The 52,965-nt window shown below is 69.0% G+C and carries 57 protein-coding genes, 2 tRNA genes and 1 riboswitch (2 of these 60 running past the window's edge); of the genes, 29 read left to right on the forward strand and 30 right to left on the reverse strand.

Features of this window, described 5'->3' with window-relative positions; genetic code table 11:
* The 6 genes from BLP62_RS01975 to BLP62_RS02000 form a co-directional block, all read right to left on the reverse strand.
* Positions 1-320: the start of a SpoVR family protein gene (locus BLP62_RS01975; RefSeq protein WP_093005332.1), read on the reverse strand. Its footprint begins 1,051 nt before the window's first position; only the first 320 of its 1,371 coding nucleotides appear in the window; its start codon is at positions 318-320; its stop codon lies beyond the left edge, outside the window.
* A gap of 3 nt (positions 321-323) precedes the next feature.
* The gene (locus tag BLP62_RS01980; protein WP_093005334.1) at positions 324-1,367 is read right to left on the reverse strand and encodes a DUF444 family protein; all 1,044 of its coding nucleotides are present in this window, start codon (positions 1,365-1,367) and stop codon (positions 324-326) included.
* Positions 1,364-3,376, reverse strand: coding sequence for a PrkA family serine protein kinase (locus tag BLP62_RS01985; protein ID WP_093005336.1), 2,013 nt, complete (start codon positions 3,374-3,376; stop codon positions 1,364-1,366). Before BLP62_RS01985 ends, BLP62_RS01980 begins: the two co-directional genes overlap by 4 nt.
* Before the next feature lie 125 nt (positions 3,377-3,501).
* Entirely contained in the window at positions 3,502-4,059 is a 558-nt protein-coding gene (locus BLP62_RS01990) for a CPBP family intramembrane glutamic endopeptidase (RefSeq protein WP_093005338.1), read from the reverse strand.
* Entirely contained in the window at positions 4,059-4,337 is a 279-nt protein-coding gene (locus BLP62_RS01995) for an Lrp/AsnC family transcriptional regulator (protein WP_093005340.1), read from the reverse strand. Before BLP62_RS01995 ends, BLP62_RS01990 begins: the two co-directional genes overlap by 1 nt.
* A 116-nt stretch (positions 4,338-4,453) precedes the next feature.
* Positions 4,454-5,140 (reverse strand): metallophosphoesterase, encoded by a 687-nt coding sequence (locus tag BLP62_RS02000; protein WP_093005342.1) that lies wholly within the window; start codon positions 5,138-5,140, stop codon positions 4,454-4,456.
* Between the two features lie 23 nt (positions 5,141-5,163).
* On the opposite strand from BLP62_RS02000, the gene BLP62_RS02005 reads away from it, so the two are divergent.
* The 6 genes from BLP62_RS02005 to BLP62_RS02030 all read left to right on the forward strand — a co-directional run bounded on the left by BLP62_RS02005 (position 5,164) and on the right by BLP62_RS02030 (position 8,904).
* Positions 5,164-5,598 (forward strand): regulatory protein RecX, encoded by a 435-nt coding sequence (locus BLP62_RS02005; protein ID WP_093005344.1) that lies wholly within the window; start codon positions 5,164-5,166, stop codon positions 5,596-5,598.
* Between the two features lie 9 nt (positions 5,599-5,607).
* The gene (locus BLP62_RS02010) at positions 5,608-6,045 is read left to right on the forward strand and encodes a type II toxin-antitoxin system RatA family toxin (protein WP_093005346.1); all 438 of its coding nucleotides are present in this window, start codon (positions 5,608-5,610) and stop codon (positions 6,043-6,045) included.
* A gap of 90 nt (positions 6,046-6,135) precedes the next feature.
* Positions 6,136-6,408 (forward strand): stage V sporulation protein S, encoded by a 273-nt coding sequence (locus BLP62_RS02015; protein ID WP_014515944.1) that lies wholly within the window; start codon positions 6,136-6,138, stop codon positions 6,406-6,408.
* Positions 6,405-7,601: an RsmB/NOP family class I SAM-dependent RNA methyltransferase gene (locus tag BLP62_RS02020; RefSeq protein WP_093005348.1), complete on the forward strand. Its 1,197-nt coding sequence runs from the start codon at positions 6,405-6,407 to the stop codon at positions 7,599-7,601. The genes BLP62_RS02015 and BLP62_RS02020 overlap by 4 nt, the downstream gene beginning before the upstream one ends.
* The gene (gene proC, locus BLP62_RS02025) at positions 7,598-8,383 is read left to right on the forward strand and encodes a pyrroline-5-carboxylate reductase (RefSeq protein WP_093005350.1); all 786 of its coding nucleotides are present in this window, start codon (positions 7,598-7,600) and stop codon (positions 8,381-8,383) included. Before BLP62_RS02020 ends, proC begins: the two co-directional genes overlap by 4 nt.
* The gene (locus BLP62_RS02030; protein WP_093005352.1) at positions 8,380-8,904 is read left to right on the forward strand and encodes a hypothetical protein; all 525 of its coding nucleotides are present in this window, start codon (positions 8,380-8,382) and stop codon (positions 8,902-8,904) included. Before proC ends, BLP62_RS02030 begins: the two co-directional genes overlap by 4 nt.
* Here the strand turns inward: BLP62_RS02030 and BLP62_RS02035 are convergent.
* From BLP62_RS02035 to rpsB, 8 genes are read right to left on the reverse strand one after another with little or no spacing between them, the layout of a single operon-like run.
* Positions 8,891-9,517 carry a glycosyltransferase family 2 protein gene (locus tag BLP62_RS02035; protein ID WP_093005354.1) on the reverse strand — a complete coding sequence of 209 codons (627 nt, stop codon included), beginning with the start codon at positions 9,515-9,517 and terminating at the stop codon, positions 8,891-8,893. The genes BLP62_RS02030 and BLP62_RS02035 overlap by 14 nt on opposite strands.
* The gene (locus BLP62_RS02040) at positions 9,514-10,527 is read right to left on the reverse strand and encodes a M50 family metallopeptidase (protein ID WP_093005356.1); all 1,014 of its coding nucleotides are present in this window, start codon (positions 10,525-10,527) and stop codon (positions 9,514-9,516) included. The genes BLP62_RS02035 and BLP62_RS02040 overlap by 4 nt, the downstream gene beginning before the upstream one ends.
* On the reverse strand, positions 10,524-11,627 hold the full coding sequence (dxr, locus tag BLP62_RS02045) for a 1-deoxy-D-xylulose-5-phosphate reductoisomerase (RefSeq protein WP_093005358.1): 1,104 nt from the start codon (positions 11,625-11,627) through the stop codon (positions 10,524-10,526). Before dxr ends, BLP62_RS02040 begins: the two co-directional genes overlap by 4 nt.
* On the reverse strand, positions 11,624-12,448 hold the full coding sequence (locus tag BLP62_RS02050; RefSeq protein WP_093005360.1) for a phosphatidate cytidylyltransferase: 825 nt from the start codon (positions 12,446-12,448) through the stop codon (positions 11,624-11,626). Before BLP62_RS02050 ends, dxr begins: the two co-directional genes overlap by 4 nt.
* A gap of 21 nt (positions 12,449-12,469) precedes the next feature.
* Positions 12,470-13,027, reverse strand: coding sequence for a ribosome recycling factor (gene frr, locus BLP62_RS02055; protein WP_093005362.1), 558 nt, complete (start codon positions 13,025-13,027; stop codon positions 12,470-12,472).
* Between the two features lie 11 nt (positions 13,028-13,038).
* On the reverse strand, positions 13,039-13,743 hold the full coding sequence (pyrH, locus tag BLP62_RS02060) for a UMP kinase (protein WP_093005364.1): 705 nt from the start codon (positions 13,741-13,743) through the stop codon (positions 13,039-13,041).
* A gap of 55 nt (positions 13,744-13,798) precedes the next feature.
* On the reverse strand, positions 13,799-14,389 hold the full coding sequence (gene tsf / locus BLP62_RS02065) for a translation elongation factor Ts (RefSeq protein ID WP_093005366.1): 591 nt from the start codon (positions 14,387-14,389) through the stop codon (positions 13,799-13,801).
* Positions 14,386-15,177 carry a 30S ribosomal protein S2 gene (gene rpsB / locus BLP62_RS02070; RefSeq protein ID WP_093005368.1) on the reverse strand — a complete coding sequence of 264 codons (792 nt, stop codon included), beginning with the start codon at positions 15,175-15,177 and terminating at the stop codon, positions 14,386-14,388. The genes tsf and rpsB overlap by 4 nt, the downstream gene beginning before the upstream one ends.
* A gap of 163 nt (positions 15,178-15,340) precedes the next feature.
* Here rpsB and BLP62_RS02075 point away from each other — a divergent pair.
* A tRNA-Ala gene (locus BLP62_RS02075) sits at positions 15,341-15,415 on the forward strand.
* 215 nt (positions 15,416-15,630) lie between these two features.
* Positions 15,631-16,863: a Gfo/Idh/MocA family protein gene (locus BLP62_RS02080; RefSeq protein ID WP_241374120.1), complete on the forward strand. Its 1,233-nt coding sequence runs from the start codon at positions 15,631-15,633 to the stop codon at positions 16,861-16,863.
* Between the two features lie 15 nt (positions 16,864-16,878).
* On the opposite strand, the gene BLP62_RS02085 is transcribed toward BLP62_RS02080, so the two are convergent.
* Positions 16,879-16,972 (reverse strand) — tRNA-Ser (locus BLP62_RS02085).
* A 57-nt stretch (positions 16,973-17,029) separates the two neighbouring features.
* On the opposite strand from BLP62_RS02085, the gene BLP62_RS02090 reads away from it, so the two are divergent.
* The 4 genes from BLP62_RS02090 to BLP62_RS02105 are packed head-to-tail and all read left to right on the forward strand — an operon-like array spanning position 17,030 to position 20,979.
* On the forward strand, positions 17,030-19,504 hold the full coding sequence (locus BLP62_RS02090) for a CBS domain-containing protein (RefSeq protein ID WP_093005370.1): 2,475 nt from the start codon (positions 17,030-17,032) through the stop codon (positions 19,502-19,504).
* Positions 19,479-20,084, forward strand: coding sequence for a zinc metalloprotease (locus BLP62_RS02095; RefSeq protein ID WP_093005372.1), 606 nt, complete (start codon positions 19,479-19,481; stop codon positions 20,082-20,084). The genes BLP62_RS02090 and BLP62_RS02095 overlap by 26 nt, the downstream gene beginning before the upstream one ends.
* A gap of 7 nt (positions 20,085-20,091) precedes the next feature.
* Positions 20,092-20,751, forward strand: coding sequence for a site-2 protease family protein (locus BLP62_RS02100; RefSeq protein ID WP_093005374.1), 660 nt, complete (start codon positions 20,092-20,094; stop codon positions 20,749-20,751).
* Between the two features lie 9 nt (positions 20,752-20,760).
* Complete coding sequence (locus BLP62_RS02105) at positions 20,761-20,979, forward strand: hypothetical protein (protein WP_093005376.1); 219 nt, start codon at positions 20,761-20,763, stop codon at positions 20,977-20,979.
* Here BLP62_RS02105 and nfo read toward each other — a convergent pair.
* The 4 genes from nfo to ileS are packed head-to-tail and all read right to left on the reverse strand — an operon-like array spanning position 20,953 to position 26,488.
* Positions 20,953-21,777 carry an endonuclease IV gene (nfo, locus tag BLP62_RS02110; RefSeq protein WP_093005378.1) on the reverse strand — a complete coding sequence of 275 codons (825 nt, stop codon included), beginning with the start codon at positions 21,775-21,777 and terminating at the stop codon, positions 20,953-20,955. The genes BLP62_RS02105 and nfo overlap by 27 nt on opposite strands.
* 1 nt (position 21,778) lies before the next feature.
* Complete coding sequence (locus BLP62_RS02115; protein ID WP_093005381.1) at positions 21,779-22,273, reverse strand: septal ring lytic transglycosylase RlpA family protein; 495 nt, start codon at positions 22,271-22,273, stop codon at positions 21,779-21,781.
* A complete protein-coding gene (locus BLP62_RS02120) occupies positions 22,274-23,311 on the reverse strand; it encodes a M24 family metallopeptidase (protein ID WP_425315108.1) in 1,038 nt (345 codons plus the stop codon).
* Positions 23,312-23,356: 45 nt separating this feature from the next.
* Positions 23,357-26,488 (reverse strand): isoleucine--tRNA ligase, encoded by a 3,132-nt coding sequence (gene ileS, locus BLP62_RS02125; RefSeq protein ID WP_093005385.1) that lies wholly within the window; start codon positions 26,486-26,488, stop codon positions 23,357-23,359.
* Between the two features lie 401 nt (positions 26,489-26,889).
* On the opposite strand from ileS, the gene fsa reads away from it, so the two are divergent.
* The 8 genes from fsa to pdxT all read left to right on the forward strand — a co-directional run bounded on the left by fsa (position 26,890) and on the right by pdxT (position 35,487).
* The gene (gene fsa, locus BLP62_RS02130) at positions 26,890-27,561 is read left to right on the forward strand and encodes a fructose-6-phosphate aldolase (protein ID WP_093005387.1); all 672 of its coding nucleotides are present in this window, start codon (positions 26,890-26,892) and stop codon (positions 27,559-27,561) included.
* Entirely contained in the window at positions 27,558-28,838 is a 1,281-nt protein-coding gene (rho, locus tag BLP62_RS02135) for a transcription termination factor Rho (RefSeq protein WP_093005389.1), read from the forward strand. Before fsa ends, rho begins: the two co-directional genes overlap by 4 nt.
* 90 nt (positions 28,839-28,928) lie before the next feature.
* Positions 28,929-30,104, forward strand: a complete 1,176-nt coding sequence (locus BLP62_RS02140) for a peptidoglycan DD-metalloendopeptidase family protein (RefSeq protein WP_176758120.1) — start codon at positions 28,929-28,931, stop codon at positions 30,102-30,104.
* A gap of 93 nt (positions 30,105-30,197) precedes the next feature.
* Positions 30,198-31,079 carry a pyridoxal 5'-phosphate synthase lyase subunit PdxS gene (pdxS, locus tag BLP62_RS02145; protein WP_176758121.1) on the forward strand — a complete coding sequence of 294 codons (882 nt, stop codon included), beginning with the start codon at positions 30,198-30,200 and terminating at the stop codon, positions 31,077-31,079.
* Positions 31,060-31,443, forward strand: coding sequence for an ArsR/SmtB family transcription factor (locus BLP62_RS02150; protein WP_093005395.1), 384 nt, complete (start codon positions 31,060-31,062; stop codon positions 31,441-31,443). Before pdxS ends, BLP62_RS02150 begins: the two co-directional genes overlap by 20 nt.
* 31 nt (positions 31,444-31,474) lie before the next feature.
* Positions 31,475-33,532: a heavy metal translocating P-type ATPase gene (locus BLP62_RS02155; RefSeq protein ID WP_093005397.1), complete on the forward strand. Its 2,058-nt coding sequence runs from the start codon at positions 31,475-31,477 to the stop codon at positions 33,530-33,532.
* A 130-nt stretch (positions 33,533-33,662) separates the two neighbouring features.
* Positions 33,663-34,901: a Na+/H+ antiporter NhaA gene (nhaA, locus tag BLP62_RS02160; RefSeq protein ID WP_093005464.1), complete on the forward strand. Its 1,239-nt coding sequence runs from the start codon at positions 33,663-33,665 to the stop codon at positions 34,899-34,901.
* Positions 34,902-34,908: 7 nt separating this feature from the next.
* Complete coding sequence (gene pdxT, locus BLP62_RS02165; protein ID WP_093005399.1) at positions 34,909-35,487, forward strand: pyridoxal 5'-phosphate synthase glutaminase subunit PdxT; 579 nt, start codon at positions 34,909-34,911, stop codon at positions 35,485-35,487.
* Here pdxT and asnS read toward each other — a convergent pair.
* Genes asnS through hisS form a run of 5 tightly spaced genes read right to left on the reverse strand, consistent with a single transcriptional unit; the run spans position 35,484 to position 41,540 of the window.
* A complete protein-coding gene (gene asnS, locus BLP62_RS02170) occupies positions 35,484-36,800 on the reverse strand; it encodes an asparagine--tRNA ligase (protein WP_093005401.1) in 1,317 nt (438 codons plus the stop codon). The two genes, pdxT and asnS, sit on opposite strands and share 4 nt — an antisense overlap.
* A gap of 12 nt (positions 36,801-36,812) precedes the next feature.
* Positions 36,813-37,622, reverse strand: a complete 810-nt coding sequence (locus BLP62_RS02175) for an HAD family hydrolase (protein WP_093005403.1) — start codon at positions 37,620-37,622, stop codon at positions 36,813-36,815.
* A gap of 5 nt (positions 37,623-37,627) precedes the next feature.
* A complete protein-coding gene (locus BLP62_RS02180) occupies positions 37,628-38,521 on the reverse strand; it encodes a PhzF family phenazine biosynthesis protein (protein ID WP_093005405.1) in 894 nt (297 codons plus the stop codon).
* A complete protein-coding gene (gene aspS, locus BLP62_RS02185; protein WP_093005407.1) occupies positions 38,514-40,259 on the reverse strand; it encodes an aspartate--tRNA ligase in 1,746 nt (581 codons plus the stop codon). The genes BLP62_RS02180 and aspS overlap by 8 nt, the downstream gene beginning before the upstream one ends.
* 24 nt (positions 40,260-40,283) lie before the next feature.
* Positions 40,284-41,540 carry a histidine--tRNA ligase gene (gene hisS, locus BLP62_RS02190; RefSeq protein WP_093005409.1) on the reverse strand — a complete coding sequence of 419 codons (1,257 nt, stop codon included), beginning with the start codon at positions 41,538-41,540 and terminating at the stop codon, positions 40,284-40,286.
* Between the two features lie 58 nt (positions 41,541-41,598).
* Between hisS and BLP62_RS02195 the strand changes: the two genes are divergently transcribed.
* Positions 41,599-41,922 (forward strand): hypothetical protein, encoded by a 324-nt coding sequence (locus BLP62_RS02195; RefSeq protein WP_176758122.1) that lies wholly within the window; start codon positions 41,599-41,601, stop codon positions 41,920-41,922.
* 458 nt (positions 41,923-42,380) lie between these two features.
* Here BLP62_RS02195 and BLP62_RS02200 read toward each other — a convergent pair whose 3' ends face one another.
* From BLP62_RS02200 to modA, 3 genes are all read right to left on the reverse strand, one after another.
* Positions 42,381-43,385 (reverse strand): ABC transporter ATP-binding protein, encoded by a 1,005-nt coding sequence (locus BLP62_RS02200; protein ID WP_093005411.1) that lies wholly within the window; start codon positions 43,383-43,385, stop codon positions 42,381-42,383.
* Positions 43,364-44,038 carry a molybdate ABC transporter permease subunit gene (gene modB / locus BLP62_RS02205; RefSeq protein WP_093005413.1) on the reverse strand — a complete coding sequence of 225 codons (675 nt, stop codon included), beginning with the start codon at positions 44,036-44,038 and terminating at the stop codon, positions 43,364-43,366. Before modB ends, BLP62_RS02200 begins: the two co-directional genes overlap by 22 nt.
* Positions 44,038-44,916: a molybdate ABC transporter substrate-binding protein gene (gene modA, locus BLP62_RS02210; RefSeq protein WP_093005468.1), complete on the reverse strand. Its 879-nt coding sequence runs from the start codon at positions 44,914-44,916 to the stop codon at positions 44,038-44,040. The genes modB and modA overlap by 1 nt, the downstream gene beginning before the upstream one ends.
* Positions 44,905-45,030, reverse strand: a riboswitch (molybdenum cofactor riboswitch). (Overlaps the previous gene by 12 nt.)
* Positions 45,031-45,096: 66 nt before the next feature.
* Here modA and argF point away from each other — a divergent pair.
* From argF to BLP62_RS02250, 8 genes are all read left to right on the forward strand, one after another.
* A complete protein-coding gene (argF, locus tag BLP62_RS02215; RefSeq protein WP_093005415.1) occupies positions 45,097-46,002 on the forward strand; it encodes an ornithine carbamoyltransferase in 906 nt (301 codons plus the stop codon).
* Positions 46,003-46,006: 4 nt separating this feature from the next.
* On the forward strand, positions 46,007-46,528 hold the full coding sequence (locus BLP62_RS02220; protein WP_093005417.1) for a Uma2 family endonuclease: 522 nt from the start codon (positions 46,007-46,009) through the stop codon (positions 46,526-46,528).
* A 2-nt stretch (positions 46,529-46,530) separates the two neighbouring features.
* The gene (gene argC / locus BLP62_RS02225) at positions 46,531-47,568 is read left to right on the forward strand and encodes an N-acetyl-gamma-glutamyl-phosphate reductase (RefSeq protein ID WP_093005470.1); all 1,038 of its coding nucleotides are present in this window, start codon (positions 46,531-46,533) and stop codon (positions 47,566-47,568) included.
* A complete protein-coding gene (gene argJ / locus BLP62_RS02230) occupies positions 47,559-48,704 on the forward strand; it encodes a bifunctional glutamate N-acetyltransferase/amino-acid acetyltransferase ArgJ (protein WP_093005419.1) in 1,146 nt (381 codons plus the stop codon). Before argC ends, argJ begins: the two co-directional genes overlap by 10 nt.
* A gap of 106 nt (positions 48,705-48,810) precedes the next feature.
* Positions 48,811-49,170: a hypothetical protein gene (locus BLP62_RS02235; protein WP_143004331.1), complete on the forward strand. Its 360-nt coding sequence runs from the start codon at positions 48,811-48,813 to the stop codon at positions 49,168-49,170.
* A 21-nt stretch (positions 49,171-49,191) separates the two neighbouring features.
* Positions 49,192-49,764, forward strand: a complete 573-nt coding sequence (locus tag BLP62_RS02240; protein WP_093005472.1) for a hypothetical protein — start codon at positions 49,192-49,194, stop codon at positions 49,762-49,764.
* A gap of 25 nt (positions 49,765-49,789) precedes the next feature.
* A complete protein-coding gene (locus BLP62_RS02245) occupies positions 49,790-50,074 on the forward strand; it encodes a hypothetical protein (RefSeq protein WP_093005423.1) in 285 nt (94 codons plus the stop codon).
* Positions 50,071-50,508, forward strand: a complete 438-nt coding sequence (locus BLP62_RS02250; protein ID WP_093005425.1) for a DUF420 domain-containing protein — start codon at positions 50,071-50,073, stop codon at positions 50,506-50,508. Before BLP62_RS02245 ends, BLP62_RS02250 begins: the two co-directional genes overlap by 4 nt.
* On the opposite strand, the gene BLP62_RS02255 is transcribed toward BLP62_RS02250, so the two are convergent.
* The 3 genes in view from BLP62_RS02255 to mreD are tightly spaced (at most 9 nt apart) and all read right to left on the reverse strand, a layout consistent with a single transcriptional unit that may run on beyond the window.
* Positions 50,498-51,025 carry a septum site-determining protein MinC gene (locus BLP62_RS02255; protein WP_093005427.1) on the reverse strand — a complete coding sequence of 176 codons (528 nt, stop codon included), beginning with the start codon at positions 51,023-51,025 and terminating at the stop codon, positions 50,498-50,500. The genes BLP62_RS02250 and BLP62_RS02255 overlap by 11 nt on opposite strands.
* A 9-nt stretch (positions 51,026-51,034) precedes the next feature.
* Positions 51,035-52,768: a penicillin-binding transpeptidase domain-containing protein gene (locus BLP62_RS02260; protein ID WP_093005429.1), complete on the reverse strand. Its 1,734-nt coding sequence runs from the start codon at positions 52,766-52,768 to the stop codon at positions 51,035-51,037.
* Positions 52,765-52,965, reverse strand: the final stretch of a protein-coding gene (gene mreD / locus BLP62_RS02265; protein WP_093005431.1) for a rod shape-determining protein MreD. Its footprint extends 252 nt past the window's final position; the window shows 201 of its 453 coding nt (coding positions 253-453); the start codon falls outside the window, past its right edge; it ends in the stop codon at positions 52,765-52,767. Before mreD ends, BLP62_RS02260 begins: the two co-directional genes overlap by 4 nt.

Below are 52,965 nucleotides of genomic sequence, written 5' to 3' on the forward strand. Positions count from 1 at the left end.
TCGGCGTGGGCGTAGACGTGGGCCATGACCACCTTCTGGGCCAGGAGGGTGTTGCCCCTGAGGAGGTAGGCCTGCACGGGGAGGGTGTTCACCACGAGCTCGTAGATGCGCCCGAGGCCGTAGCGGTAGGTCTCCCGGTAGCGCAGGTACTCGCTTCCCCACCGCCAGTGGGGGTAGCGGCGGGGAAAGCCCCCGTAGGCGGCCAGCATGGCCATCTCCTCCGGCCCCACCTCCTCAAAGAGCACGGGGGGGAAGGTGAGCCTGGCTTCCCGGGCCCTTTCCGCCAGCCTTTCTGCCCACAAGCGCAGCTCCTTCCGCACGGCCTAGCCTCCCAGCAGTCGCCTGAGGGCCGCGGGCAGGTCCTCTCTGCCCCGGACTTCCGCGGTGGCGAGGCCCTCCTGCCCGCCCAGGTTCTCCTGAAGATCGTCCAGGAAATGCCCCCGGCCATAGGGCCCCTGGACCTGGGCGTAGCCGTAGAGGGCCAGGGTGGGGAGGAGGCGCTTCAGGGCCTCGAGGGCCAAGGGCGTGTCCCCCTGCCAGTTTTCCCCGTCGGAGAAGTGGTAGAGGTAGCGGTTGTAGAAGGCCTCGGGGTAGGCCTTGAGGATCTCCTCCGCCAGGAGGAGGGCGCTGGAGATCCGCGTTCCCCCGCCCTCCCGGGCCTTGAAGAACTCCTCCTCGGGGACCTCCCAGGCCTCGGCGTCGTGGAGGAGGTAGCGCCTTTCCAGCCTGGGAAAGTGCCGTTTGATCCAGAGGGTGATCCAGAAGGAGAGGGTCTTGACGAGCCTAAGCTCCTCCTCCCGCATGCTCCCGGAGACGTCCAGGGCGAAGAGGACCACCGCCTGGGCGTGGGGGATGGGCTTTCGCCTCGGGGCCTTGTAGCGCAGGTCCTCCCGCTCGGGGACGAGAAGGGGGTCTTCGGGGCGGTACTCCCCGCTTTGCAGGGCCCTCTTCAGGCTCTCCTTGAGGGTGCGGCGCACGTGGCGGAGGCCCCTTGGCCCCTTGCGGGCGATGGTGGTGTGGCGGAAGGCCTCCTCCGTGACCTCCCCCTCCCCCTTGGGCCTCAGGCGGGGAAGCCTCAGGGCCTCCCCCACGAGGTCCAAAAACTCCTCCAGCTCCAGCTCGGCCACCGGGATGTGCCCCCCGGGGCCCAAGGCCTCCTCCCCGGGCCCCCCGAGGCCCAGGCCCTCCCCCAAGGGCTCCCCGTGGACGATCTTGGGGATCTCCAGCTGGGGCAGGGGGATGGAGACGAGGCGGCCTTCCACCTGGCCGAAGAGCTCCTCCCGGGTGAGGAACTCCCGGGCCCGCTTCTTCACCTCCCCCCGGACGATCTCCTTGAAGCGGAGGAGGTCGCGCTCTATGGGCCTCATCGCTCGCTCCGGGCGAAGAGGGAGGCGGCGAACTCCAAGACGCCGCTGGCGCAGTGCTCGCAGTAGCCGTGGTCGCGGATGAGCCTGGCCTTCACCACGTCAATCTTGGCCTGGGTCTCCGGGTCCACCACCCCCGAGACCAGGGCGGAGAGCCTTATGGTGTCCTTCTGGTCCTCAAAGAGCTTGAGCTCCAGGGCGCGGCGCAGGCGGTCGTTGTCCTTGTAGGTGAAGGGCCTCCCCTCCAGGGCCAAAGCCCCGATGTAGTTCATGATCTCCCGGCGGAAGTCGTCCTTGCGGGACTCGGGGATCTCTATCCGCTCCTCAATGGAGCGCATGAGGCGCTCGTTGGGGGGTTCGGGGGCGCCGGTGTAGGGGTTTTTCACCTTTTCTCCGAGGACGTAGGCCTTCACGTGGTCAATGTAGTTGTGGAAGAGGCGGTTTAAGGCTTCCTCGTCCGCGGCGATGGCCCGTTGCACCTCGTTCTTGACGATCTCGGCGTACTCCGCCTTCACCTCCTGCAGGAGGGCCCGGTAGCGCTCCCTCGTCTTCTCGTCGGAGATGAGGGAGTGGTGCTTGAGGCCTTCTTCCAGCTCGTTCATCACCATGAAGGGGTTGACGCAGGGCTCCTCGCTGGTGACGAGGACGTTAGAGATCTTGTCCTGGATGTAGCGGGGGCTGATGCCCTCGAGGCCTTCCCGCTTGGCCTCCCCCATGAGCTCCCTGACCGCCTCCTCCGTCCAGCCGGGGAGGAGCTTGCCGTCATAGAGCTTGAGCTTCTGCATGAGGGTGAGGCCCGCCCGCTTGGGGGGCTCCAGCCGGGTGAGCACGGCCCAGGTGGCGGCCATCTCCAGGGTGTGGGGGGCGATGTGCTTGCCCCGCACCTTGGCGAAGTCCCTCTGGTAGATCTTCACCTCGTCGGAGACCCGGAGGATGTAGGGGACGTCAATCTTGATGGTCCGGTCCCGCAGGGCCTCCATGTACTCGTTGGCCTGGAGTTTTCTATATTCAGGCTCGTTTGTGTGTCCCAGCACAATTTCGTCTATGTCCGTCTGGGCGAACTTCTTGGACTTGATCTTGTGTTCCTGGCTTGCGGTGAGGAGGTCGTAGAGGAAGGCCACGTCCAGCTTCAGGATCTCAATGAACTCCACGATCCCCCGGTTGGCGATGTTGAGCTCCCCGTCAAAGTTGAAGGCCCGGGGGTCGGAGTCCGAGCCGTAGAGGGCCACCTTGCGGTAGTTGATGTCCCCGGTGAGCTCGGTGGCGTCCTGGTTCTTCTCGTCCTTGGGCTGGAAGGTGCCGATGCCCACGCGGTCCTTTTCCGAGAGGACCAGGCGCCTCACCCCCACCTCCTCCTCCAAGACGGCGGCGAGGTCCCCCCCGTGCCGGGCCAGGGCCTCCCGCATCTGGAAGCGGCAGACGGGGCAGAGGTCCCCTTCCACCTCCAGGGGGTAGGGGTAGTCGGGGTGGAGGGCCTTAAGCTCCTCCAGGAAGTCCTGCCGGATCTCCGGGGGGAGAAGGTGGAGGGGCTCCTCGTGCATGGGGCAGGGGAGGGGGCCCTCGGGGGTCTTCCAGTAAAAGGTGAAAAGCCTCCCTTCCTCCGTGCGGCTGTAGGCCTCGAGGCCCTTCTTCAGGAGGCGGGCGATGGTGCTCTTGGCCGAGCCCACGGGGCCGTGGAGGAGGAGGATGCGCCTCTCGGGGCCTAAGCGGTGGGCGGCCGCCTTGAGGGTGGCCACCAGGCGCATGAGGGGCTTGTCCAGGCCGAAGACGGCGTCCTTCCCCCCCTCAAAGGGGTCGTCAAAGAAGCGGTAGTGGAGGAGCTTCTCCCTGAAGAGGGTGTACTCCTCCACCCCGTGGGCCAGGATCATGTCGTGGACCCTCTGGAAGCTGGTCCTCAGGGGCCTCGGGTCCTCCTTGAGGAGGCGGAGGTAGTCGGCGAAGGAGCCCTCCCAGCTGAGGGCCCGGTAGGCCTCGAGGTCCTGAAGGCGGCGGATGCGCTCCAGTTCGTTCATGAAAGACCCTCCTCCATAGGGCCAGGCGCCGTTTTGGATAGGTATAAACCCATTATAGCAGGCCCGGGAGGGAAAATGTGGCCTCGGCCTCGGCCGAGGGGGCGGGGAAAGGGGGGCTTGAGGGGTCAGGGCTGGCTTTCGCGGGCAAGCTCGTAAAACCCGCGGGCGTTGTGGAGGAAGTGGGCCAAGACCCCAGGCAGGAGGCTTCCCGTGAGGAGGTAGGCGAGGCCCAGGAGGAGGCCCGCCGCCCCGGCGTAGAGGGTGTAGGCCAGGGCCTTCCTGGGGGCGGGGTGGAGGAGGGCGAAGAGGAGGGCCTGGAGGACCACTGCCCAAGGCCCCGTCCTTAAGGCGAGGAGGCTTTGGGCGAAGCCCCGGAAGAAGACCTCCTCGGCCAGCCCCGAGAGGAAGGCCAGGAAGAGGAGGATAGGGGGGCCCGCCCCCGCCTGCCGCAGGGCCAGGCCCAGCTCCCGGTGGAGGCGCTCCGCTTCCCGGAAGGACCCGGGGAAAAGGCGCTGGAAAAGGAGCTCCAGGCCCGCCAGGGCGAGGAAGAGGAAAAGCCCCAGGAGGGTTTCCCCGAAGGGGTGTTTCCCCACCATGGGAAAGCCCCAAAGGAACATCCCCCCGCCTCCCAGGAGGAGAAGCCCCCCCTGCAGGAGGAGGAGAAAGCGGAAGGGCCCCGGCACTACCCCTGCCCCAGGGAGAAGCCCTGGTCCAAAAGCCGCTTGGGGTAGGCGCGGAAGGCGAGGAGGGTTTCCGTGCGCTCCACCCCTTCCAGGGCCAGGATCCCCTGGGTCACGGCCTCGTCCAGCTCCTCGAGGTCCCTCAGGCGCAGGAGGGCCACGAGGTCGTAGGGCCCGGTGACGGAGTAGACCTCCGCCACCTGGGGCAGCTCGGCGATGGCCTCCCCCAGGGCCTGGACGCGGCTTCCCCGGGCCCGGATGAGGACAAAGGCGGTGATCATGGCTCCATCATAAGGGCCTCCACGAAGGCGAGGCGGCTCATCTCCCCGCCGGAGGCCAGATAAAGGGCCTCCATCCCGTGCCCCACGGGCCGCCAAGGCATGTACCGAGTATAACCTCAGTCCGCTTCCAGAACCAGCTTGGGCCGGAAGCGGAGGGCGTCCGCCGCCACCAGGTGGAGGGGGATGCCCTGGTAGCTTTGCGGCAGTTTGGCAGGGTCGGCCCCGTGGAGGTGGCCGTAGACGATGGCCTGGGGGTGGGCCCCGGCGGCGAGCTCCAAAAGGGGCGAGGCCTCTCCGCTTGGCCCAAAGGGGGGAAAGTGGAAGGCCACCACCAGGTGGCGGTGGGGCTTTCCCTCCAGAGACTTCAGGGAGAGCTTTAGCCGCTCCACTTCCCGGGCCAGGATCCTTTCGTCCTCGAGGGTCTCCGGGGGGTACTGCCAGCCCCGGGTCCCCGCCACCGCCACCCCCTCCAGGACCAAGGCGTCGTTCTGCAGGGCGTACATGCCCTCGGGAAGGACGGCGCGAAGCCTGGAGATGGAGGGCCACCAGTAGTCGTGGTTCCCCTTAAGGAGCACCTTCTTCCCGGGGAGGGCCCCTAGGTCCAGGAGGTCGGGGAGGGCCTCGGAAAGGCGCATGGCCCAGGAGATGTCCCCGGCCACGATCACCAGGTCCGAGGGCCCCACCACCTCCCGCCAGCCGCGGAAGAAGGCCTCGGGGTGGCCCTGCCAGCCGGGGCCGAAGATGGTCATGGGCTTGGGGTGGGCGCGGGAGAGGTGGGGGTCGGCGATGGCGAAGACCCGCATGGGCCATAGCGTACCCTAAACCCATGGACAAGGCCGAGGCCTTCGCCTACGCCCTTCGCCTCCTCTCCCGGCGGGCCATGAGCCGGGCCCGCCTTAAGGAAAAGCTCCTGGAGCGTTTCCCCGAGGCCGAGGTGGACCAGGCCCTGGAGCGCCTTTCGGCCCTGGGCTACCTGGACGACCGGGCCTTCGCGGAGACCTTCGTGGCCCTTCGGCGCAAGTACGGGCCCCGGAAGCTCCGCCACCTCCTCAGGGCCCAAGGGGTGGGGGAGGAGGTGGTGGAGGCGGTCCTTAGGGAGGTGGGGGAGGAGGAGGTCCTCGAGGCCGCCCTACGGGCCCTTCGCCGCTACCCCCGGCGCCAGGACAAGGCCAAGGCGGTGCGGTTTTTGCTGGGGCGGGGCTTCCCCCTCGCCGTGGCCCTCCAGGCCTACGAGCTTGCCAAGGAGGAGGAAAAGGGGTAAAAAGGGCCCATGCCCGAGGTGCGCGCCGAACGTTACATCCAAGCCCCCCCGGAGAGGGTCTACGCCCTGGCCAAGGACCTGGAGGGCCTGAAGCCCTACCTCAAGGAGGTGGAAAGCCTCAAGGTGCTGGCCCAGGAGGGCCACCGCACCCGCACGGAGTGGGTGGCGGTGGCCATGGGCAAGAAGGTGCGCTGGCTGGAGGAGGAGGAGTGGGACGACGCCCACCTCAGGAACCGCTTCTTCTCCCCGGAAGGGGATTTTGACCGCTACGAGGGCACCTGGGTCTTCCTGCCCGAGGGGGAGGGGACGCGGGTGGTCCTCTCCCTGACCTACGAGCTCACCATCCCCATCTTCGGAGGGCTCTTGCAAAAGCTCGTACAAAAGCTCATGCAGGAGAACGTGGAAAGCCTTTTGAAGGGCCTGGAGGAGCGGGTCCTCGCGGGCTAGTTGCCAAAGGGGCCCGCTTGCTCTAGCATGGGCCTTGAGCCGCCCACGCCTTTGCCAAGCGGGTGGCCCAAGGGTTTTCAGGAGGTCAAAGTGGAAACGTTGCGCGTCTCTTCCAAGTCCCGCCCCAACTCCGTGGCCGGCGCCATCGCGGCGCTTCTCCGCACCAAGGGAGAGGTGGAGGTGCAGGCCATCGGGCCCCAGGCGGTGAACCAGGCGGTGAAGGCCATCGCCATCGCCCGCGGCTACATCGCCCCCGACAACCTGGACCTGGTGGTGAAGCCCGCCTTCGTCAAGCTGGACCTGGAGAACGAGGAGCGGACCGCCCTGAAGTTCAGCATCAAGGCCCACCCCCTGGAGTCTTGAAGGCCCCCACGCCCCGGGGCCTGGCCCTCGCCCTTCTCCTACGGGTGGAGATGGGGGGGCGGGCCCAGCACCTTTTGGACCGGGCCCTGGACCGCCTGGACTGGCCCGAGCGGGACAAGGCCTACGTCACCCACCTGGTCTACGGGGCCTTGCGCCGCCTGAGGCTTCTGGACTTCCTCCTGGAGCCTTACCTTAAGGCCCCCGGGAAGCTCCCCAAGGAGGTGCGCTGGGCCCTGCGCCTGGGGGCTTTGGAGTGGCTTCTCGGCAAGCCCGACCACGCCCGGGTGAGCCCCTGGGTGGAAGAGGTCAAGGGCCGCCACCCGGGGTTCGCGGGCCTGGTGAACGCCGTGCTCCGCCGCCTGCGCCCCCGGGAGGCCCCGGAGTGCGTGCGCCTTTCCCTACCGGACTGGCTCTGCGAGGCCTGGCGGGGCTTCTTCGGGGACGTGGCCTTCGCCGAGGGCTTCAACGAGCCCGCCCCCCTCTTCGTCACCGCCTACCGGGAGGTGGACCTGAAGCCGGGTCCCATCCCGGACAGCTACGTCTGGGAAAGGCCCAAGACCGATTTTCCCGCCCTCGGCCTCCAGCCGCAAAACCCCGCTTCCCTCTTCGCCGCGGCCCTCTTGGAGCCTAAGCCCGGGGAGAAGGTGCTGGACCTCTGCGGCGGGGCCGGGCTCAAGGCCTTTTACCTGGCGGCCAAGGGGGCGGAGGTGGTCTCCTACGACCTGAACGCGAAGCGCCAGGAGGCGGGGGCCAAGACGGCGAGGCGCCTCGGCCTCCGGGTGGCCTACCGTACCCAGGACCTGCGGGAGCCCCTTCCCGAAAAGGCCAAGAAGGTGCTCCTTGACGCCCCTTGCACCGGGACGGGCACCTTCCGGGCCCACCCCGAGCTCCGCTACCGCCTGGCCAAAGAGGACCCAAAGGAGATGGCCCTCCTGCAGCTTCAGCTTCTGGAGACCGCCGCCCAGGCCACGGAGGAGGGGGGGCTTCTGGTCTACGCGGTCTGCTCCCTCACGGAGGAGGAGGGGGAGGGGGTGGCCCGGGCCTTTTTGGAGCGGCACCCCGGGTTCCGCCCGGAGCCTTTCTTTTGCCCCTTGCCCGTCCTTCGGCAGGGGCTTGGGGTCTATGTGGCGCCCCAGGGGGGCCTGGACGGGTTTTATTACCTCCGCCTCCGCAAGGTAGACTCAAGGGCATGAAGCTCGCCTTCCTGGGCCTTGGCAAGATGGGCCGGAGCATCCTCAAGGGGGCTTTGGACCGGGGCTTTTTGCGCCCGGAGGAGGTGGGGGTGGTGGGGCGCACCCCGGAGCGGGGCCAGGCCCTGGCCGCGCCCTTTGGCGTCCGGGCCCTCTCCCTCCAGGACCTGGCCGAGGCCGAGCGGGTGCTCCTCGCCGTCCAGCCCCGGGACTTCCCCCAGCTGGCCCCTGAGATCCCCCGGGCCGGGGTGGGGTTTATCTCCATCATGGCGGGGGTTTCCACGGCCGTGCTGGCGAGAAGGCTGGACACCCGGCGGGTGGTGCGGGCCATGCCCAACCTGGCGGCGGTGATCGGGGAGAGCTCCACCGCCCTCACCGCCCTACGGGAGGCCCAGGAGGCGGGGGACCTGGACTTCGCCCGGGCCCTCTTCGCCACGGTGGGGGACGTGTACGAGATCCCCGAGCACCTCTTTGACCCCTTCACCGCCATGTCCGCCTCGGCCCCCGCCTACTTGGCCCTGGTGGCCGAGGCCTTAGCCGACGCCGGGGTGAAGATGGGCATGCCCCGGGCCCTGGCCCTCCGCCTCGCCGCGGACGCCTTGGCGGCCACGGGGGAGCTTCTCAAGGGCAGGCACCCCGCCCAGGTCAAGGACGAGGTGGCGAGCCCCGGGGGCACCACCATCCACGGCCTCCACGCCCTCGAGGCCCGGGCCCTCCGGGCCGCCTTCTACGAGGCGGTGGAGGCCGCCACCCGCCGGGGGCACGAGCTGGGGGAGGCGGAATGAGGCGCGGCCTCGTCCTGGCCCTCCTCCTCGCCTGGGCCCTGGCCCAGGTCTTCCCCAAGGAGGGAGGGGTCTACGCCTACTCCGACGGCACCCTCCAGGAGCTGAGGCTCACCCCGGAGGGGTTTCGCCTGCGCTATTCCAAGGGGGGCAGGCTCTTCCGGGAAGACCGCCTGAAGGCCCTCCCGGAAGGGCTTTACCTCTTGGGGGTGGGGCTCTTGGAGGGCTACTTTCCCTTTACGCCGCCCCTCTTCCTCTACCCGGCCCGCCTGGAGCTGGGCTCGGCCTGGGGGGGAAGCGCCCTTTTCCGCGGCCAGCGGGTGGCCCTCTCCGCCCGGGTGGAGGCCCTGGAGGGGGTGAGGGTGAAGGCGGGGACCTTCAACGCCCACCGGGTGCGGGTGGCCTACACCACGGAAAAGGGGGGCACCGACCTCAAGGAGCTCTACCTGGTGCCGGGCCTGGGGGTGGTGGCCTACCGGGCGGGGGAGGCCTGGGTGGAGCTCCTCCGCTTCAGCCCGCCCTGAGGCGGTAACGCAGGATCTCCCAGTACATGCGCAGGCGGTGGAGGAGGCCCTTGAGGAGGCCCCGCTTCTCCTCCTTCATCACCTGGCTCACCCCGGGAAGGGGGAGGTAGCGCACCCGCCAGCCCCGGCGCTTGGCGTGCCGGGTGAGGAGGAGCTCCAGGTCGTAGCGGGCCCCCGCCAGGCCGGGCACCCCCCTCAAGGCCTCCGTGGCCAGGGCCCGCTGGCCGGAGAGGAAGGGGGTGAGGCGCATGGCCAGGTCCGTGGAAAGCCGCCCCCCCTGGAAGACCCCCACGGTCATCTCCGCCTCGCCCCGGGCCACCGGGAGGAGGAGGGCGTGGAGGTGCTCGGGCTTTAGGCCTAGGAGGTCCGCGTCCAGGAGGAGGACGAAGGGGGTGGCCACCGCCTTCAGCCCCTCGGCGATGGCCCCGCCCTTGCCCCGGTTTTCCGGAAGGCGCACCACCCTGGCCCCGGCCTCCAGGGCCCTTCGGGCGGTTTCGTCCGTGGAGCCGTCGTCCGCCACCACCACGGGGAAGCCCGCCTCCTTGGCCACCCGCACCACCTGGGCCACGGTGGCCTCCTCGTTGTAGGCGGGAATGAGGACCGTGGCCGTCATGGGGCTCCGAGAAGCCTCCTTAGGTCCTGGAAGGTCACCAGGACCACCAGGAGGAGGAGGAAGAGGAAGCCGAGGTAGTGCACCAGGGCCTCCCGCTCCGGGGGGAGGCGGAGGAGGCGGGAGAGGAAGAGGAGGAGGATCCTTCCCCCGTCCAGGGCGGGGATGGGGAGGAGGTTGAAAAGGGCCAGGGAGAGGTTGATGGAGGCCGCAAGCTCTAGGAGCCGGAAGACCCCTTCCTGGGCAGCCTTGCCCGTCTCCGCCACGAGGCCCAAAGGCCCCACCACCCCGCTATTGGGGTTGCCGGAAAGCACCCCCAAAAGCCCCCCCACCAGGGCCCGCACCATCTGGGGCCCGAAGGAGAGGGTGCGCTCCACGGAAAGGAGGAACCCCTCGAGGAAGCCCACCCGCCGGTAGCGCACCTCGGGCCCATAGACCACCCCGAGCCGCTCCAGGCCCTCCCGCCAGGTGAGGGAAAGGGCCACCTCCTTCCCCTCGCGGAGCACCACGAGGGTGTGGCTCCCCGGGGTCTTGAGCCGCTCTATTTCCTGGGGGCGCTCCAGGGGCTTCCCGTCCACGGCGAGGAGGATGTCCTTAGGCCTAAGCCCCGCCTCCTCGGCCACGCTCCCCGGCAGGACCTCGAGGATCACCGCCCGGCCCGTGGCCTCGGGCACCCCCTGGGCGCTGAAGAGGTAGGCGAGAATCCCCCAGGCGAGGAGGACGTTCATGGCCACCCCCGCCACCAGGACGAGGAGCTTCCCCAGGAAGGGGAGGGCGTCGTACCCCCGCCCCTTTTCCTCGGGGAGGAGGCCCTCAATGTCCGCATAGCCCCCCAAGGGGATGGCGGAAAGCCGCCACTCCGTGCCCCAGGCCTCCTTGCGCCAGAGGACCGGGCCGAAGCCGAGGCTGAAGGCCTTCACCCGCACCCCCTGAAGCCTCGCCGCCAGGTAGTGGCCGAGCTCGTGGACGAATATGCTTACGCCGATGACCACCAGAAACCAGAACAGGCTCATGCCCACCTCTTGGCCTCCTCCCGGGCCCAGGCGTCCACGGCGAAGAGGCTCTCCCATGTTAGGGGCTCTGTGGGGGTGGCTTCCAGCACCCGGGCCAGGATCTCGGGGATGCGGGGGAAGGGGATTTTCCCCTGGAGGAAGGCCTCCACCGCCACCTCGTCCGCGGCGGAGACGGCCACCTGGGGGAGGCCCCCCCGCCTTCCCGCCTCGTAGGCGATGGCCAGGGCGGGGAAGCGCTTGAGGTCGGGTTCCAGGAACTCTAGCACCCCGGGGATGGGGAGGTCCTTCAGGGGGGTCTCCGCCCGCTCGGGGTAGGTGAGGGCGTACTGGATGGGAAGCCGCATGTCCGTGGGGCCGAGCTGGGCCTTGAGGCTCCCGTCCAGGAAGCGCACCAGGCCGTGGACGTAGGCCTGGGGGTGGACGAGGACCTTGATCCTCTCCAGGGGGAAGCGGAAGAGCTCCTTGGCCTCGAGGACCTCGAGGCCCTTGTTGAAGAGGGTGGCCGAGTCCACGGTGACCTTGGGGCCCATGCGCCAGCGGGGGTGGCGGAGGGCCATCTCCGGGGTCACCTGGGCGAGGTCTTCGGGCTCCTTTAGGAAGGGCCCGCCGCTCGCCGTGAGGATGAGCTCGGCCACGTCCTCCCGCCTCTCCCCCAGGAGGGCCTGGAAGAGGGCGGAGTGCTCCGAGTCCACGGGGAGGATCTCGGCCCCGTGGGCCTCCGCCTCCCGCCAGAGGAGAGGCCCCGCGGCCACCATGGCCTCCTTGTTGGCGAGGGCCACCCGCTTTCCCGTTTGCACCGCCACCCGGGTGGGGGAAAGCCCGGCGAGGCCCGGGATGGCGGCCACGGCCACCTCCGCCTCCAGGGCCGCCACCTCCTCGGCCGTGGCGAGCCTAAGCCCGGGGAAGCGGGCCTTGAGCTCCTTGTGGAGGCTCTCCTCCGCCGCCACCAGGAGGGGCTTCCAGAAGGCGATCTGCTCGGCGAGGGCCTCGAGGTTTTTCCCGGCGGCGAGGCCCACCACCCGAAAACCCCGCCAGCGGCAGACCTCCAGGGCCTGCTTGCCGATGGAGCCTGTGGAGCCGAGGACCACGACCCGTTTCATGTGAAGAGCACCACCAGAAAGTAGGTGAGGGGGAAGGTGAAGAGGAGGCTGTCTATCCGGTCCAGAAGACCGCCGTGCCCGGGGAGGAAGCTCCCTGAGTCCTTCACCCCGCAGTAGCGCTTGAGCATGGACTCCGCGAGGTCTCCAAGCTGGGCCGCCAGGGAGAGGAGGAGGCTAAAAAGCCAAAGCTCCAAAAGCCCGAAGGGGAAGACCTCCCGCACGAGCCCCGTGTAGAGCAAAAGGGCGAGGAAGCTGAAGGCGATCCCCCCAAAAGACCCCTCCACCGTCTTCCCCGGGCTGATCTCGGGGGCGAGCTTCCTCCTGCCCCAGGCCCGGCCCGCGAAGTAGGCCCCGATGTCCGTGGCGAAGCTGGCCACGATGGGAAGGCTTAGGGTCCAAAGCCCCAGGGCCCCATCGGGGGTCTCCCGGAGGAGGAGGACATAGCCCAGGCTCCAGGGCAGGTAGAGGAAGGCGAGAAGGGTGAAGGCGAGGCGGGTGAGGTCCGCCCCCCTCAGGAGCTCGTAGCTGAAGGCCGCCATGAGAAAAAGGCCCAGGGCCACCTCCCGCCAGGGCACCTGGGGAAAGTGCCAGTAAAGGGGAGGGAGGGAGAAGAGGAAGAGGAGAACCCCCCCCAGGAAGAAGAGGGGCAGGTTGAGGGCCACCCCTCGGCGGGCCAGCATGTCCCTTAGCTCCAGGCCCCCCAGCCAGAGGACGAGGACCAGGGTGGGGAGGATCAAGGGCGTCCCCGCCCAGAGCACCAGGAGGAGGAGCCCCGCTCCCACGAGGGCGGAGAGGACGCGGGTGGGAAGCTCGTCCTTCAACCTGGGTCTCCGGGAAGGGCGTTAGTGGAGGATCTCCCCTTCCTTCTTCTCCAGCATCTCGTCCACCTTGGCGATGAACTCGTCGGTGATCTTCTGGATCTCCCCCTCGGCCCGCTTGGTGTCGTCTTCGGAGAGGTGGAGTTCCTTGGAAAGCTTCTTGAGCTTTTCCAGGGCCTCCCGCCGGATGTTGCGGATGGCGACCCGCCCCTCCTCGGCCAGGTGCCGGGCTGTCCGGACGAGCTCCTTACGCCTTTCCTCCGTGAGGGGAGGGATGTTGATGTAGAGGGCGTCCCCCTTGTTGCTGGGGTTCAGGCCCAGGTCCGAGTCGCGGATGGCCTTCTCAATGGCCTTGAGGGCGTTTTGGTCCCAGGACTGGACCACGAGGGTCCGGGCGTCGGGGGCGGTGACGGTGGCGATCTGGTTCAGCGGGACGTGGGCGCCGTAGTACTCCACCTTGAGGTGGAGGAGGAGGGCGGGGTTGGCCCGTCCGGTGCGGAGGCCCGCCAGGTTGTGCTCCAGGGCCTCGAGGCTCTTTTGCATCTGGCTTCGGGTTTCCGCGTAGAGGTCTTTCAGGGTCATGCTTCCCTCCTTCAGGTGTGGATCAGGGTACCCACCTTTTCCCCCTGGATAATACCCACCAGGGCGCCGGGCTTAAAGATGTCAAAGACCACGATGGGAAGCCCCGCCTCCATGCAGAGGGTGATGGCGGTGGTGTCCATCACCTGCAGGCCCCGGTTCAGGACCTCCAGGTAGGTGAGCTCGTCAAAGCGCACCGCCTGGGGGTTCTTCCGGGGGTCGTCGGAGTAGACCCCGTCCACCTTGTTCTTGGCCATGAGGACCACCTCGGCCCCCACCTCCAGGGCGCGGAGGGCGGCGGCGGTGTCCGTGGAGAAGAAGGGGTTGCCCGTCCCCCCTCCGAAGATGACGATGCGCTCCTTCTCCAAGTGGCGGAGGGCCCTGCGGCGGATGTAGGGCTCGGCCACCTGGGGGATGGTGAGGGCGGTCTGGACCCGGGTGGGGACGCCCAGGGATTCCAGGGCGTCTTGGAGGGCCAGGGCGTTCATGATGGTGGCCAGCATGCCGATGTAGTCGGCGGTGGCCCGGTCCATCCCCACCCCCTGACGCGCGCCCCGCCAGAGGTTCCCCGCCCCGATGACGATGGCGAGCTGGACCCCGGTCTCGTAGGCGGCCTTGATCTCCCGGGCCAGGGCCTGGGTGGCCTCGGGCTCTATGCCGAAGCCGTTTCGCGTCAGGAACTCGCCGGAAAGCTTCAGGAGGACGCGCTTGTACTTCATGGCTTTAAGGAAAACCGGGGCCCGCTTGGGTAGGGGCCCCGGCGGCTTCCACGGTCTACGCTCCCACTTCCAGGCGGCAGAAGCGCCGCACCACGATGTTTTCCCCGGTCTTGGCGATGGCCTGCTGGATGAGCTCCTTCACCTTCACCTTGTCGTCCTTGACGAAGGGCTGCTCCAGGAGGACCACCTCCTCCAGGTACTTCTTCAGGCGGCCCTCGGCGATCTTCTCGGCGATCTGCTGGGGCTTCCCCTCGTTGAGGGCGGCCTGGATGTAGATCTGCCGCTCCCGCTCAAGCTCCTCGGCGGGGATCTCCTCGGCGGAGACGTAGCGGGGGTTCATCATGGCGATGTGCATGGCGAGGTCCCTGGCCAGGTTCTGGAAGACCTCGTTCCTGGCCACGAAGTCCGTCTCGCAGTTGAGCTCCAGGATGACCCCCACCCGCTGGTTGTGGTGGATGTAGTGGCCGACGATGCCCTCCCGGGCCTCCCGCTCCGCCTTCTTGGCGGCCTTCATGGCCCCCCGCTCCCTTAGGAGCTGGACGGCCTTTTCCTCGTCCCAACCGGCGTCCTCGAGGGCCTTCTTCACGTCCATCATGCCGGCCCCCGTGGCCTCGCGCAGCTTCTTGATGAGTTCCATCTGGCTCATGCTTCCACCTCGTCCTCGCCTTCCAGGCCCTCGTCCAAGCCCCCCTGGGCCTCGGCCCGCTCGGCCGCCTCTACCAGGGCGTAGGAGGGAGAGGGCTCCACCACCCCGCCCCGGGCCTCAATGATGAGGTCCGCCGCCCGGGAGAGGATGAGCTGGATGGAGCGGATGGCGTCGTCGTTGCCGGGGATGATGTAGTCCACCAGGTCGGGGTCGGAGTCGGTGTCCGCCAGGGCCACCACGGGGATGAAGAGCTTCCTGGCCTCCCGCACGGCGATGGCCTCCTTGGTGGGGTCCACCACGAAGACGGCGTCGGGAAGCCGCTTGAGCCGCCGGAAGCCCGAGAGGTACTTCTGCAGGCGCTCCAGCTCGTGCCTCAGGCGCACCTGCTCCTTTTTGGGGCGGTCCTGGATGTCCTCGGAGGCGAAGAGGTTCTCCAGCTCCTCCAGGCGGTGCACCCGCTGGGAGATGGTCTTGAAGTTGGTGAGCATCCCGCCCAGCCAGCGCTGGTTCACGTAGGGCATGCCCGCGCGGTCCGCCTCCATGCGCACGATGTCCTGGGCCTGCTTCTTGGTGCCCACGAAGAGCACCGTGCCCCCGCGCATGGCCAGGTCCTCGAGGAAGCGGAAGGTGCGCTCCAGCTCCACCATGGTCTTCTGCAGGTCAATGATGTGGATGCCGTTGCGCTCCGCGTAGATGTAGCGGGCGAACTTGGGGTTCCAGCGCTTGCGCTCGTGGCCAAAGTGCACCCCGGCTTCCAGTAGCTCCTTCACGCTGATGTTAACAGGCATACTCCTCCCATCGGGGAAGGTTGGGCTTGGCGTTTCCCGTGCGCCGTCCTCTTTCCCGCGGGACCTTCCCCTGCCCGAGGGCTGGTGCGGCACACCTTCCCGATTATAGGGGGCGGGGGTCCTTTGCGTAAGCCCCCCTCTTGGGCTATACTGCCGAAGGCCTGGGGCGGTAGCTCAGAGGGAGAGCACCCGCCTTGCAAGCGGGAGGTCCGGGGTTCAAATCCCCGCCGCTCCACCAGCTCTAAATACCCCGCCGCGGCGAAAGCCGCGGCGGGGGCTCCAAAAGGGCCTTTCCCAAGCCCCACCTCTAGCCTCCTAAGCGCGGGCACTTAGGAGGCAAAGCCTTACCCCCCGGTGGCGTGGCTGGGGGGTCGGTTTTACGGTGACCCCTTCCAAAGCGGAGGCCTGGGGCAAGGGAGGGAATGGCAGGATAGAACCATGAGGCCCCGTTTGGTGGTTCTTGGAGCCGGGAACCGGGGCTTCGCCTACGCCCGTTACGCCCACGCCCTAGGTGCCCGCATCGCGGCGGTGGCGGAACCCCGTCCCGAGCGGCTTCAGGCCTTCCAGCAGGCTTTTGCTGTGGAGCGCGCCTTTGCCGACTGGCGGGAGCTCTTGGAGGCCCCGCTTCTGGGGGAGGCTGCGGTGGTGGCCCTGCCCGACCGGCTTCACGCCGAGGCGGCGGTGGCCCTTATGGAAAGGGGCTACCACCTTCTCCTAGAGAAGCCCATCGCCCCCACCTGGCCGGAGGTGGAAGAAGTGGCCCAGGCCAAGGAGCGCACGGGGCGCATGGTGGCCGTGGCCCACGTGCTCCGCTATACCCCTTACGCCCGGGCCCTGAGGGGGCTCTTGAAGGAGGGGGCGGTGGGGGAGGTGGTTTCCGTCCAGCACCTGGAACCGGTGGGCCACTGGCACTACGCCCATAGCTTCGTGCGGGGAAACTGGCGAAAGGCGGAGGAGTCCAGCCCCTTCCTTTTGGCCAAGAGCGTGCACGACCTGGACTGGCTCCTTTTCCTGATGCCGGGGGAGGTGGCCCGGGTGGCCTCCTTCGGGGGGCTCTACCACTTCCGCCCCGAAAACCGACCCCAGGGGGCGGCCTTCCGGTGCCTGGACTGCCCGGAGGAGGTGGAGAGGGGGTGCCCCTTCTCCGCCAGGCGCATCTACCTGGAGGCCTACGAGAAGGGGGAGAGGGGATGGCCCCTGGACGTGGTGGCCTTTCCCCTCACCCGGGAGAACCTGGTGCGGGCCTTGGAGGAAGGCCCTTACGGGGAGTGCGTCTACCTGGGGCGAAACGACGTGGCGGACCACCAGGTGGTGGCCCTGGAGTACCGGGACGGGCGCACGGCCAGTCTGCACGTGGAGGGCTTAAGCCGGATGCGGTTCCGGGAGACCCGGATCTTCGGCACGAGGGGGGAGCTTTTCGGAGACGGGAGGCACCTCAGGCTCTATCGGTTTGGGGAGGGGGAGAGGGTCTACGACCAGGGGACGGAAGGGGAGGGTTCCATCCGAAGCGGGCACGGGGGCGGGGACCTTGGCTTGGTGCGGGCCTTTGTGGAGGCCCTCCGCCGGGAGGACGAAAGCCTTTTGGAGCCTTTCTCCGAGGCGGTCCAGGCCCATCGGCTCACCTTTCTGGCGGAGGAGGCCAGGAGGAAGGGGAAGGTGGTCCACGTGGAAAACCCCTTGCCCTAGCGGGCAAGGGGCCTTTGGCGGAGAGGGCGGGATTCGAACCCGCGAGGCAGGTTTAAGCCCGCCTACACGATTTCCAGTCGTGTCCCTTCAGCCACTCGGGCACCTCTCCACGTGCCAAGCCTGAGTCTAGCAAGCGGGTTTCCTTCCGTCAAGTAAGCTAAAAACCGTGCGGGTGGTGGTGGCCCACGAGAACCTGGACTTTGACGCCCTGGGCTCCATGGTCCTGGCCGGAAAGCTTTTCCCGGGGAGCGTCCTCGCCCTGGTGGGGGGCCTGGAGGGCCCCCTTAAAGAGATCGCCCCCCTCCTGGAAGACCGCCTGGACCTCCTTCCCGCCTCGGAGATCCCCCTGGACAAGGTCTCCGAGGTGGTCCTGGTGGACAACGCCCGCCCTGAGCGCATCGGCCCCTTCCGGGCCTTGGTGGGCCGGGTACCCTTCTGGGTGTTTGACCACCACCCTAGGGCCCCCGGGGACGTGCCCGCCGTGGGGGGGAGGGTCCAGGAGGTGGGGGCCACGGTGAGCCTCCTTTTGCCCCTCCTCAAGGAGCGGGGCCTCGCCCTGACCCCTTTGGAGGCCACCTTGGCCTACGCCGGGGTTTGGGAGGACACCGGGGGCTTTAGCTTCCCCTCCACCACCCCTTTGGACCTCGAGGCCGCCCACCACCTGGCCCTCATGGGGGCGGAGATCCCCCGGGTCCGAACCTGGGTGCGCCCCCGCCTGGGGGAGGAGGCCCGGGGGGTCCTCAAGGAGCTCTTGAGGACCGCCCGGGTGGTGGAGGTGGAGGGCTTCCGCCCCCTCCTGGCCAGGGCCAAGGAGGAAGGGTACGTGCCCGCCTTAGCCCCCCTGGCCCACACCCTTTTGGACCTGCACGAGGCGGATGGGGTGCTCCTCGTCCTGCGGCTTGGCCGGGAGACCCTGTTCATCGCCCGGAGCAAGGCGCGCCTGGACGTGGCCCGCTGGCTCGCCCAGGTGGGGGGTGGAGGGCATCCCCGGGCGGCCTTCGCCCGGGTGAGGGGGGTGGGAAGCGCCCTGCAAAGGCTTCTGGCGAGCCTTCCCCGTTTCCTGGAGCCTGAGCCCACCCTGAAGGAGGTCATGACCTCCCCGGTGGAGACCCTTTCCCCCACCACCGTGGAGGAGGCCCTCAGCAGGCTGGAGGAGCGGGGCTATGGGGCCATGCCCGTGGTGGTGCCCCTGGAGGGGGAGGGGGTCCGGGTTTTGGGGCTCGCCCGGCGGCGGGACCTGAGGAAGGCCAAGCGCCTGGGCCTGGCGGACCATCCTGTGGAAGGGTTCCTGGCTCGGGCGGTGGTCCTGCCCCCGGACACCCCCCTTTCCCAGGCCGAGGCCTGGCTCAAGGAGGGGGCGGGCCGGGTCCTGGTGGGGGAGCGGGCGGGGGAGGGGTGGCGGCTTCTCGGCATCTTCACCCGCACGGACCTCTACCGCAGGCGCCCGGCCCCGAGGCCCGCCTTGGGGGAGCGCGTCCTCGAGGCCTTGCCCGAGGGGACGAGGCAGGTGGTCCTGGCCCTGAAGGAGGCCTTCCCCCAGGGGGTCTACCTCGTGGGGGGGGCGGTGCGGGACGCCCTTTTGGCCCGGGCGGGGCCGGATCTGGACCTGGTGCTGGAGCCGGGGGTGCGGGTGGCGGAGGTGGCCCGGTTTCTGGTGGAGCGCTTCGGGGGAAGCTACGCCCTCCACTACGCCTTCGGCACCGGGCGGGTGCGCCTCCCCTTCGGCCTTTCCGTGGACCTGGCGGAAAGCCGGGAGGAGGTCTACCCCTACCCCGGGGCCCTGCCCCAGGTGCGCCCGGCCCCCATCGCCAAGGACCTGGAGAGGCGGGACTACACGGTGAACGCCATGGCCCTCTCCCTGGCCACCCTGGAGCTTCTGGACCCCTACGGGGGGTTAAGGGACCTGGAGGCCCGCCTCCTCAGGCCCCTCCATCCCCTGGCCTTCGTGGAGGACCCGAGCCGCATCGTCCGGGGGGCCCGCCTGGCGGCGAGGCTCGCCTTCCGCTTCGCCGAGGAGGCCTTGCGCATCCTCCCCCCCGCCCTCCTGCCCGAGGTGCTCCGCACGGCCAGCAAGAGCCGCCTCCGGGACGAGCTTTTGCTCACGCTGGAGGAGGAGACCTTCCTCGAGGCCCTGGCCCTTTTGGAGGAGCTTGGGGCCTTGGGGCCCCTTTACGGCCTCTCCCTCCCCGACAAGACCCCCTTCGCCCGCCTCCGCCTCCCCGAGGACGCCCCCGAGCGGGCCAGGGTGGAGGCCCGGCTCCTCCTGCTCCTCTTCTCCCAGGAAGACCCCTTGGCCAGGGCCCAGGCCCTGGCCCTGCCCAAGCGCCTCCAGGAGGACCTGGCCCTCCTTTTGCGGGCCCAAAGGGGAGAGGAGGTGCCCAAGGAGCCCCTGGACAAGGAGCCCTTGCGGAGCGTCTTTTTGGCCCTTTTCCCCGAGCGGGAGGCTTGGCTTAAGGAAAGGCGGCGGGTCCTCCGGGGGCGGGACCTCTTGGAGCTGGGCCTCGCCCCGGGCCCCAAGGTGGGGGAGGTCCTGAGGAAGGTGGCCGAGGCCCGGGCCCGGGGGGAGGTGCGCACCTTTGAGGAGGAGCTGGCCCTGGCCCGTAAACTGGTGGGCGATGGGACTCTTCCCTCTCCTCAATGATCCCCCGGTCTTCCTGGTGGCCTTCGCCTTGGCCACCCTGGGCCTCGTCCTCCACAACCTCTTCCAGGCCTGGCTCGCGGACCGCTACGGGGAGATGGCCCCCAGGCGCTACGGCTTTCTCTCCCTGGACCTCCGGGTGCACCTGGAGCCTTTTGGGCTATTGCTCCTCCTCCTTTTGGGCTTCGGCTGGCCCCGCCCCGTGCCCACCCGCCTTCCCGGGCCCAAGGGGGCCTTGGTGGCCCTTATGGGGCCCTTGGGGTTTTTCGCCGCCGCCTTCCTCTTCGGCCTCCTCGCCCGCTTCCTGCCCTACCCCTTCGGCGAGGGCCTCCTTGCGGCCTACAGGCTCATGCTCCTCCACGCGGCCATCTACCTCTTCCCCGTGCCGCCTCTGGACGGGGCCAAAGCCCTCTACGCCGTGGGGGGGTACGAGGCCCGGCGTTTTCTGGACCAGCTTTCCTCCTACGGCCCCGTGGGCTTCCTCCTCATCTTCCTCGTCCTCTCTTACACCGGGGTGACGGGCTCCGTGGTCCAGGGGCTTGCGGGGCTTCTGGAGGCCTTGTACCGGGCCTTGGGCCTGTGAGGGCGGGATGCTGGCCCTTCTCCAGCAGGACCCCCTGGCCTTCGCCCTGGCCTTCGCGGCCCTCCTCCTCAGCCTGGGCCTCCACGAGTGGGGCCACGCCTACACCGCCTTCCGCTTCGGGGACCCCACCCCCAAGCGCCTGGGCCGCCTCACCCTGAACCCCCTCCGGCACCTGGACCCCTTGGGCACGGCCCTCCTTCTCCTCTTGGGCTTCGGCTGGGCCAAGCCCGTGCCCATCAACCCCGCGGCCTTCCGCCCCTACCGCCTGGGGCTTTTCGTGGTCTCCGTGGCCGGAATCCTCCTCAACCTGGCCCTGGCGGTGCTCTTTGCCCTCTTGGTGCGGGGGCTTTATGCCCTGGACCCTTTGGGGGTGGCCCTGACCTTCCGGGGGGAGGGCCATACGGCCACCGGGGTCTTGGCCCTGGCCCTCTTCTTCGCCAGCTCCATCAACCTGGTCTTGGCGGTCTTCAACCTCCTGCCCATCCCCCCCTTGGACGGCTTCAAGATCCTGCAAAGCCTCCTGCCCCTTTCCTGGCAGCCCTTCCTCTGGCGCCTGGAGGGGTACGCCTGGCTTTCCTTCCTGCTCCTCCTCACCCTCCTCCGTGGGCCCGTCCAGGAGGTGCTGGCCTTCGCCCGGCGCGTCTTCTTCGGGGTGTTTTTCAGCTAGAATGGCTCCATGCGCTCTTTGAGCCTTCTTTTCTCGGTCCTCGCCCTTTTGCTTCTCCTCCCTGCCCTCCTTCCCCTTCTGGGCTGGCTCAACTGGTTGGTGATCCCCCTGGCCCTGCTGGGGGCGGGTCTGGGGGTGCTTTTTGGGGAGGAGAGGGCCTGGAAGCTCGGGCTTTTGGTCCTTGGGGTGGCCGCCTTGCGCCTACTCCTGGGGGGCGGTCTCCTCTAGCCAGCCCCGGAGGACCCGGAGGTTCCAGGCGTCCTCCTCGGGGCTCCTTGGGGTTTCCAGGATGAAGACCCGGCCCCGCAGGCGGGGGTCCAGGAGGACCCCCTTAAGCCCCTCCCCGATCCTTCCCTGGAGGAGGTGGGCGTGGTGGTCCACGCGGCTTCCCAGGTCTCCCACGGAGTCGTTTAGGTGCACCACCGGGACCCTCTCCAGGCCCACGGCGCGGTCCAGCTGGGAAAGGACCTGGGCTGGGGCTTCCTTCACGTCGTACCCGGCGGCGAAGGCGTGGCAGGTGTCCAGGCAGACCCCTAAAGGGGTGTCGGCGATGAGCCAGGCCAGCTCCTCAAAGCGGGCCCCCACCTTCTCCCCCCCGCCTGCGGTGTTCTCCAGGAGGAGGCGGGGCCTCTCCTTCACCCCCGCGAGGCGGAGGGCCTTGAGGGCCCCTTCCCGTACCCTTTCGGGGCTTCCCGAGCCCGGGTGGACCACCACGTACTCAAGCCCCAGGAGGCGGGCCTTTTCCAGGTCGTCCGCGAGGCTCATGACGCTCTTTTCCCAAAGCTCCCCCTCGGCCCCGAGGTTCACGAGGTAGGAGGCGTGGACCACCCCGGGGAGCTCCCCCGCGGCCTCCCTCAGGGCGCGGAAGGCCTCCACTTCCCCGGGGGAGAGGGCGCGGGTCTTCCAGCTCCTCGGGCTTTTGGCGAAGATCTGGAAGGCGGAAAGGCCCAGGCGCATGGCCTCCTCCACCGCCCCCGCCACCCCCTTCTTCCCGGCGATGGAAAGGTGAAAGCCGTAGCGCACCACGCTACTCCTCCAGCTCAAGCCGCACCCGGGTGGCCGAGAGGGCCCCGATGGCCTTGGCCGCGGCGTAGGAGAGGTCTATGATGTACCTTCCCCCAAAGGGCCCCCGGTCGTTGATCCGCACCACCACGCTCTTGCCGTTCTTCAGGTTGGTCACCCGCACCCGGGTGCCGAAGGGCAAGGAGGGGTGGGCGGCGGTGAGGGCGTGCATGTCGTAGACCTCCCCGCTCGCCGTCCTCTTGCCGTGGAAGCCCGGGCCGTACCAGACGGCGAGGCCCTCCTGGAGGAAGCGGCCGGGCCTCGAGGGGGCTTCCCCCTTCCCCACCTTCAGGACCTGCCCCGGGTAGATGCGCTCTTTGGTGAGGCCGTTCAGCTCCATGAGTTCCCTCACGCTCAGGCCGTGGGCCTTGGCGATGCGGAAGAGGGTGTCGCCCTTTTGCACGGTGTAGGTCTGGGCCAGGGCGAGGCCGAGGAGGGGGAGGAGGAAGAGAAGGCGCACCTAGACCTCCTGCCAGCCTCGAGGAAAGCGGGAGAGGGGTTCCACGCCGCTTTCCGTCAGGAGGACCAGCTCCTCAATCCGCACCCCGCCAAGCCCCGGCAGGTAGACCCCGGGCTCCACGGTGACCACCATGCCGGGCTCCAGGACCTCTTCCCCGTAGGGGGAAAGCCCAGGCCCCTCGTGGACGGCGAGGCCCACCCCGTGGCCCAGGGAGTGGACGAAGTGGCGGTCCAGGCCGTGGCCCTTGAGGACCTCCCGGGCCACGGCGTCCACCTCCTTGGCGCCCTTTCCCGGGGCGAGGGCGGAAAGGGCGGCCTCGAGGGCCTCCAAAACGGCGTGGAAGGCCCTTCGCAGCTCCCCTTCCACCGGGCCTAGGGCGAAGGTGCGGGTCATGTCCGAGTGGTACCCCTCAAGCCGCGCCCCGAGGTCCAGGGTGACGAGCTCCCCTGCCTTTAGGCGCTTCTCCGAGGCCCGGGCGTGGGGCAGGGCCCCCCGCTCCCCCGAGGCCACGATGGGGGGGAAGGCCACCCCCTCGGCCCCCCGCTTTTTGAGGAAGAACTCAATCTCCAAGGCGATCTCCCGCTCCTCCACCCCGGGCCGGAGGAGGGGGAGGACGTGGGCCAAGGCCTCCTCCGCCAGGGCCTGGGCCTTGCGGATCCTCTCCACCTCCTCCGGGGTCTTCCGGAGCCTGAGCCTTTCCACCACCCCCTTGGTGGGCACCCACTCCGCCGGGGCAAGCTCCCTCAGGCGCTCCAGGGCGGCGTAGGGGAGGTGCTCGGCCTCAAAGCCCACCCGGCCGCGAAGCCCCCGCAAAAGGGCCTCCCGTTCCTCCCGCTTGAGGACCTTGGCGGGGATGCGGCTTTCCCTTTCGGCCTCCGGGTAGCGGGGGTCGGTGAGGAGGAAGGCCCCTTCCCCCGTGACGAGGACCTGGGCGTCCTCGGGGTGGGGGAAGCCGGAGAGGTAGCGGACGTTTTCCGGGCGAGTCACGTAGAGGGCGTCCAGCCCAAGGGGTTCTAGAAGGGCTTGGGGTTCCCGCACGGGGGCACTATACCCCATGGCCCCACCCCTTGGCCAACCCGGGGGCTATTCCGCCTTGGCCAGGTGGAAGACCGCCCGCCCCTCCTCGTCCTCCACCCGCACCTCGTGCCCTCCGAAAAGCCCTTCCCCAAAGGCCTTCGCCAGCACCTCCTGGGCGATCCAGTCCCCGTGGCGCTTTAGGGCCTTGAGGTAGGGGCCTTCCGCCTCGTAGCCCACCCGGATCCGGTCCGAGACCTTGAGGCCCATCTCCTTGCGGGCCTGCTGCAGGAGGCGGAGGAGGTCGCGGGCGAGGCCTTCCAAGCGGAGCTCCTCCGTGACCTCCACCTTGAGGGCGGCCACGTACCCGTCCTTCTCCAGGGCCTGGTAGCCCTGGGGGGCCTCGGCCTCGAGGAGGACCTCCTCCGGCAGAAGGGTGAGGGCCTCGCCCTCCACCTCCAAGGGGATGGCCTCGCCTTTAAGCGCCAGGGCGGCCACCCGCTCCCTCTCCCGCTCCAGGGCCTCCCGGATCTTGGGGACGAGCTTCCCGTACTTCCGGCCGAGGCGCTTCAGGTTGGGGAGGACCCGGTAGGAGAGGACCTCCTCCCCCGGCTCCAGGACCCGCACCTCCTTCACGTTCAGCTCCTCGGCGATCTCCGGGGCGAAGTGCCTCAGGCCCTCCCGCTCCAAGGGGGTGGGGGCGGTGACGAGGAGGAGGGGGAGGGGGGTGCGGGTCTTCACCCCGCTTTTCGCCCGGGCCGAGCGGGCCAGGTCCACCACCTTGAGCACCGCCCGCATCTTGGCCACCAGCTCCTCGTCCACCAGGGCGGGGTCCACCTCCGGCCAGTCGGCGAGGTGGACGCTCTCCTTGGCCCCCTCGTGGACGCTCCGCACCAGGTTCTGCCAGAGCACCTCGGCGAGGAAGGGGGTGAAGGGGGCGGAGAGGGTGGCCACCAGGACCAAAGCCTCGTAGAGGGTGGCGTAGGCCGCCTCCCGGTCCAAGGCGTCCTCGTTCTTCCAGTACCGCCTCCTCCCCCGGCGCACGTACCACTGGGAGAGGTCCTCCACCACGAAGTCCCTCAGGGCGCGGGCGCTCGTGGTGGGGTCGTAGGCCTCGAGGGCCTCCGTGACCCGCCGGATCAGGTCCTGCATCCTCGCAAGGAGCCAGCGGTCCAGCTCGGGCCGCTCCTTGGGGGCCGGGGGGTTCTTGAGGTCGGGGCGGTCCAGGTTGGCGTAGGTCACGAAGAAGCTGTAGACGTTCCAGAGCGTCAGGAAGTAGTCCCGCACCGTCTCCCGCACCAGGTTGGGCCCGAAGCGTCGGTCGGCCTCGGGGGGGGCGGAGACGTAGATGTACCACCTCAGGGCGTCCGCCCCGAACTCCCGGAGGATGTCCCAGGGGTCCACCACGTTCCCCTTGGACTTGGACATCTTCTGCCCCTTCTCGTCCAGGATGAGCCCGTGGCAGATCACGTTCTTGAAGGCGATGGAGCCGAAGAGCATCACCCCGAGCTGGTGGAGGGAGTTGAACCAGCCCCGGGTCTGGTCAATCCCCTCGGAGATGAAGTCCGCGGGGAAGCTCTCCCGGAACTCCTCTTGGTTCTCAAAGGGGTAGTGCAAGGAGGCGAAGGGCATCGCCCCGGAGTCGTACCAGACGTCAATGACGTAGGGGACGCGGCGCATGGTCCCGCCGCATTCACAGGCGAGCTCCACCTGGTCCACGTAGGGGCGGTGGGGGTCAAAGGGCTCGGGGAGGGGCTTCGTGGCCCTTGCCTTGAGCTCCTGGAAGCTCCCGATGGCCTCCTCCTTGCCGCACACCCCGCAGACCCAGATGGGGAGGGGCGTCCCCCAGTAACGGTTGCGGCTTAGGGCCCAGTCCACCAGGTTCCTCAGCCACTCTCCGTAGCGGCCCTCCTTGATGTGGGGGGGCACCCAGTGGATCTCCTGGTTCTTGCGGATGAGCTCTTCCTTGAAGAGGGTGTTTTTGATGAACCAGGTCTCCGTGGCGTAGTACATGAGGGGGGTGGAGCACCGCCAGCAGTGGGGGTAGCTGTGGAGGTAGCTTTCCTCCTTGAAGAGGAGGCCCCGCGCCTTAAGGTCCTTGAGGATGGCCCGGTTGGCCTCGCGGAAGAAGAGCCCCTTAAACGGCTCCACCAGGACCTTCCCCTCCTCGTCCACGGTCTTCAGGAGGGGAAGGCCATAGGCCCTCGCCGTCTCCAGGTCCTCGGCGCCGAAGGCGGGGGCCTGGTGGACGATGCCCGTGCCGTCCTCCCGGCTCACGTAGTCCGCCAGGACCACGAAGTAGCCCTTCTCCAGGGCCTGGGGGTAGGGGGGAGTGTAGGCGAGGCCTTCAAGCGCCTTCCCGGGAAAGGTCTTGAGGATGGGGGTCTCCTCCCCAAGGAGCTTTCGCCCCAGGCCCTCTTCCAGGATGAGGGCCTCCTCCCCCACGCCGAAGGCGGCGTAGGTGTATTCGGGGTGGACCGCCGCCGCCACGTTCCCGGGCAGGGTCCAGGGGGTGGTGGTCCAGATGAGGAGGCTCGCCTTTTCTAGCCCGAGCTTCGTTGGCTCTTTCAGGGGCAGGCGCACGTAGACCGAGGGGTCGGTGATCTCCTTGTAGCCCAGGGCGAGCTCGTGGGAGGAAAGGGGCGTACCGCAGCGGGGGCAGTAGGGCACCACCTTGTGGTCCCGGTAGAGGAGGCCCCGGTCAAAGAGGTTTTTCAGGCTCCACCAGAGGCTTTCAATGTAGGAGGGCTCGAGGGTGGCGTAGGCGTTTTCCAGGTCCACCCAGTAGGCGAGGCGCTCGGTGAAGGCCTCCCACTCCTTCTCGTAGGCGAAGACGGACTCGCGGCAGGCCTGGTTGAAGCGCTCAATGCCGTAGGCCTCAATCTCCCGCTTGCTCTTGAGGCCGAGCCTTTTCTCCACCTCCAGCTCCACGGGAAGCCCGTGGGTGTCCCAGCCCGCCCGCCTCGGCACGTGGTAGCCCCGCATGGTCTTGTAGCGGGGGAAGAGGTCCTTGTAGCTCCGGGCCTGGGCGTGGCCCACGTGGGGGAGGCCGTTGGCCGTGGGGGGGCCTTCGTAGACGACGTAACGGGGACCCCCTTTGCGGTTTTCCACACTCTTTTGAAAGATCCTCTCCCGCTTCCAGAAGGCCAAGACCTCTTCCTCTAGCTTGGGAAAGTTGGGCTCGCCGACCTCCTTGAACATCTCCCACCTCCTAGCAAAACGCCCGCGCCCGAAGGCGCGGACGAAAGCTTGCGCTTCCGCGGTACCACCGCGCTTCCTGGGGTGGCCCCCAGGCCCTCGTTAGGGCGCTATGACGGGCGCCTCCCGGCGGGCATTACTCGGGGCTTGCCCTTTCCTCCCGCGGCTCCGGGGTGATCTTCCCGCCTGTCCGCACCGCCGGGCTCCCACCCTCCCCGGCTCGCTTTGGGCTTTTGGACAGGGGTACTCTCCCCATCCTCGCCTTTACAACCTGTGCCCCCTGGGGTAGAATCCCCCCTTGGCGGCTAAGGCCATGCTAGCAGGCGTTCCCCTCCCTTGACAACGCCCCGGGGTCTGCTAGACTCAGGCTAAGCCGACACCTTTCCCGCTAAAAGGAGCCCAGCATGGAGCTTTACTTGGACACGGCCAACTTGGAGGAAATACGGGAGATCGCCGCTTGGGGCGTGCTCTCCGGAGTGACCACCAACCCCACCCTGGTGGCCAAGGAGTTTTCCGCCCGGGGCGAGCGGCTCACCTCCGAGGGGCTAGCCCAGCACCTACGGGCCATCTGCGAGGCGGCCCAGGGGCCGGTCTCGGCGGAGGTGACGGCCCTCGAGGCTCCCGCCATGGTGGAGGAGGGGAGGCGGCTTGCGGCCATCCACCCCAATATCGTGGTCAAGCTCCCCACCACCGAGGAGGGCCTCAAGGCCTGCAAGCGCCTTTCCTCGGAGGGCATTCGGGTCAACATGACCCTGATCTTCTCCGCCAACCAGGCCCTTTTGGCCGCCCGGGCCGGGGCGGCCTACGTGAGCCCCTTCCTGGGGCGGGTGGACGACATCTCTTGGGACGGGGGGGAGCTCCTAAGGGAGATCGTGGAGCTTTTCCAGGTCCAGGACCTCCCCGCCAAGGTCATCGCCGCCTCCATCCGCCACCCCCGCCACGTCACCGAGGCCGCCCTTCTGGGGGCGGACATCGCCACCATGCCCCACGCCGTCTTTAAGCAGCTTCTCAAGCACCCCCTCACGGACCTCGGCCTCAAGCGGTTCATGGAAGACTGGGAGAAGGTCAAGCCATGAAGCGGAAAACGGAAGTCCAAGAAGCCCCCCTTTCCTACCAGGAGCTTTCGGCCAAGATCCTGCCCGAGCTGCACCTCCTGGCCCAGGAAGCCGGCATTGAAGGCTACAAGCGCATGAAGAAGGACCAGCTCATCATGGCCCTCCTGGAGCGGCAGACCCAGGGGGAGGGCCTGCAGCTGGTCAAGGGCTACCTGGAGATCAGCCCCGACGGCTACGGGTTCCTCACGGAGAACCTCTACAACCTCGAGTCCCGGGTGGCCATCGTCTCCGCCGGGCTCATCCGCCAGTACGCCCTGAGGAGCGGGGACTACATCGTGGGCCGGGCGCGGCCCCCCCGGGAGAACGAGCGCTACGGGACCCTCCTCAAGGTGGAGGCGGTGAACGACCTGGACCCCGAGACCGCCAAGAACCGCCCCCGCTTTGACGAGCTCATCCCCCAGTTCCCCGACCGGCAGATCAAGCTGGAGACCACCCCGGACGAGCTCTCCACCCGGGTCATTGACCTCCTCGCCCCCATCGGCCGGGGCCAGCGCGGCCTCATCGTGGCCCCTCCCAAGGCGGGGAAGACCACCCTCCTCAAGAAGATCGCCAACGCCGTCCTCAAGAACGAGCCCGACATCAAGGTCATCGTCCTCCTCATTGACGAGCGCCCCGAGGAGGTCACGGACTTCCGGGAAAGCGTCCAGGGGGCCGAGGTCATCGCCAGCACCTTTGACGAGCCGCCCCAGAACCACATCCGGGTGGCCGAGTTCGTCCACGAGAGGGCCAAGCGCATCGTGGAGGAGGGGGGGCACGTGATGATCCTCCTGGACTCCATCACCCGCCTGGCCCGGGCGAACAACCTGGTGACCCCGCCCACGGGGCGCACCCTCTCGGGCGGCCTGGACTCCGCCGCCCTCTACTTCCCCAAGCGCTTCCTGGGGGCGGCCCGGAACATCCGTGGGGGCGGGAGCCTCACCATCCTCGCCACCGCCCTCGTGGAGACGGGTAGCCGCATGGACGACGTGATCTTTGAGGAGTTCAAGGGGACGGGCAACATGGAGCTCCACCTCTCCCGCCGCCTGGAGGAGCGGCGCATCTTCCCGGCCATAGACATCCTGAAGTCCGGCACCCGGCGGGAAGAGCTCCTCCTCGGGGAAGAGGTGGTGCACAAGATGTGGCTTCTGCGCAAGGTCCTGGCGGACATGGACCCCGCGGAGGCCATGGAGATGCTCCTCGCCCGCCTGGCCCGCACCAAGAGCAACAAGGAGTTCCTGGCCTCCTTGGCGGCCCGGTAGCCCCTTGCCCCGGGACCGGGGGGATGGGTATAATCCCCCCGGAGTTTAGGTCGGGCCCTTTGGAGGTGATGGTTGCGGGCATTCAGAAGGGTGTGTTTCCTTGCGGCGGCCCTGGCGTGGGCGCAGGCTAGCCCCCTGATCCTAAGCCCCATTCCCCTCCCCGAGGCCACGGTGGAGGTGGGGCGGGCCCCTAAGAAGGGCTGGGTGCTCTACCGAGTGAAGCCGGGGGACACCCTGGCGGGCCTCGCCGCCCGCTACGGGGTGGACCCCAGGCACATCCAGTGGTCCAGTGGCCTTAAGGACGACCGCCTCCAGGTGGGCCAGGAGCTTCGCATCCCCCTGGTGGCGGCCGAGGAGCGGGAGCCCCGCGTGCCCCCGGGGGTGGAGGCCTACCGGGTGCGCCCGGGGGACACCCTGGCCTCCCTGGCCCAGCGCTTTGGCCTTTCCCCCTTGGACCTCGTCTCGGCGAACCCCTCTCTGGAAAGCCTGGACCGGCTGGTGGCGGGGAGCGTGATCTACATCCCCAAAGGGGCCAAGGGGCTTCTTGTGTCCCTGCCGGAAGGGGAGACCCTGGTCTCCTTGGCCCAGCGCTTTGGCCTTTCCCCTCTTCGGGTGGCCCAGGCCAACGGGGTGAAGGACCCCACGGCCCTTAGGCCGGGGGACCTCGTCCTCCTTCCCGGGGTCCAGGCCAAGACTACCTACGAGCGGCTTCTCGCCAAGCAGGAGGAGGAGCGAAGGGCCCGCCTCGAGGCCGAACGTCGCCGCCAGGAGGAGCTTAGGCGCCTCGCCGAGGAAAGGAGGCGGCAGGAGGCCCTGCGCCAGGCCCAGGTCCAGAGGCGCCAGGCCCAGGCCTCCCGTCCCCAGGTGCGCCGGGTGAGCTACCAGGAGGGGGGGATGCGCTGGCCCCTCTCCGGCTTCCGCATCACCACCTACTTCGGCCAGCGGGGGGCCTTCCAGCGCTACCACACGGGGATAGACCTGGCCGCCCCCTACGGCACCCCCATCGTGGCCGCCAAGGCGGGCCAGGTGGAGGTGGCGGGCTGGAGCTCATGGGGCTACGGCTTCCACGTGGTCCTGGACCACGGGGGCGGGGTGGAGACCCTTTACGCCCACATGTCCCGCATCGCGGTTCGGCCCGGGGCGTGGGTGGAGGCGGGGCAGGTCATCGGCTACGTGGGCTCCACGGGGTGGTCCACGGGGCCCCACCTGCACTTTGAGGTGCGGGTGGGGGGCGTGGCCCGCAACCCCCTGGCCTACTTGCCCTGAGGCGGGGCCGCTTCCGCCGGGGGCTTGGCCCCCCGGCTTTGTGCTTTGGGCGCCTTGACCGGGCGGGGGGTAAGCTGGAGGATGGAGGGCGGGATGGAGAAGGGAACCTTCCAGATCAAGACGGGCTTCGCGGAGATGTTCAAGGGCGGGGTGATCATGGACGTGACCACCCCGGAGCAGGCGGCCATCGCCGAGGAAGCGGGGGCGGTGGCGGTGATGGCCCTGGAAAGGGTGCCCGCGGACATCCGCGCCCAGGGGGGCGTGGCCCGCATGTCCGACCCCAAGGTCATCAAGGAGATCATGGCGGCGGTGTCCATCCCCGTCATGGCCAAGGTGCGGATCGGCCACTTCGTGGAGGCCATGATCCTCGAGGCCATCGGGGTGGACTTCATTGACGAGTCCGAGGTGCTGACCCCCGCCGACGAGGAGCACCACATTGACAAGTGGAAGTTCAAGGTGCCCTTCGTCTGCGGGGCGAGGAACCTGGGGGAGGCCCTGAGGCGCATCGCCGAGGGGGCGGCCATGATCCGCACCAAGGGGGAGGCGGGCACGGGCAACGTGGTGGAGGCGGTGCGCCACGCCCGCACCATGTGGAAGGAGATCCGCTATGTCCAGTCCCTCAGGGAGGACGAGCTCATGGCCTACGCCAAGGAGATCGGGGCTCCCTATGAGCTTGTGAAGTGGGTCCACGAGCACGGCCGGCTTCCCGTGGTGAACTTCGCCGCCGGCGGCATCGCCACCCCCGCGGACGCCGCCCTCATGATGCACCTGGGCATGGACGGGGTCTTCGTGGGTTCGGGCATCTTCAAGTCCGGGGACCCCAAGAAGCGGGCCCGGGCCATCGTGCGGGCGGTCACCCACTACAACGACCCCGAGGTGCTGGCCGAGGTGAGCGAGGACCTGGGCGAGCCCATGGTGGGGATCAACCTGGACCAGCTCAAGGAGGAGGAGCGGCTTGCCAAGCGGGGCTGGTGAGGGCATGGCCCGGGCGGTCTGCGGGGTCTACGAGGTCCACCCCGAGCGGGTGGAGATGGCCCGCGCCGCCCTGCCCGAGGAGCGGGTGGTCAAGGAGGCCGCCCTCCTCCTCAAAGCCCTTTCCGACCCCACCCGCATGCGCCTCCTCCTAGCCCTGAAAGGGGCGGGGGAGCTTTGCGTGTGCGACCTGGCCCTTTTGGCCCGGGTTTCCGTTTCTGCGGTGAGCCACCAGCTTAGGCGCTTGCGCCAGGCCCGGCTGGTGGCCTTCCGCCGGGAGGGGAAGCAGGTCTACTACCGCCTGGCCGACGCCCATGTGGCCCGCCTGTTGGAGCTGGCCTTGGAGCACGCAGAAGAAAACACTTGACCATTAGCTCAAATGATGCTACCCTAGGGGCATGGAGGCTCCTAAGGTGCGCGTTTTCCGGGTGGAGGGCATGGACTGCGCCGATTGCGCCCGGAAGGTGGAAGATGCCCTGAACCGGGTCCCTGGGGTGGTCAAGGCGGAGGTGAGCTTCCAAAGCGGCAAGGCCTACCTCCAACTGGAGGTCCCCCAGGCGGAGGAGGAGGCCGCCCGGGCCCTTTCTGCTCTGGGGTACCGCCTCCGTCCGGAAGGGAAGGAGAAAGGGGGGTTACCTGGGCCCTGGCGCTGGGCTTTGGCCTCCGGTGGGCTTCTCCTGGGGGCCTTTGGGTTCTCCCAGCTCCTGCCCCAGCTGGGGGCCTTGGCCTACACCCTGGCGGCCTTGGTGGGGGTCTTCCCGCTCTTCCGGCGGGCCCTCCGCTCTTTCCGGCAGAACCCTTTTAGCATCCAGACCCTGGTGAGCGTGGCCACCCTGGGGGCTTTGGCCATCGGCGCCCAGGCGGAGGCGGCGGTGGTGGTCTTCCTGTTCCTGGTGGGGGAGGTGTTGGAGGCCTACGCTGTGGCCCAGGCCCGGGGGGCGCTTTTCGCCCTGGGGGAGCTTTTGCCCCGGCGGGTCTACCGCCTGGGGGCGATGGGGGTGGAGGAGGTGCCCCTCGAGGCCCTTCGGGTGGGGGACCGGGTGCGGGTACCCCCCGGGGAGCGGGTACCCGCCGACGGCCGGGTGCTCCAGGGGGAGGCCTTGGTGGAGGAAAGCGCCTTCACCGGGGAGCCTCTGCCCCAGGCCAAGGGCCCGGGGGACCGGGTCCTGGGGGGTAGCCTGGTGGCCGAGGGCAGCCTGGTGCTCCAGGTGGAGCGCCACCCCAAGGCAGGCTTCCTGGCGGAGATGGAGCGCATGGCGGAGGAGGCCTTGCTTAAAAAAAGCCAGGCGGAGCGGGTGGTGGACGCCTTCAGCCGCCGCTACACCCCCGCCGTCCTCCTCTTGGCGGGCTTTGTGGCCCTGGTGCTTCCCCTTTTTCAGGGGGATTTCCTGGGCCACCTCTACAAGGCCTTGGCCCTCCTCCTCATCGCCTGCCCCTGCGCCCTGGTGGTGTCGGTGCCCGCGGCCATCGCCGCCGGGGTGGCCCGGGGTGCCCGGGCAGGGGTGCTCTTCAAAAGCGGAGCGGCGCTGGAGGCCCTCGGGCGGGTGCGGAACCTGGCCCTGGACAAGACGGGTACCCTAACCCTCGGCCGGCCCCGGCTGGTGCGGGTGGTGCCCCTTGGGATAGGTGAGGAGGAGGCCCTGGCCCTGGCCAAGGCGGTGGCCGAGGGGTCGGGCCATCCCCTGGCCCGGGCGGTGCGGGAGGCCGCGCCGGAGGTGGGGGCACCCTTGGCCGAAGGACACCGGACGGAGCCCGGCTTGGGTGCCTTCGCCTGGGTGGAGGGGAGGGAGGTGGGGCTCGTGCGCCCCGAGGCGGTGCCCCTCCCCAAGGAGGTGGCGGAGGTGGTGCGGGAGCTGGCCCAAGAAGGCCATAGCCTTTCCCTCCTGGTGGAAGGGACGAGGGCCTTGGCCGTTTTTGCCTTCCAAGACACGCCTAAGGAAGAGGCCCAGGCGGCCTTACGGGCGCTGCGCGCCCTGGGCCTAAGGCTTCACCTCCTCACGGGGGATCGGGAGGAGGCGGCTTTGGCCCTGGGCAAGGCCCTAGGGCTAAAGCCTGAAGAGATTAGGGCAGGGCTTTCCCCCTTGGACAAGCTTCGGGCGGTGGAGGCGTTGGCCCAGGAAGGCGGGGTGGCCATGGTGGGGGATGGGGTGAACGACGCCCCCGCCCTGGCCCGGGCCACCGTGGGCCTGGCGGTGGTGGAGGGGACGGAGGCGGCCTTGCGGGCGGCGGATGTGGGCCTGTTGGGACTGGCCGCCCTGCCTCGAGCCTTCCGCTTAAGCCGCATGACCCTGGCCGTGGTGCGGCAAAACATCGCCCTGGCGGTGGGCCTTAAGGGGGTTTTCCTCCTGAGCACCCTCCTGGGGCTTACGGGGCTTTGGCCCGCCGTCTTGGCCGACAACGGGGCCCTGTTCCTGGTGACCCTGAATAGCCTCAGGCTCCTCTGGGCACGGGTGTAGGGGGTGGCCCGATCTGGCCTGGGGCCAAGGGGGCGGGAGGGGGTGGACCCCCTCCCGTTCTTTTGGCGATTCCCTTAAGGGCTGAACCTTTTGCCACCAGGTTTTTTCGGGGGGGCGGTATGATATGCCCATGCGCCGCAGGCCTTATCCAAGGGTTTTGCAGCAGTTTTTGGAGAGCGAGGCCAAGGGCGGGTTTCTGCTCTTTTTTGCCGCGCTTCTGGCCTTTTTCTTGGCCAACTCTCCCCTGGTGGGGGCCTACTTTGGCCTGCGGGAGGTCCCGGTGGGCCTCAAGGTGGGGGCCTTTGCCCTGGAAAAGCCCCTCCTCCTTTGGGTGAACGACCTCCTCATGGCCCTCTTCTTCCTCCTGGTGGGGCTGGAGCTTAAGCGGGAGATGCTTGCGGGGGAGCTCAAGGAACCCCGCCGGGCTGGGTTGGCGGTGGCCGCTGCCCTGGGGGGGATGGCCTTCCCCGCCCTTTTTTACCTTCTGCTCAACCCCTCCCCCCCGGAGTCCCGGGGCTGGGGGGTGCCCATGGCCACGGACATCGCCTTTGCCCTGGGGGTTTTGGCTCTGGTGCCCCGGGTGCCTTTGGGTCTCAAGCTGTTCCTCACCGCCTTGGCCATCGTGGACGACCTGGGGGCGGTCCTGGTCATCGCCCTCTTCTACACGGGGGGCCTCGATGGCCTTCCCCTGGCCCTGGCTGGCCTTACCCTGGGCCTGGCCTTCCTCCTCAACCGCCTGGGGGTGCGCTGGCTTTGGCCCTACCTCCTCCTTGGGCTTCCCCTCTGGTACTTCGTCCTGAAGTCGGGGCTTCATGCCACCCTGGCCGGGGTGCTCCTGGCCCTGGCCATTCCCCTGCGCCGGGCGCACCCCTTCCAGGGGGCCACGGAGGCAGAGGAGCCCGAGGCCCTCGAGGGGGAGCTGGAGGCCCTGGAGGAGGCGGTGGAGGAGGCCCAAAGCCCCCTGCACCGTCTAGAGCACACCCTCCACCCCTGGGTGGCCTATGGGGTGTTGCCGATCTTCGCCTTCTTCAACGCGGGGGTGGCTCTTGGAGGCCTACAGATGGGTTCGGTGAGCCTGGGCATCGCCCTGGGCCTTTTGCTGGGGAAGCCCCTGGGGGTCTTTCTCCTTTCTTGGCTGGCCCTGCGCCTGGGCTTAGGCGTTCTGCCTGAGGGGGTGGGGCTTCGGGGCCTTTTTGGGGTGGGTTTCCTGGCGGGCATTGGCTTCACCATGGCCCTCTTTATCGCCGGCTTGGCCTTTTCTGGAGAGATGCTGGACCAGGCCAAGGTGGGGGTCCTTGGGGCCTCCTTGGTGGCCGGGGTCCTGGGCTTCTTCCTGGTGCGCACGGCGCTTGACAGGCCCACCGCCTAGGGCCAGGATGAGGGGCGTGGTTGGCGTTTTGGCCCTACAAGGCGATTTCCGCGAGCACAAGGAGGCCCTCAGGCGGCTTGGGGTGGAGGCCAAGGAGGTGCGCAAGCCCGAGCACTTAGAGGGCCTAAAAGCCCTCATCGTGCCTGGGGGGGAGTCCACCACCATCGGCAAGCTGGCCCGGGAGTATGGCCTCGAGGAGGCCGTGCGGCAACGGGTGGCGGAGGGGAGCCTGGCGGTTTTTGGCACCTGCGCCGGGGCCATATGGCTTGCCCGGGAGATCCTAGGCTACCCCGAGCAACCCCGCCTGGGTGTCTTGGACGTGGCGGTGGAGCGGAACGCTTTTGGCCGCCAGGTGGAGAGCTTTGAAGAGGACCTCTTCATCCGGGGCTTTTCCGAGCCCTTCCACGGGGTCTTCATCCGCGCCCCGGTCTTCCGCCGGCTGGGGGAGGGGGTGGAGGTGCTGGCCGAGCTTTCCAGCTTCCCCGTCTTGGTGCGGCAGGGGAAGGTTCTCGCCAGCAGCTTCCACCCCGAGCTTACCCCCGACACCCGGCTTCACCGCTACTTCCTGGAGCTTGCCGGCCTTTAGGGGCGCATCCTCGTGTACATCCTTGGGAAGGGGATGGCCTCCCGCACGTGGGCGAGGCCCGAGATCCAGGCCACGGTGCGCTCGAGGCCCAGGCCGAACCCCGAGTGGGGGACGCTCCCGAAGCGGCGGAGGTCCAGGTACCACTCGTAGACCTCCTCGGGAAGGCCGAACTCCCGGATCTTGCGCCTTAGGAGCTCCAGGTTGTGGATCCTCTGGCTTCCCCCGATGATCTCCCCGTAGCCCTCGGGGGCGAGGAGGTCGTCGTTGAGGACAAGCTCGGGGTCTGAGGGGTCCGGCTCCATGTAGAAGGCCTTGATGCGGGCGGGGTAGCGCTCCACGAAGACGGGGCGGTCAAACCGGCGGCTTAGGGCGGCCTCGTGGGGGGCCCCGAAGTCCTCGCCGTAGGGGAGGGGAGGGACCTCGGGGTCCTCTTCGGCGATGCGGTTCACCAGGGCCACGGCCTCCTTGTAGGTGAGCCTGGGGTAGCGGCCCTCCGCGGCGGGCTCCAGGGCCTTGGGGTCCCGCCCGAGCATCTCAAGCTCCTTGGCGCGCCTTTCCAGCACCCGGGCCACGAGGAAGCGCACGAGCTCCTCCTGGAGGGCCATGTTCTCCTCGTGGGTCATGAAGGCCACCTCGGGCTCCACCATCCAGAACTCCAGGAGGTGGCGCCGCGTCTTGGAGCGCTCCGCCCGGAAGGTGGGGCCGAAGGTGTAGACCTTGGCGAAGGCCAGGGCCCCGGCCTCGGCGTAAAGCTGCCCCGACTGGGAGAGGTAGGCCTTCTCCCCGCCAAAAAGCTCCACCTCAAAGAGCTCCGTGGTCCCCTCCACGGCGCTCGGGGTGAGGATGGGGGCGTCAAAGCGGAGGAAGCCCCTTTCCCCGAAGAACTCGTGGATGCCCCTTTCCACCTCGTCCCGGATGCGCATCACGGCGAAGGGGCGGCGGTGGCGGAGCCAGAGGTGGCGGTGGTCCATGAGGAAGTCTATGCCGTGCTCCTTGGGGCCGATGGGGTACTCCCCCTGGGGGCGGCTCACCACCTGAAGGTCCCGCACGGCGAGCTCAAACCCCCCCGGGGCCCTCCTGTCCTCCCGCACCCGGCCCCACACCCTTAGGGCGGTCTCCTGGGGGAGGTGGTCCGCTTCCCGGAAGACCTCTTCCGGCACCTCCCCCTGGACCACCGTGGCCTGGAGGAAGCCGGTGCCGTCCCGGAGGATGAGGAAGTGGATCTTGCCCTTGGAGCGCTTCCCGTAGACCCAGCCCCTGAGCTCCACCTCCTGGCCCACGTGGCGGGCGATGTCCTCAATGAAGACCCGCATACCCTGGGTAGTCTACCCCAAGAGGTCCAGGGCCTCGGCCAGGCCGCAGGCCTCCACGGGGGCCACCACCTTCCTGGCCGCTTGCTTCACCGAGGGGGGGGCGTTTCCCATGGCGATGCCCAGCCCCACGGCCCGGAGGAGCTCCAGGTCGTTCTCCCCGTCCCCTACCATGGCCGCTTCCTCTAGGGAAAGCCCGTAGGCCTCGGCCACGAACCGGGCGGCGGTGAGCTTGCCCACGCCCCGCCGGGTGAGGGAGACGAAGCGTACCCCCGGCATCTTGGGGCTTTCCGCCACGTGGGCCTGAAGCTCCCGGGGAAGCCCTTCCAAGAAGGCCCCCAAAGGGGCCTCGGGCCCCGCCAGCACCTGGAGGCGCACCAGGGGGGAGGGGAGGCGGAGGAGGTCTTCCGCTTCCGCCCTTAGGCCGAGAAGCTCCTGGTGGGCCTGAAGGAGGGGGCTATCCCCCTCCACGTAAAACCCCCCTTCGGCGGTGTACCCCTCCAGGGGGAGGGCAAGCCTCCGGGCGAGGCGAATGGCCTCCTTGGCCGCCTCCTCCGGCAGGGCCTCCACCTTAAGGGGGGTGGCCGGGGGGGTGTGGGGGTCTTGGGAGAGGGCGAGGACCACGGCCCCGGACTCAAAGACGTGGAGCCCCCAGGGGTCCAGCCTTCGGGCGTACCCCAGGGTCTCCCCCCGGCCCGGGCGGCCGGTGACGAGGGCGAAGCGCACCCCCTTTTTCCGGAGGGACTCCACCTTGGGCCAGACGCAGGGAGGCACCCCTTCCTTGCCCACCAGGGTGCCGTCCACGTCCACGAAGACCAGGCGCATGCCCCTTAGAGCTCCCCCGAGGCCACGATGGCCGCCTCCCCGCCGATCTGCACGGCGTAGGGCTGGCCCGTGGGGCTGTATTCCACCACCACCTCCACCACCCCCGGGTTGCCCAGGCGGTGGCCCTGGTAGATGGTGAGCTGCACCCTGCCCTCCCGTTTGGGCACCACCCCGGAGCGGGCCAGGAGGGCCCCCAAGGCGGCGTTGGCCGAGCCCGTCACCGGGTCTTCGGGGATGCCGAGGAGGGGGGCGAAGTCCCGGGCGTAGAAGCTCCGGGGGCCCATGGGGGCGTAGGCGTGCACCGTGGCCACCCCCAGCCTGCGGGAGACCTGGAGGAGGGTGGGCATCTCCGGCTCCAGGGCGTCCACCACCCCAGGGGCGATGAGGGGCACGAAGAGGCTCCAAAGCCCGGTGTAGGCGATGCCGTAGGGCAGGCCCCGGTGGAGGTAGCGCTCGTTGGTGCCCAAGGCCTCGAGGGCCGCCCTCAGCTCCTCAAAGGGGGGGAGGTCGCGGAAGCGGGGGGAGGGCCCCCGCACCAGGGCCTTCACCGGGGCCCCCCCTTCGTAGACGATCTCCACGGGGAGGGCCTCCGTGGGGGTGTGGAGGTAGAGCCGCCCGATCCCCTCGGGGGCCAGGCCGAGCCGGACCAGGGCGAGGCCCAGGGCCACCGCCGCGTGGCCGGAGAACTCCACCTCCTCCTGCGGGGTGAAGAAGCGCACCCCGAAGACCGTTTCCTTCCGTTCCGTGACGAAGGCGGTCTCCGCCTCCCCTAGGCGCCGGGCGATGGCCTGCATCTCCTCCAGGCCCATCCCCCGGGCGTCCAGCACGATGGCCACCCGGTTGCCCGCCCCCGGGGCGGGGGCGAAGGCGTCCACAAGGAGGTACGGAATCCTAGCCATGGCGGATCACCTGGAGCCCAAGTTCCCGAAGCTGTTCCTCAGGGACGGGGCTCGGCGCCCCGGTGAGGGGGTCTTTGCCCTCCTTGTTCTTGGGGAAGGCGATGACCTCGCGGATGGAGGGGCTTCCCGTCATGAGGGCGAGGAGGCGGTCCAATCCCCAAGCGATCCCCCCGTGGGGCGGGGCCCCGTACTCCAGGGCCTCGAGGAAAAACCCGAACTTCTCCCTTTGCTCCTCCTCGCCGATGCCTAGAAGCCGGAAGACCCGGGCCTGGAGCCTGGGGTCGTGGATGCGGATGGACCCCCCGCCCACCTCCACCCCGTTGAGGACGAGGTCGTAGGCCAAGGCCCGCACCCTCCCGGGGTCTTCCTCCAGGAGGGGCAGGTCCTCGGGGTGGGGGCTCGTGAAGGGGTGGTGCATGTAGGTCCACCCCCCCCTCTCCTCGTCCCACTCCAGAAGGGGAAAGTCCACCACCCAGAGGAAGCGGAAGCCCTCCCGCTTGAGGGCGAGCGTCTCCGCCAGCCTGAGCCGCACCTGGCCCAACGCCTCGGCCGCCACCCTCCTCGGCCCCGCCACGAAGAGGAGGGTGTCCCCAGGGCCCGCCCCCGTGGCCTTGAGGAGGGCTTCCCGCACGGGTTCCAAGAACTTGGCCACGCCCCCTGCGAAGCCTCCCTCCTCCACCCGGGCCCAGGCGAGGCCCTTCGCCCCGTGGCGCTTGGCGAGCTCCTCCAGCTCGGCCACCTCCTTGCGGGAGAGGGCCTTGGGGGCCGCGAGGGCCTTCACGCTTTCCGCCTCCCGGAAGACCCCAAACTCGCTTTCCCGGAAGAGGGGGCCCACCTCCTCAAGCTCTAGCCCGAAGCGGGTGTCGGGCTTGTCGGAGCCGTAGCGCTCCATGGCTTCCCCGTAGGAAAGCCTGGGGAAGGGGAGGGGAAGCTCCACCCCCAAAGCCTCGCGGAAGACGTGGGCCATGAGGCGCTCGTTGAGCTCCAGGACGTCTTCCACCTCCACGAAGCTCATCTCCAGGTCCAGCTGGGTGAAGTCGGGCTGGCGGTCGGCGCGGAGGTCCTCGTCCCGGAAGCAGCGGGCGATCTGGAAGTAGCGGTCTAGCCCCGCCACCATCAGCATCTGCTTGAAGAGCTGGGGGGACTGGGGCAGGGCGTAGAAGAGGCCGGGCTCGTGGCGGTAGGGCACCAGGAAGTCCCGGGCCCCTTCCGGGGTGCTTTTGGTGAGAAAGGGGGTTTCCACCTGGACGAAGCCCTCCCGGTCCAGGAAGTCCCAGATGGCCTTGATGACCCGGTGGCGCAGGCGGAGGTTTTCCTGCATTCTCCTCCGGCGGAGGTCCAGGTAGCGGTACTTGAGGCGGAGCTCCTCGTTCGCCTCCTTCTCCTCCTCCCCCCGCCAGCCCGCATCCACGGGGAAAGGGGGGGTCTTGGCCTCGGCGAGGACCTCGAGGGAGAAAAGCTCCACCTCCACCTCCCCCGTGGGGAGGCGGGGGTTGGGCTCGGGGCGGAGGCGCACGAGGCCCTTGGCCCGCACCACCCACTCCGAGCGCACCCGTTCGGCGGCGGCGTAGGCGGGGCGATTGGGGTGGGCCACCAGCTGGACCAGGCCCTCCCGGTCCCTGAGGTCCAGGAAGATGAGGCCGCCGAGGTCGCGGCGGCGGTTCACCCAGCCCTCGAGGACCACCTCCTGGCCCGCGTGTTCCCTTCTTAGGCTTCCGGCGTAGTGGGTGCGGCGCATAATCCCCTAAAGCTTACCGGATGCTCACGAAAGGGCGGAAAGGAGGAAGCCCGCCACCTCGGCGTAGGGGAGGCGCACCTGCTCCCCGGTGGCCAGGCGCTTCAGGGTGAGCTCCTTCGCCCTTAGCTCTTCCTCTCCCAAAAAGCCCACGAAGGCCGCCCCCCGCTTTAGGGCCTCCTCCACCCCCTTGCCGGGCTTTTTAGGGGAGAGGGCGTACTCCGCCCTGAGCCTTGGCCTCAGGGTCTCGGCCACGTAGAAGGCCTCCGCCACCGCCTCTTCCAGGAGGGGAACCACGTAGAGGTCCGGGCCCCTTTCCTCCGGGGGGGCGATGCCCTCCGCCTCCAGGGCCAGGGCCACCCGCTCCACCCCGAAGGCGAACCCCACCCCGGGGACCCTGGGCCCCCCCAGGAGCTCGGAAAGCCCGTCGTACCGCCCCCCGCCCCCTAAGGCGGACTGGGCCCCGATGGCGGCGTGGTGCACCTCAAAGGCGGTGCGCACGTAGTAGTCCAGACCCCGCACGAGGGCGGGCTCCAGCTCGTAGGGCACCTGGAGGCGGCTAAGGTGCTTCTCCACCTGGTTTAGGTGGGCCCTGGCCTCCTCGCCCAAGAAGTCCAGCATGGGCTTCACCCTTAGCTCCCGGAGAAGGGCTTGGTCCCTCTCGTCCTTGGAGTCCAGGATGCGCATGGGGTTGAGGGAAAGGCGCTCCTTGGAGTCCTCGGAGAGGGCCTCCCGGTGGGGGGTGAGAACTTCCCTCAGGTAGGCATTGTACCGGGCCCGGTCCTCGGGGTCGCCCACGGAGGAGAGCTTTACGGAAAGCCCCTTTAGCCCCACTTCCTTCAGGCTCTCGTAGAGGAGGACGATGGCCTCGGCGTCCAGGATGGGGCTTTCCGAGCCCAGGGCCTCGTAGTTCACCTGGTGGAACTGGCGGTAGCGCCCTTTTTGGGGGCGCTCGGCCCGGAACATGGGCCCCGCCATCCAAAGCCTCACGGGCTGGGGCCAGACCTTCATCCCGTGCTCCAGGTAGGCCCGCACCATGGCGGCCGTGCCCTCGGGGCGTAAGGTGAGGGAGCGCCCCCCCCGGTCCTGGAAGGTGAACATCTCCTTGCGCACGATGTCCGTGGAGGCCCCCACGCCCTTCTCAAAGACCTGGGTTTCCTCAAAGATGGGGGTGAGGAGCTCCATGGCCCCCGCCGCCTCCAGCACCTTGCGGGCCGTGGCCACGATGCGCTGGTGAAGCCTGAGCTCCTGGCCGAAGAGGTCCTTGGTGCCCCGGACAGCCATACCCCTCCACTCTACAAAACCCCTTGCCTTTGGGCGAGGCCTGCCCTATGGTGGAGCCATGCGCCAGCGGGGGCTTTGGGTGGCCCTTTACCTCCTCCTCACCCTGGCGGCCTCCACCGGGGTGGCCCTGCAGATGTACCTCATGCGGGTGCAGAACCCCGGCCTCGGGGCCGACCTCTGCCAGGCCCCTGGGGAGGACCGCCCCCTGGAGCACTCTCCCCTTTGCGGCCTCCAGGTGGCCCCGGGCCTCCCCCCGGTGGCCGAGCCCGCCCCGCCCACCCTCCTCCATCTCCTGAAGGCGCGCCCCGCTTCCCGGCCTGGCCACGCCCCGCTCTCCCTGGACTTCCTGGCCCCGCGGGCCCCTCCTTTCGCCCTGGCCTAGAGGGCTTTCGGTCTTTAGGCGCTTTTGGCGAAAGGAGGTGATCCTTGCAGGTTGTGCTCTACACCCAGGACCTCGAGCTCTACGCCCGCGTGCACAAAGCGTTGCAGGCTTCGGGCATCGCCCTTGTTTGGAACGAAGGGGAGGGCTTTCCCTTGGCGGGCCCCGACCTCTTGGAGCGGGGCCAGGTGGTCCTCTGGCCCACCCCTAGGGGCCTCAGGGCCTACGACCTCCGGGGCTACGCCTTCCTCACCCGCAGGGACGACCCCAAGACCCTCCCGGAGGGGCTTCGGGGGGTCTTCGGCCAGAGGCTCCTCCCGGGGGAGGCCCTCGTCCTCGGCGCCCTGGGAAGGGGGGTCGTTCCGGAGCCCCGCGCCCTGGCCAGGGCCTTGGGCCTAGAGCGGAGCCAGGCCCGCTTCTTCCTCCGGGGGGTGTGGAACAAGTTCGGGCTTCCCCTGGGGCTACTCCTCCGCCTCGCCCGGCATCAGGTGCAGGTAGCGGGGCTTGAGGACCACCCGGAGGGGCTGGCCGGGCCGCAGGCGGAGCCTCTCCTGCACGTGCCGGGGCAGGAGGATTTCCAGGGCAAGGGGCCCCTGGAAAAGCCCCCGGTAGGCGAGCCCTTCCGGGTAGAGGCGTTCTAGGTGGCCTTCCAGGACGTTTTCCGGGGGCGGGGGCAGGTCTTGGCGCACCACCAGGACCTCCGCCGCCCTGACCCCGAGCCAGGCCCTTTGCCCCGGGCGGGCCCAGGGGGGAAGGGGAAGGCGGAGGAGGACGCCCCCCGCCTCCACCCCGTCCTCCCGCACCCGCACCGGGAAGAGGTTCTCGTAGCCGAGAAGCCTCGCCACCTCCACCTTGGCGGGGGCGGCCCAGACGGCCTCGGGGGGGCCCTCCTGGAGGATGCCCCCCCGGCCCATCACCACCAGCCAGTCGGCCATGCCCGCCAGGACCGGGTCGTGGCTCACCGCCAGGGCGGGAAGGCCCTCCCGGCGGAGGAGGTCCACAAGCTCCGAGAGCACCTGCCCCTTGGTCAGGGGGTCCAGGGCGCTGGTGGGCTCGTCCAGGAGGAGGAGTTCGGGCTTTCGGGCCAGGGCCCGGGCCAGGGCCACCCGCTGCCGCTGCCCCCCGGAAAGCTCCCCCGGCCGCTTGTGGGCGTGGTCCTGGAGCCCGACCCGGCTCAGGAGCTCCAGGGCCCTGGCCCTCCGGTCCTTGCCCCTTAAGGGGAAGGCCACGTTCTCCCAGGCGGTCATGTGGGGGAAGAGGGCCAGGTCCTGGGGCAGGTAGCCCACGGGCCGCCTCTCCGGGGGGAGGCCGCCAAAGGGGGTGCCCTGGGCGGGGACGAGCCCGGCCAGGGCCTTGAGGAGGGTGGTCTTGCCCACCCCGCTTTGCCCAAGGAGGACGGTGAACCCCCTCAGGTGGAAGCGGGCCTCCAGGGCGATGGGCCTCCTTATGCGGTAGTGGACCTCCATGCCCGCCCCTTGGCTTCCAGGACCCTCGCCGCCGCCAGGATGGCCAGGCTCAGGAGGAGGAGGACGGAGGCCGCTTCCGCCGCCTCGCGGAAGCGCAGGGCCTGTACCAGGTCGTAGAGGTAGATGCTCACCATCTGGGTCTTCCCGGGGATGGACCCGCCCACCATGAGCACCACCCCGAACTCCCCCAGGGTGTGGGCGAAGGCGAGGAGGGTGCCCGAGAGGAGGCCGGGCCAGACCAGGGGGAGGACCACCCGGGCCCAGACCTTCCACCGGGGGACCCCCAGGGTGCGGGCCACCTCCAGGAGGTTCCGGTCAAGGCCCAAGAAGGCCTCCCGGTAGGCGGTGAGGGCGAAGGGAAGGCTGAAGAGGATGCTGGCGAAGACCAGGCCCTCAAAGCGGAAGGCCCAGGAAACCCCCGTGAGCCTGGTCCAAGGCCCCTCGGGCCCCAGGAAGAGGAGGAGGTAGAAGCCCAAGACCGTGGGCGGAAGGACCAGGGGAAGGAGGAAGACCGCCTCCACCAGGGGCTTTCCCGGGAAGCGGTGGAAGGCCAGGGCCCAGGCCAGGGGAAGGCCCAGGAGGAGGAGGAGGGCCGAGGCCCAGAGGGCCACCTCCAGGGACAGGCGAAGGGCGGTCCAAAAGAGGGGGTCCATCACTCTCCCGGGAGGAGGAAGCCGTAGCGCCGGAAGATGGCCCGGGCTTCAGGGCTTCCCACGAAGGCGTGGAAGGCCAGGACCTCGGGGCGCTTCCTCCCCTTAAGGATGACGTAGTCCTGCTCCAAGGCCATGTGGCTCCCAAGAGGAGCCGTCCAGTACCTGCCCGGCCCCGAAAGGCTTTCGTGCACCGCCAAGGATAGGGCGAGGAGGCCCACCCGGGTGGAGGTGAGGGCGAGCTGGGCCGTTTGGGAGATGTTCTCCCCGTAGACGAAGTCAAAGCGGGGCTTTCCCCGGCGCAAGGGGCCCGCGTCCCAGTAGGCCTCCACCCCCCCCGTGAGCCTTTCCCAGGGGATCTCCTCCCAGGAGAGGAGGGGGAAGGGCTTGGAGGAGCCGGGGAGGGTGAGGTCCTTGCGCTTGAGAAGCCCGAGGCGCTCCAGGAGGGTGACGGCGGCCCGGCCGTAGGGGGCGTGCACGGGGTTGGCGAGGGCGATCTGGGTCACCTTTGGGTTTTTAAGGGCCGCGGGCCCGGGCTCCAGGCCGAGGTCCTTGTGGGTCCAGATCGCCATCCGGCCGAGGGCGTAGGGCCTCCGGGTTTTGGGTTCGGCGAGGCCCTTTTGCTCAAGGAGTTCCGGGTAGAGCCTTTCCGCCGAGAAGAAGAGGTCGGCCTCGAGGCCTTGGGTGAGCTGGGTGTAGAGCTTCCCCGAGGAGCCGAAGAGGAGCTCCACCCTCACCCCGGGGTTTCTCCGCTCAAAGGCCTGGGCCACCTCGGCCAGGGCGTACTGCAGGTCCGAAGCCGCTACCGCCCGCACCCGGCCTTGGGCCGAGGCCAGGCTTAGGGCGAGCAGGATGCTCAAAACGGCGAAAACTCCACGCATGGCGGCCTCCTTTGCCACCGCGGCAGGCGGCGGGGTTGCCCCCGCCACCCCGGGGCCTTGGGCCCGGCCCAGAGGACCCGGAGGGCCCTTCCGGGCTCGGAGGCAAGGGCATTTTATCCCACCCCGTCCCCCCGCGGCCTCTTGCATAAGTTTGCAGTCCTGCGCTATCCTGTAAGCCTCATGGCGGGAGACGCCCTCACCCGGCCCAAGGACCTTCTGGACTTTTCCGGCTACGGCCCCAGGGAGCTTCAGGCCCTTCTGGACCTGGCGGAGGCCCTGAAGCGGGAGCGCTACCGGGGGGAGGACCTCAAAGGGAAGGTCCTCGCCCTCCTCTTTGAGAAGCCCTCCTTGCGCACCCGGACGACCCTCGAGGTGGCCATGGTCCACCTTGGGGGGCATGCCGTTTACCTGGACCAGAAGCAGGTGGGCATCGGGGAGCGGGAGCCCGTGAGGGACGTGGCCAAGAACCTGGAGCGCTTCGTGGAGGGGATCGCCGCCCGGGTCTTTCGCCACGAGACGGTGGAGGCCCTGGCCCGCCACGCCAAGGTCCCCGTGGTGAACGCCCTCTCCGACCGCGCCCACCCCCTCCAGGCCCTGGCGGACCTCCTCACCCTGAAGGAGGCCTTCGGGGGGCTGGAGGGCCTCGAGGTGGCCTGGGTGGGGGACGGGAACAACGTCCTGAACTCCCTCCTGGAGGTGGCTCCCTTGGCGGGCCTCCGCCTGCGGGTGGCCACGCCCAAGGGCTACGAGCCGGACCCCGCCCTTCTGCGCAAGGCGGGCGCCTTCCTCACCCACGACCCCAGGGAGGCCGCCCTGGGCGCCCACGCCCTCTACACCGATGTCTGGACCAGCATGGGCCAGGAGGCGGAAAGGGAGAAGCGCCTCCGGGACTTCCAGGGCTTCCAGGTGAACGGGGAGTTGCTCAAGCTCCTCCACCCGGAGGGCGTCTTCCTCCACTGCCTTCCCGCCCACTACGGGGAGGAGACCACGGAGGAGGCGGTCCACGGGCCCAAAAGCCGGGTCTTTGACCAGGCGGAAAACCGCCTCCACACCGCCAAGGCCGTGCTCCTCGCCCTGCTAAAGTAGGGGTATGGTCCGGCCCTACCGCTTTAGCCTGGAGGAGTTCCTGAGGCTTCCCCTCCCCGAGCGGGGGGTGGAGCTTCTAGAGGGAGAGGTCTACCAGATGGCGCCCATAGGCTCGAGGCACGCCCACATCTTAGACCTTTGGGTCCAGGTTTTCGTGAAGGCTTTTCACGGAAAGGCGGGGGTGAGGGTCCAGGGTCCCTTTGTGCTTCCTCCCGACACTTATCTGGAACCCGATCTGCTCCTTTACCGCCTTGGGGACTTCCGCCACCGCTACCCGGGGCCTGAGGACGCCCTTTTGGTTCTGGAGGTGGCCGAAAGCAGTTTGGACTACGACCTCAGCAAGAAGGTCCCCCTCTACGCCAAGGCCGGGGTGCCGGAGGTCTGGGTGCAGGACCTCCTGGGGGGAAGGCTCCTCCTCTTCCGCACCCCCGAGGGGGACCACTACCGGGAGCAGATCTGGGTGAAGCCCGGGGAGAAGGTGGCGCCCCTGGCCTTCCCCGAGGCCAGCCTGGAGGTCCCGTGGTAAGGGTGGGGATCCTGGGGGCCTCGGGGTACGGGGGGGCGGAGCTTCTGCGGCTCCTCAAGGCCCACCCCGAGGTGGAGCTCGTGGGGTTTTCCAGCCGCAAGCACGAGGGAAGGCCCCTGGAGGCCGCCTGGCCCCAGCTTTGGGACGGGAGGCCCTTCGCCGCCCAAGAAGAGGTCTTAGAGCGGGCGGAGGTGGTCTTCCTCGCCCTGCCCAACGGGCTTGCCATGGAGATCGCCCCCGAGGCCCTTAAGGCGGGGAAGCGGGTGGTGGACCTCTCCGGGGACTTCCGCCTGCCCCCCGAGGTCTACGAGGCCTGGTACCGCATCCCCCACAAGAGCCCTGACCTCTACCGGGAAGCGGTCTACGGCCTCCCCGAGCTCCACCGGGAGGAGCTTAGGGGGGCGAGGCTCGTGGCCAACCCCGGCTGCTACGTGACCGCCGCTACCCTGGCCCTCGCGCCCTTGGCCGCGGAAGGGGCCCTAAAGGGGGCCTTCGTGGTGGGCCTAAGCGGGGTCTCGGGGGCGGGGCGGGAGGCCGAGGGCACCGCCTTCGCCGAGGTGAACGAGAACCTCAAGCCCTACAAGGCGGGGGGCACCCACCGGCACATCCCTGAGATGGAGAACAACCTGGGGAGGATTTTGGCCCAAGGGAGGCGCCTCCGCACCCACGGGGAGGCGAGGCCGGTGCGGCTTTCCTTCACCCCCCACCTGGTGCCCATGACCCGGGGGATTCTGGTCACCGCCGAGGCGGAGGTGGAGGGCGCTTGGAGCCAGGAGAGCCTAGAGGCGCTTTACCGGGACTTCTACGCCGGGGAGCCTTTCGTGCGCGTCCTCAAAGGGCTTCCCGAGACCAAGGCCACCCTGGGGAGCAACCGGGTGGACGTGAGGCCCCTCTACGAGGAGAGGACGGGGCGGGTTTTTGTCTTCGCTGCCCTGGACAACCTAGTGAAGGGCATGGCGGGGCAGGCGGTGCAGAACCTCAACCTGATGCTGGGCCTTTCCGAGGAGGCGGCGCTTCCCAAGGAGGGGCTATGGCCGTGAGGCTTCCTAGGGGGTTTAGGGCGGGGGCCACCCGGGCGGGGATCAAGCCCTCGGGAAGGCCCGACCTCGCCCTTTTGGTTTCCGGCTTGCCCGCGGCCTGGGCCTACGCCGCCACGCAGAACCGGGCGGCGGCGCCCTCCATCCACCGGGGAAGGGCCCTTTACGCCTCGGGGAAGCCCTTGAGGGCTGTGGTGGTGAACGCCGGGAACGCCAACTGCGCCACCGGGGAAAGGGGCTATGAGGACGACCGGCGCATGGCCGAGCTCGCCGCCTTGCGCCTCGGGCTTTCCCCGGAGGAGGTCCTCACCGCCTCCACCGGGGTGATCGGGGTGCCCTTGCCCGTGGAAAAGATAGCGCAGGGCCTGCCCCAGATCGGCCTCACCCCCTTCGCCGAGGCCTTCGCCGAGGCCATCCTCACCACGGACACCCGCCCCAAGGTGGCCGAGGCCGAGGTGGCGGGGGCCAGGATCGTGGGCCTCGCCAAGGGAAGCGGCATGATCCACCCCAACATGGCCACCATGCTCGCCTTCTTGGTCACGGACGCCCTGGTCCCCCAGGAGGCCCTTAGGGCCGGGTGGCGGCGGGTGGTGGAGCGCACCTTCAACCAGGTCACCGTGGACGGGGACACCTCCACCAACGACCTCGCCCTCCTGATGGCCAACGGGGCCTATGGGGAGGTGCCCCTTGGGGCCTTCTTTGAGGGGGTGGAGGCCGTGGCCCAGGCGCTCGCCCGCATGATCGCCCGGGACGGGGAGGGGGCCACCAAGCTCATGGTGGTGCGGGTGAGGGGGGCGGCCACGGAGGAGGAAGCGAGGCGGGCGGCGAGGACCGTTGCGGGAAGCGCCCTCTGGAAGAGCGCCCTCTACGGCAACGACCCCAACTGGGGAAGGATTCTGGCCGCCCTCGGCAACTCGGGGGCCCGGTTTGACCCCATGCGGGTGCGCATCCTCCTCCAGGGGATTCCCCTCTACGAGGGCGGGGTCCTTCCCTTTGACCGGGAGGAGGCGAGCCGGGCCATGCGGGCCGAGGAGGTGGAGGTCCTGGTGGACCTCCGGGAGGGCCAGGGGGAGGGCGTGGCCTGGGGCTGCGACCTGACCGAAGGGTACGTGCGGATCAACGCCCTTTACACCACCTGATCCAGCGCTGTGTTAGAATGGACGTGGAGGTGAGGCGATGAAGCGAATTTTGGGCGCATTCTTGTTGGTGCTGGGGTTGGGTTTCGGTTTGGCGCAGAGCCCGGGCGTGGGGGTTTACAGCGGCTACCCCACTTACCTTGGAGTTCAGTTCCAGAATGATGCCCTGCGCTTTGGCGTCGGCCTTTCCTCTTTCGGGTTCGCCGGGGACGCCGCCCTTATCCTCCAGAAAAGCCCCTTGCAGACTGGCGGGCTCCCTGCAAGCTGGTACTATGGGGCGGGTCTCGGGGCGGGGATTTATTGGGGCGGGGGGTTCATTGTGTATCCCCATGGGCTTGCCGGGGTGGAGCTCCGGCTTCCCGATCCCGCCATCAACCCTTACCTCGAGGTCCAGCTCGGGGTGAGCCTGCTCAACTTCGCCGTCCCTTTGCCCCACTTCGCCGGCCGCCTGGGAGTGATCCTCAGGTAAGGGGAGGCTATGATGGAGGGGATGCGCTGGCGTCCCCTCCTTTTCCTTTTCCTCCTCTCCGCCTGCGCCCGGCCCGACACGGCGCCCCCGGAGCTCGGCCTGGTGGCGCCCCAGGGGGGCGGGATCGCCCCCGGGCGGGACCTCCTGGTGGAGGGCTACGCCTTTGACCCTTCCGGGGTGGCGGGCGTGCGGGTGGGGGGGCAGGAGGTCCTGCCGGAAGGGGAGAAGGGCAAGAAGCTTGTCCGCTTCCGCTTCCGCCTACGGGCGCCCGCCTCGGGCCAGGTGGAGCTTCGCCTCGAGGCGGAGGACGCCCGGGGCAACCGGGGGGAAAGGCGGGTGCCCCTGGTCTTGGACGCCTCGCCTCCCCGCATCCTGGCGGAGCGGGTGGAAGGGGAGGGAGGCCAGGTGCGGGTCTACGGGTGGGTGGAGGACAACGTGGGGGTGGAGCGGGTGAGCCTCCAGGTGGGGGGGCGCTTCACCGCCCTTTCCCTGCCCAAAGGGCCGAGGGTGCCCTTCGTGGTGGAGGCGCCTCGAGGGGCCGTCCTGGTGGCGGTGGACGCGGCGGGGAACCGCTCTTCCCGCCGCCTTCCCTGAAGGCCGTGGTACACTGCCCCTCGGTATGCGGGAGTCCGGCGAGACCTTGGCCCACCTGGCCCGGGCCTTGAAGGAGACCCCGCCGCGCCGGGAGGCCTCTTCCAGGCTTCGGGAGATCGCCAAGCTCCTGCACCGCCTGCCGCCTTCGCGGGAGCGGGACGGGCTTTTGGCGGTGGCCTACCTGCGCCTCTACCAGGCCTTGGGGCAGGAGGAGGACTACCTAAGGGGCTACAGCTACGCCCGCACCTCCCGGGTGGAGGCGGTGCGGCTCATGGCCGAGCGGATGGCCCAAACTTCGGAGGGGGAATGAAGGAGCTCCTGGGGCTTTTGGCGGTCTGGTCCATCGTCCTTTCGGGCCTGGCCTTGCTCGCGGGTTTGGTCCTCATCCGGAGGGGGAACCGGGTGGGGCACCACCGGGTGATGCTCACCGCCACGGGCCTGGCCGCCCTCTTCCTGGTCTTCTACCTGGCCAAGTGGGGGCTTTACGGCGCCACGGCCTACGGGGGCCCCGAGGCCTGGCGGGGGGCCTACTACTTCCTCCTCCTCACCCACACCCTCCTCGCCGCCCTGAACGGCCCCTTGGCCCTCTACGTCATCTGGCGCGCCTTCCGGGGGGAGTTCGCCTTCCACAAGCGCTGGGCCAAGGTTCTCGTGCCCATCTGGCTCTACGTGGCCCTCTCGGGCTGGGTCATCTACCTGGTGCTCAGGCGTTACGGGGTGGAGACAGAGGGCCTCACCTTTTAGCCCAGGGTTCCACCACGATCTGGCCTCCCTCCACCCGGGCCCGCTCGGGGCCTTTGGCCTTATCCCCTTCGGGGGCCTGGGCCAGGTGGGGGCCGATGCGCACCTGCTTGGCGGCGAGCTCCAGGGCAAAGATGAAGCGCCCCTCGTCCCCGCCTGCCCCGGCGTGGGCCAGGCCCCGGAGCTTCCCCACCACGATCACGTCCCCCCCCGCCACCACCTCCGCCCCCGGGTTCACGTCCCCCAGGACCACCACGGTGCCCGGGTGCTCCACCCTTTCCCCGGAGCGCAGGGTCTTGGCCACCACCAGGGTGCCCACGGAAAGGCGGCCTCTTGGGGGGATTAGGGTGAGGGGCCGCCCCAGGGCGAGGAGGGCCTTAAGGACCTCCTGGTCCACGGGGCCCGCCACCTCCACCTCCAGAGGCAGGCCCTCGGGCAGGTCCAGGGCCCGGATGGCCTCGGGGGTTTCCCCGCCGTCTAGCCGGAGGGCCAAGGCCTTGGGGGTGGCGCGAAGCCGCATGAGGCCATTCTACCGGGCCTCCACCCCCCAGTAGGCGGCCATCACCTTCTTCACCGCCGGCAGGGCCACCCGGCTTCCCTCCCCGCCGTTTTCAAAGAAGGCCACCACCACCAAGGGCGGGTAGGGGCTTCCGTCGGTGGGGCCGTAGCCCATGTACCAGGCGTGTTCCAGCCCCGCCCGTTTGCCCGGGGTCTCCGCGGTGCCGGTCTTGCCCCCCGTGGGCACGGGGAAGTCCCCCAGGACGTGCCGGGCCGTGCCCTCGGTCACGGTCTTGCGCAGGCCCTCCTGCAGGACCTGCCAGAAGCGCCCGGGCACCTTTTCCCCTTCCGGGCGCACCTCGGTGGGGCCCAGGCGCTTCACCAGGTGCAGCCGGGGTTTGAACCCGCTGTTGGCGATGGTGGCGAGCATCCGGGCGATCTGGGCGGGAGTGGCGAGGATGGCCCCCTGGCCGATGGCCACGGAGAGGGTCTCCCCCGGGTACCAGGGTTCCTTGAAGGTCTCCTGCTTCCAGGCCCGGGTGGGGAGGAGGCCCGTCTTCTCGGCCACCTCCAGCCCCGTGGCCTCCCCCAGGCCCAAAAAACGCGCCCGCTTCGCCAGACGGTCCACCACGCCCAGGGGGTCCTGGGCCACCGCCTGGTAGTACCAGGTGTTGCAGCTCCAGGCGATGGCCTCCTTGACGGTCATGGGGCCCATGTCCCTGGCCGCCCAGTTGCGCCGCACCTGGCCGCCGAAGACGATGTAGGGGCTGCAGCGGAAGGTGGTGGAAGGGCTCACGTACCCCTCCTCCAGGAGGGCGTAGCTCGTGGCCAGCTTGAAGGTGGAACCCGGGGTGTAGGGCTGGACCGCCCGGTTGAGCAGGGGGAGGTCGGGGTCCTGGAAGAGGGCCGCCGCCTCCTTGGGCACCGGGCGCTTGGCGAAGAGGTTGGGGTCAAAGGAGGGGGAGGAGGCCATGGCCAGGACCTCCCCGGTCCTGGGGTTCAGGGCCACGATGGCTCCCTTCGCCCTGCGGGCCGGGGGAAGGCCCTGGAGGCGCCTTCCCGCGTTGATGTCGGCCAGGGCCTCCTCCAGGGCCCTTTCCGCCGCCCGCTGCAGGTCCAGGTCCAGGGTGAGGACCACGTCCTGGCCGGGTACGGGCTCCTCCAGAACGGTTTCCCGGAGGCGTTCCCCCCGGACGTTCACCTCCACGGCCTTCACCCCTCGCTTGCCCCTCAGGTAGGGCTCCAGGGCGGCCTCGAGGCCCGCCTGCCCCACCTCCTCCTCGGGGCTGTAGCCCTGCTTCACCTGCTCCGCGTTGGCCAGGAGGACGTAGCCCAAGACCGGCCCGGATATGGGGTTGGGGTAGTGGCGCTCCACCCGCTCCACGAGCTTCAGGTTCTTCTGGCCCGCGGTGAGCTCGGCTAGGGTGGGGAGGAGGTGCTCCGGGACCCCCGCCTTGAGCACCACGGGGCCCTGGGCCTTGGGGAGCTCCTTAAGCCCTAAAAGGGGCAGGAGCCTTTCCTTAAAGAGGACCTCGCCTCCTTCGTAGACCAGGTCCACCGCCAGGCGGTCTTGGGCGATGACCCGGCCCTTGCGGTCCAGGATCCGCCCCCTGGGGGCGGGGAGGCCCTCGGTCTTGAGGTAGTTGCCCCGGCTTTTCAGGGCGTAGCGCTCGTGCTCCCACACCTGGAGCTGCCACGCCCTAAGCCCCAAGAGGCCGAAGGCCAGGAGGAAGAACACCATGAGGCTGTAAAGGCGGCCTTTCATGCCGGCTTACCTAGGCGCAGGGCGAGGAGGTAGAAGGGCAGGGTGAAAAGCCCTTCCAGGAAGATGTCCCGGAGGAGAAGGGGAGGCAGGTCCAGGCGGAGCCAGTAGGCCACCAGGAAGTACCCGAGCCACTTGGCGAAAAAGGCCCACAAGAAGGCGGAAAGAAGGGGGAGGTAGCCCTCCGGGGCGAGGCGGCG

This window comes from Thermus arciformis (assembly GCF_900102145.1).
Classification (GTDB): domain Bacteria; phylum Deinococcota; class Deinococci; order Deinococcales; family Thermaceae; genus Thermus; species Thermus arciformis.

Excerpts from the sequence above, each read along its gene's own strand:
- BLP62_RS01980 (WP_093005334.1), bottom strand. The coding sequence starts at position 1,367 with ATGAGGCCCATAGAGCGCGACCTCCTCCGCTTCAAGGAGATCGTCCGG.
- BLP62_RS01985 (WP_093005336.1), bottom strand. The coding sequence starts at position 3,376 with ATGAACGAACTGGAGCGCATCCGCCGCCTTCAGGACCTCGAGGCCTAC.
- BLP62_RS01995 (WP_093005340.1), bottom strand. The coding sequence starts at position 4,337 with ATGATCACCGCCTTTGTCCTCATCCGGGCCCGGGGAAGCCGCGTCCAG.
- BLP62_RS02000 (WP_093005342.1), bottom strand. The coding sequence starts at position 5,140 with ATGCGGGTCTTCGCCATCGCCGACCCCCACCTCTCCCGCGCCCACCCC.
- BLP62_RS02005 (WP_093005344.1), top strand. The coding sequence starts at position 5,164 with ATGGACAAGGCCGAGGCCTTCGCCTACGCCCTTCGCCTCCTCTCCCGG.
- BLP62_RS02010 (WP_093005346.1), top strand. The coding sequence starts at position 5,608 with ATGCCCGAGGTGCGCGCCGAACGTTACATCCAAGCCCCCCCGGAGAGG.
- proC (WP_093005350.1), top strand. The coding sequence starts at position 7,598 with ATGAAGCTCGCCTTCCTGGGCCTTGGCAAGATGGGCCGGAGCATCCTC.
- BLP62_RS02030 (WP_093005352.1), top strand. The coding sequence starts at position 8,380 with ATGAGGCGCGGCCTCGTCCTGGCCCTCCTCCTCGCCTGGGCCCTGGCC.
- BLP62_RS02035 (WP_093005354.1), bottom strand. The coding sequence starts at position 9,517 with ATGACGGCCACGGTCCTCATTCCCGCCTACAACGAGGAGGCCACCGTG.
- BLP62_RS02040 (WP_093005356.1), bottom strand. The coding sequence starts at position 10,527 with ATGAGCCTGTTCTGGTTTCTGGTGGTCATCGGCGTAAGCATATTCGTC.
- dxr (WP_093005358.1), bottom strand. The coding sequence starts at position 11,627 with ATGAAACGGGTCGTGGTCCTCGGCTCCACAGGCTCCATCGGCAAGCAG.
- frr (WP_093005362.1), bottom strand. The coding sequence starts at position 13,027 with ATGACCCTGAAAGACCTCTACGCGGAAACCCGAAGCCAGATGCAAAAG.
- pyrH (WP_093005364.1), bottom strand. The coding sequence starts at position 13,743 with ATGAAGTACAAGCGCGTCCTCCTGAAGCTTTCCGGCGAGTTCCTGACG.
- tsf (WP_093005366.1), bottom strand. The coding sequence starts at position 14,389 with ATGAGCCAGATGGAACTCATCAAGAAGCTGCGCGAGGCCACGGGGGCC.
- rpsB (WP_093005368.1), bottom strand. The coding sequence starts at position 15,177 with ATGCCTGTTAACATCAGCGTGAAGGAGCTACTGGAAGCCGGGGTGCAC.
- BLP62_RS02095 (WP_093005372.1), top strand. The coding sequence starts at position 19,479 with ATGGGACTCTTCCCTCTCCTCAATGATCCCCCGGTCTTCCTGGTGGCC.
- BLP62_RS02100 (WP_093005374.1), top strand. The coding sequence starts at position 20,092 with ATGCTGGCCCTTCTCCAGCAGGACCCCCTGGCCTTCGCCCTGGCCTTC.
- BLP62_RS02105 (WP_093005376.1), top strand. The coding sequence starts at position 20,761 with ATGCGCTCTTTGAGCCTTCTTTTCTCGGTCCTCGCCCTTTTGCTTCTC.
- ileS (WP_093005385.1), bottom strand. The coding sequence starts at position 26,488 with ATGTTCAAGGAGGTCGGCGAGCCCAACTTTCCCAAGCTAGAGGAAGAG.
- fsa (WP_093005387.1), top strand. The coding sequence starts at position 26,890 with ATGGAGCTTTACTTGGACACGGCCAACTTGGAGGAAATACGGGAGATC.
- rho (WP_093005389.1), top strand. The coding sequence starts at position 27,558 with ATGAAGCGGAAAACGGAAGTCCAAGAAGCCCCCCTTTCCTACCAGGAG.
- pdxS (WP_176758121.1), top strand. The coding sequence starts at position 30,198 with ATGGAGAAGGGAACCTTCCAGATCAAGACGGGCTTCGCGGAGATGTTC.
- BLP62_RS02155 (WP_093005397.1), top strand. The coding sequence starts at position 31,475 with ATGGAGGCTCCTAAGGTGCGCGTTTTCCGGGTGGAGGGCATGGACTGC.
- nhaA (WP_093005464.1), top strand. The coding sequence starts at position 33,663 with ATGCGCCGCAGGCCTTATCCAAGGGTTTTGCAGCAGTTTTTGGAGAGC.
- pdxT (WP_093005399.1), top strand. The coding sequence starts at position 34,909 with ATGAGGGGCGTGGTTGGCGTTTTGGCCCTACAAGGCGATTTCCGCGAG.
- asnS (WP_093005401.1), bottom strand. The coding sequence starts at position 36,800 with ATGCGGGTCTTCATTGAGGACATCGCCCGCCACGTGGGCCAGGAGGTG.
- BLP62_RS02175 (WP_093005403.1), bottom strand. The coding sequence starts at position 37,622 with ATGCGCCTGGTCTTCGTGGACGTGGACGGCACCCTGGTGGGCAAGGAA.
- BLP62_RS02180 (WP_093005405.1), bottom strand. The coding sequence starts at position 38,521 with ATGGCTAGGATTCCGTACCTCCTTGTGGACGCCTTCGCCCCCGCCCCG.
- aspS (WP_093005407.1), bottom strand. The coding sequence starts at position 40,259 with ATGCGCCGCACCCACTACGCCGGAAGCCTAAGAAGGGAACACGCGGGC.
- hisS (WP_093005409.1), bottom strand. The coding sequence starts at position 41,540 with ATGGCTGTCCGGGGCACCAAGGACCTCTTCGGCCAGGAGCTCAGGCTT.
- BLP62_RS02195 (WP_176758122.1), top strand. The coding sequence starts at position 41,599 with ATGCGCCAGCGGGGGCTTTGGGTGGCCCTTTACCTCCTCCTCACCCTG.
- BLP62_RS02200 (WP_093005411.1), bottom strand. The coding sequence starts at position 43,385 with ATGGAGGTCCACTACCGCATAAGGAGGCCCATCGCCCTGGAGGCCCGC.
- modB (WP_093005413.1), bottom strand. The coding sequence starts at position 44,038 with ATGGACCCCCTCTTTTGGACCGCCCTTCGCCTGTCCCTGGAGGTGGCC.
- modA (WP_093005468.1), bottom strand. The coding sequence starts at position 44,916 with ATGCGTGGAGTTTTCGCCGTTTTGAGCATCCTGCTCGCCCTAAGCCTG.
- argF (WP_093005415.1), top strand. The coding sequence starts at position 45,097 with ATGGCGGGAGACGCCCTCACCCGGCCCAAGGACCTTCTGGACTTTTCC.
- BLP62_RS02220 (WP_093005417.1), top strand. The coding sequence starts at position 46,007 with ATGGTCCGGCCCTACCGCTTTAGCCTGGAGGAGTTCCTGAGGCTTCCC.
- argJ (WP_093005419.1), top strand. The coding sequence starts at position 47,559 with ATGGCCGTGAGGCTTCCTAGGGGGTTTAGGGCGGGGGCCACCCGGGCG.
- BLP62_RS02240 (WP_093005472.1), top strand. The coding sequence starts at position 49,192 with ATGCGCTGGCGTCCCCTCCTTTTCCTTTTCCTCCTCTCCGCCTGCGCC.
- BLP62_RS02245 (WP_093005423.1), top strand. The coding sequence starts at position 49,790 with ATGCGGGAGTCCGGCGAGACCTTGGCCCACCTGGCCCGGGCCTTGAAG.
- BLP62_RS02250 (WP_093005425.1), top strand. The coding sequence starts at position 50,071 with ATGAAGGAGCTCCTGGGGCTTTTGGCGGTCTGGTCCATCGTCCTTTCG.
- BLP62_RS02255 (WP_093005427.1), bottom strand. The coding sequence starts at position 51,025 with ATGCGGCTTCGCGCCACCCCCAAGGCCTTGGCCCTCCGGCTAGACGGC.
- BLP62_RS02260 (WP_093005429.1), bottom strand. The coding sequence starts at position 52,768 with ATGAAAGGCCGCCTTTACAGCCTCATGGTGTTCTTCCTCCTGGCCTTC.